The organism is Clostridium lapidicellarium (assembly GCF_041224415.1).
Lineage (GTDB): Bacteria > Bacillota > Clostridia > Clostridiales > Clostridiaceae > Clostridium_B > Clostridium_B lapidicellarium.
This window is the reverse complement of sequence record NZ_JBGFFE010000002.1, coordinates 173,015-230,685: the sequence shown is the minus strand read 5'-3', so window position 1 is coordinate 230,685 and position 57,671 is coordinate 173,015. Positions and strand designations below refer to the sequence as shown.

Annotated in this window: 53 protein-coding genes, 5 tRNA genes, 2 riboswitches and 1 other annotated feature (2 of these 61 running past the window's edge); of the genes, 44 read left to right on the top strand and 14 right to left on the bottom strand. The window is 36.2% G+C overall.

Annotated features, from left to right (window positions below):
• The 16 genes from AB8S09_RS03105 to AB8S09_RS03030 all read left to right on the top strand — a co-directional run.
• Positions 1-179: the 3' end of an acetyl-CoA C-acetyltransferase gene (locus tag AB8S09_RS03105; RefSeq protein WP_294184826.1), read on the top strand. 1,000 nt of this gene lie to the left of the window's left edge; only the last 179 of its 1,179 coding nucleotides appear in the window; the start codon falls outside the window, past its left edge; its stop codon occupies positions 177-179.
• A 332-nt stretch (positions 180-511) separates the two neighbouring features.
• Positions 512-880 carry an ATP synthase subunit I gene (locus tag AB8S09_RS03100; RefSeq protein WP_294184830.1) on the top strand — a complete coding sequence of 123 codons (369 nt, stop codon included), beginning with the start codon at positions 512-514 and terminating at the stop codon, positions 878-880.
• Positions 881-923: 43 nt separating this feature from the next.
• Positions 924-1,619: a F0F1 ATP synthase subunit A gene (locus AB8S09_RS03095; RefSeq protein ID WP_294184832.1), complete on the top strand. Its 696-nt coding sequence runs from the start codon at positions 924-926 to the stop codon at positions 1,617-1,619.
• Between the two features lie 64 nt (positions 1,620-1,683).
• Positions 1,684-1,932 (top strand): ATP synthase F0 subunit C, encoded by a 249-nt coding sequence (gene atpE, locus AB8S09_RS03090; protein ID WP_294184834.1) that lies wholly within the window; start codon positions 1,684-1,686, stop codon positions 1,930-1,932.
• A 61-nt stretch (positions 1,933-1,993) separates the two neighbouring features.
• Positions 1,994-2,473: a F0F1 ATP synthase subunit B gene (locus tag AB8S09_RS03085; protein WP_294184836.1), complete on the top strand. Its 480-nt coding sequence runs from the start codon at positions 1,994-1,996 to the stop codon at positions 2,471-2,473.
• 2 nt (positions 2,474-2,475) lie between these two features.
• Positions 2,476-3,021, top strand: a complete 546-nt coding sequence (locus tag AB8S09_RS03080) for a F0F1 ATP synthase subunit delta (protein ID WP_294184837.1) — start codon at positions 2,476-2,478, stop codon at positions 3,019-3,021.
• Positions 3,022-3,025: 4 nt separating this feature from the next.
• The gene (gene atpA / locus AB8S09_RS03075; protein ID WP_294184838.1) at positions 3,026-4,537 is read left to right on the top strand and encodes a F0F1 ATP synthase subunit alpha; all 1,512 of its coding nucleotides are present in this window, start codon (positions 3,026-3,028) and stop codon (positions 4,535-4,537) included.
• 27 nt (positions 4,538-4,564) lie between these two features.
• A complete protein-coding gene (gene atpG, locus AB8S09_RS03070; RefSeq protein WP_294184839.1) occupies positions 4,565-5,416 on the top strand; it encodes an ATP synthase F1 subunit gamma in 852 nt (283 codons plus the stop codon).
• A gap of 19 nt (positions 5,417-5,435) precedes the next feature.
• Positions 5,436-6,830, top strand: coding sequence for a F0F1 ATP synthase subunit beta (atpD, locus tag AB8S09_RS03065; RefSeq protein WP_294184842.1), 1,395 nt, complete (start codon positions 5,436-5,438; stop codon positions 6,828-6,830).
• A 12-nt stretch (positions 6,831-6,842) separates the two neighbouring features.
• A complete protein-coding gene (locus tag AB8S09_RS03060; RefSeq protein ID WP_294184845.1) occupies positions 6,843-7,241 on the top strand; it encodes a F0F1 ATP synthase subunit epsilon in 399 nt (132 codons plus the stop codon).
• Between the two features lie 214 nt (positions 7,242-7,455).
• On the top strand, positions 7,456-8,193 hold the full coding sequence (locus tag AB8S09_RS03055) for a hypothetical protein (protein WP_294184847.1): 738 nt from the start codon (positions 7,456-7,458) through the stop codon (positions 8,191-8,193).
• A gap of 55 nt (positions 8,194-8,248) precedes the next feature.
• Positions 8,249-9,505: a UDP-N-acetylglucosamine 1-carboxyvinyltransferase gene (gene murA, locus AB8S09_RS03050; RefSeq protein ID WP_369868473.1), complete on the top strand. Its 1,257-nt coding sequence runs from the start codon at positions 8,249-8,251 to the stop codon at positions 9,503-9,505.
• 144 nt (positions 9,506-9,649) lie between these two features.
• On the top strand, positions 9,650-10,657 hold the full coding sequence (spoIID, locus tag AB8S09_RS03045) for a stage II sporulation protein D (protein WP_294184852.1): 1,008 nt from the start codon (positions 9,650-9,652) through the stop codon (positions 10,655-10,657).
• Between the two features lie 156 nt (positions 10,658-10,813).
• Positions 10,814-11,527 carry a M23 family metallopeptidase gene (locus AB8S09_RS03040; RefSeq protein ID WP_294184866.1) on the top strand — a complete coding sequence of 238 codons (714 nt, stop codon included), beginning with the start codon at positions 10,814-10,816 and terminating at the stop codon, positions 11,525-11,527.
• Positions 11,528-11,776: 249 nt separating this feature from the next.
• The gene (spoIIID, locus tag AB8S09_RS03035; RefSeq protein WP_106008335.1) at positions 11,777-12,031 is read left to right on the top strand and encodes a sporulation transcriptional regulator SpoIIID; all 255 of its coding nucleotides are present in this window, start codon (positions 11,777-11,779) and stop codon (positions 12,029-12,031) included.
• Between the two features lie 100 nt (positions 12,032-12,131).
• Positions 12,132-13,163 (top strand): rod shape-determining protein, encoded by a 1,032-nt coding sequence (locus AB8S09_RS03030; RefSeq protein ID WP_294184874.1) that lies wholly within the window; start codon positions 12,132-12,134, stop codon positions 13,161-13,163.
• Positions 13,164-13,174: 11 nt separating this feature from the next.
• On the opposite strand, the gene yyaC is transcribed toward AB8S09_RS03030, so the two are convergent.
• Positions 13,175-13,708 carry a spore protease YyaC gene (yyaC, locus tag AB8S09_RS03025; RefSeq protein WP_369868472.1) on the bottom strand — a complete coding sequence of 178 codons (534 nt, stop codon included), beginning with the start codon at positions 13,706-13,708 and terminating at the stop codon, positions 13,175-13,177.
• Between the two features lie 256 nt (positions 13,709-13,964).
• Between yyaC and AB8S09_RS03020 the strand changes: the two genes are divergently transcribed.
• The 11 genes from AB8S09_RS03020 (at position 13,965) to AB8S09_RS02970 (ending at position 23,604) form a co-directional block, all read left to right on the top strand.
• A tRNA-Thr gene (locus AB8S09_RS03020) sits at positions 13,965-14,040 on the top strand.
• Positions 14,041-14,044: 4 nt separating this feature from the next.
• Positions 14,045-14,129, top strand: a tRNA-Tyr gene (locus AB8S09_RS03015).
• 19 nt (positions 14,130-14,148) lie between these two features.
• Positions 14,149-14,224 (top strand) — tRNA-Val (locus tag AB8S09_RS03010).
• Positions 14,225-14,258: 34 nt separating this feature from the next.
• Positions 14,259-14,343 (top strand) — tRNA-Tyr (locus tag AB8S09_RS03005).
• A gap of 57 nt (positions 14,344-14,400) precedes the next feature.
• Positions 14,401-14,511, top strand: a riboswitch (SAM riboswitch).
• Between the two features lie 70 nt (positions 14,512-14,581).
• Positions 14,582-15,757 (top strand): methionine adenosyltransferase, encoded by a 1,176-nt coding sequence (gene metK, locus AB8S09_RS03000; protein ID WP_294185250.1) that lies wholly within the window; start codon positions 14,582-14,584, stop codon positions 15,755-15,757.
• Positions 15,758-15,889: 132 nt separating this feature from the next.
• The gene (gene recD2 / locus AB8S09_RS02995; RefSeq protein ID WP_369868471.1) at positions 15,890-18,127 is read left to right on the top strand and encodes an SF1B family DNA helicase RecD2; all 2,238 of its coding nucleotides are present in this window, start codon (positions 15,890-15,892) and stop codon (positions 18,125-18,127) included.
• Positions 18,111-19,112 carry a hypothetical protein gene (locus AB8S09_RS02990; RefSeq protein WP_369868470.1) on the top strand — a complete coding sequence of 334 codons (1,002 nt, stop codon included), beginning with the start codon at positions 18,111-18,113 and terminating at the stop codon, positions 19,110-19,112. Before recD2 ends, AB8S09_RS02990 begins: the two co-directional genes overlap by 17 nt.
• Positions 19,085-19,765 carry a ComF family protein gene (locus AB8S09_RS02985; RefSeq protein ID WP_294185255.1) on the top strand — a complete coding sequence of 227 codons (681 nt, stop codon included), beginning with the start codon at positions 19,085-19,087 and terminating at the stop codon, positions 19,763-19,765. Before AB8S09_RS02990 ends, AB8S09_RS02985 begins: the two co-directional genes overlap by 28 nt.
• Before the next feature lie 185 nt (positions 19,766-19,950).
• Positions 19,951-20,871 carry a sulfite exporter TauE/SafE family protein gene (locus tag AB8S09_RS02980; protein WP_294185258.1) on the top strand — a complete coding sequence of 307 codons (921 nt, stop codon included), beginning with the start codon at positions 19,951-19,953 and terminating at the stop codon, positions 20,869-20,871.
• A gap of 842 nt (positions 20,872-21,713) precedes the next feature.
• Positions 21,714-21,911 (top strand): cold shock domain-containing protein, encoded by a 198-nt coding sequence (locus tag AB8S09_RS02975; protein WP_294181266.1) that lies wholly within the window; start codon positions 21,714-21,716, stop codon positions 21,909-21,911.
• Between the two features lie 355 nt (positions 21,912-22,266).
• Positions 22,267-23,604, top strand: coding sequence for a Na+/H+ antiporter NhaC family protein (locus tag AB8S09_RS02970; protein WP_294181264.1), 1,338 nt, complete (start codon positions 22,267-22,269; stop codon positions 23,602-23,604).
• A gap of 64 nt (positions 23,605-23,668) precedes the next feature.
• Here AB8S09_RS02970 and AB8S09_RS02965 read toward each other — a convergent pair whose 3' ends face one another.
• A complete protein-coding gene (locus AB8S09_RS02965) occupies positions 23,669-26,632 on the bottom strand; it encodes a cation-translocating P-type ATPase (RefSeq protein ID WP_369868469.1) in 2,964 nt (987 codons plus the stop codon).
• A gap of 250 nt (positions 26,633-26,882) precedes the next feature.
• Here AB8S09_RS02965 and AB8S09_RS02960 point away from each other — a divergent pair, with 250 nt between their 5' ends.
• The 11 genes from AB8S09_RS02960 to AB8S09_RS02910 all read left to right on the top strand — a co-directional run bounded on the left by AB8S09_RS02960 (position 26,883) and on the right by AB8S09_RS02910 (position 40,790).
• The gene (locus AB8S09_RS02960; RefSeq protein ID WP_369868468.1) at positions 26,883-27,926 is read left to right on the top strand and encodes a BMP family lipoprotein; all 1,044 of its coding nucleotides are present in this window, start codon (positions 26,883-26,885) and stop codon (positions 27,924-27,926) included.
• A 58-nt stretch (positions 27,927-27,984) separates the two neighbouring features.
• Positions 27,985-30,000 (top strand): methyl-accepting chemotaxis protein, encoded by a 2,016-nt coding sequence (locus AB8S09_RS02955; protein WP_369868467.1) that lies wholly within the window; start codon positions 27,985-27,987, stop codon positions 29,998-30,000.
• Positions 30,001-30,087: 87 nt separating this feature from the next.
• Entirely contained in the window at positions 30,088-30,729 is a 642-nt protein-coding gene (locus tag AB8S09_RS02950) for a hypothetical protein (protein WP_294181258.1), read from the top strand.
• A gap of 43 nt (positions 30,730-30,772) precedes the next feature.
• The gene (locus AB8S09_RS02945) at positions 30,773-31,204 is read left to right on the top strand and encodes a hypothetical protein (RefSeq protein ID WP_369868466.1); all 432 of its coding nucleotides are present in this window, start codon (positions 30,773-30,775) and stop codon (positions 31,202-31,204) included.
• The gene (locus tag AB8S09_RS02940) at positions 31,194-32,435 is read left to right on the top strand and encodes an HMA2 domain-containing protein (RefSeq protein WP_369868465.1); all 1,242 of its coding nucleotides are present in this window, start codon (positions 31,194-31,196) and stop codon (positions 32,433-32,435) included. Before AB8S09_RS02945 ends, AB8S09_RS02940 begins: the two co-directional genes overlap by 11 nt.
• A 17-nt stretch (positions 32,436-32,452) precedes the next feature.
• On the top strand, positions 32,453-34,579 hold the full coding sequence (locus tag AB8S09_RS02935; RefSeq protein ID WP_294181252.1) for an HAD-IC family P-type ATPase: 2,127 nt from the start codon (positions 32,453-32,455) through the stop codon (positions 34,577-34,579).
• Between the two features lie 135 nt (positions 34,580-34,714).
• Positions 34,715-34,909, top strand: a complete 195-nt coding sequence (locus tag AB8S09_RS02930; protein WP_294181250.1) for an alpha/beta-type small acid-soluble spore protein — start codon at positions 34,715-34,717, stop codon at positions 34,907-34,909.
• Between the two features lie 208 nt (positions 34,910-35,117).
• Positions 35,118-35,645: a ribosome hibernation-promoting factor, HPF/YfiA family gene (hpf, locus tag AB8S09_RS02925; protein ID WP_294181243.1), complete on the top strand. Its 528-nt coding sequence runs from the start codon at positions 35,118-35,120 to the stop codon at positions 35,643-35,645.
• A gap of 171 nt (positions 35,646-35,816) precedes the next feature.
• Positions 35,817-38,324, top strand: coding sequence for a preprotein translocase subunit SecA (gene secA, locus AB8S09_RS02920; protein ID WP_294181240.1), 2,508 nt, complete (start codon positions 35,817-35,819; stop codon positions 38,322-38,324).
• Positions 38,325-38,357: 33 nt separating this feature from the next.
• Positions 38,358-39,462, top strand: a protein-coding gene (prfB, locus tag AB8S09_RS02915) for a peptide chain release factor 2 (RefSeq protein WP_294181225.1) whose coding sequence is annotated in 2 segments (ribosomal slippage) — positions 38,358-38,423 and positions 38,425-39,462 — 1,104 coding nt in all. Because the reading frame shifts where the segments join, the coding sequence is not laid out codon by codon here.
• 89 nt (positions 39,463-39,551) lie between these two features.
• The gene (locus tag AB8S09_RS02910) at positions 39,552-40,790 is read left to right on the top strand and encodes an MFS transporter (protein WP_294181223.1); all 1,239 of its coding nucleotides are present in this window, start codon (positions 39,552-39,554) and stop codon (positions 40,788-40,790) included.
• Here AB8S09_RS02910 and AB8S09_RS02905 read toward each other — a convergent pair.
• Positions 40,716-42,098, bottom strand: coding sequence for a M28 family metallopeptidase (locus AB8S09_RS02905; RefSeq protein ID WP_294181222.1), 1,383 nt, complete (start codon positions 42,096-42,098; stop codon positions 40,716-40,718). The two genes, AB8S09_RS02910 and AB8S09_RS02905, sit on opposite strands and share 75 nt — an antisense overlap.
• 97 nt (positions 42,099-42,195) lie before the next feature.
• On the opposite strand from AB8S09_RS02905, the gene AB8S09_RS02900 reads away from it, so the two are divergent.
• On the top strand, positions 42,196-44,370 hold the full coding sequence (locus tag AB8S09_RS02900) for a Tex family protein (protein WP_294181220.1): 2,175 nt from the start codon (positions 42,196-42,198) through the stop codon (positions 44,368-44,370).
• A 67-nt stretch (positions 44,371-44,437) separates the two neighbouring features.
• On the opposite strand, the gene AB8S09_RS02895 is transcribed toward AB8S09_RS02900, so the two are convergent.
• Positions 44,438-44,698 carry a glutaredoxin family protein gene (locus AB8S09_RS02895; protein WP_294181219.1) on the bottom strand — a complete coding sequence of 87 codons (261 nt, stop codon included), beginning with the start codon at positions 44,696-44,698 and terminating at the stop codon, positions 44,438-44,440.
• Between the two features lie 151 nt (positions 44,699-44,849).
• A riboswitch (FMN riboswitch) is annotated at positions 44,850-44,967 on the top strand.
• 102 nt (positions 44,968-45,069) lie between these two features.
• Here AB8S09_RS02895 and AB8S09_RS02890 point away from each other — a divergent pair.
• From AB8S09_RS02890 to AB8S09_RS02875, 4 genes are all read left to right on the top strand, one after another.
• Complete coding sequence (locus AB8S09_RS02890) at positions 45,070-45,702, top strand: ECF transporter S component (protein WP_294181218.1); 633 nt, start codon at positions 45,070-45,072, stop codon at positions 45,700-45,702.
• 105 nt (positions 45,703-45,807) lie between these two features.
• Entirely contained in the window at positions 45,808-47,499 is a 1,692-nt protein-coding gene (locus AB8S09_RS02885) for a hypothetical protein (RefSeq protein WP_294181217.1), read from the top strand.
• Between the two features lie 40 nt (positions 47,500-47,539).
• Positions 47,540-47,806, top strand: coding sequence for an EscU/YscU/HrcU family type III secretion system export apparatus switch protein (locus tag AB8S09_RS02880; RefSeq protein ID WP_294181215.1), 267 nt, complete (start codon positions 47,540-47,542; stop codon positions 47,804-47,806).
• Between the two features lie 4 nt (positions 47,807-47,810).
• On the top strand, positions 47,811-48,506 hold the full coding sequence (locus AB8S09_RS02875) for a metallophosphoesterase (RefSeq protein WP_294181213.1): 696 nt from the start codon (positions 47,811-47,813) through the stop codon (positions 48,504-48,506).
• A gap of 7 nt (positions 48,507-48,513) precedes the next feature.
• On the opposite strand, the gene AB8S09_RS02870 is transcribed toward AB8S09_RS02875, so the two are convergent.
• Positions 48,514-49,326 carry a DUF2225 domain-containing protein gene (locus AB8S09_RS02870; RefSeq protein WP_294181212.1) on the bottom strand — a complete coding sequence of 271 codons (813 nt, stop codon included), beginning with the start codon at positions 49,324-49,326 and terminating at the stop codon, positions 48,514-48,516.
• Positions 49,327-49,501: 175 nt separating this feature from the next.
• Here AB8S09_RS02870 and yjbM point away from each other — a divergent pair, with 175 nt between their 5' ends.
• Positions 49,502-50,290 carry a GTP diphosphokinase gene (gene yjbM / locus AB8S09_RS02865; protein WP_294181210.1) on the top strand — a complete coding sequence of 263 codons (789 nt, stop codon included), beginning with the start codon at positions 49,502-49,504 and terminating at the stop codon, positions 50,288-50,290.
• A 69-nt stretch (positions 50,291-50,359) separates the two neighbouring features.
• Here the strand turns inward: yjbM and leuS are convergent, their stop codons facing one another.
• From leuS to AB8S09_RS02820, 9 genes are all read right to left on the bottom strand, one after another.
• Positions 50,360-52,792, bottom strand: coding sequence for a leucine--tRNA ligase (gene leuS / locus AB8S09_RS02860; protein WP_294181209.1), 2,433 nt, complete (start codon positions 52,790-52,792; stop codon positions 50,360-50,362).
• A gap of 81 nt (positions 52,793-52,873) precedes the next feature.
• Positions 52,874-53,079 (bottom strand) — a binding site (T-box leader).
• Between the two features lie 99 nt (positions 53,080-53,178).
• A tRNA-Gln gene (locus AB8S09_RS02855) sits at positions 53,179-53,253 on the bottom strand.
• A gap of 73 nt (positions 53,254-53,326) precedes the next feature.
• Positions 53,327-53,845: a hypothetical protein gene (locus tag AB8S09_RS02850; protein ID WP_294181208.1), complete on the bottom strand. Its 519-nt coding sequence runs from the start codon at positions 53,843-53,845 to the stop codon at positions 53,327-53,329.
• 26 nt (positions 53,846-53,871) lie between these two features.
• Complete coding sequence (locus AB8S09_RS02845; protein ID WP_294181206.1) at positions 53,872-54,465, bottom strand: J domain-containing protein; 594 nt, start codon at positions 54,463-54,465, stop codon at positions 53,872-53,874.
• Positions 54,449-55,327: a DUF5685 family protein gene (locus AB8S09_RS02840; RefSeq protein WP_294181204.1), complete on the bottom strand. Its 879-nt coding sequence runs from the start codon at positions 55,325-55,327 to the stop codon at positions 54,449-54,451. The genes AB8S09_RS02845 and AB8S09_RS02840 overlap by 17 nt, the downstream gene beginning before the upstream one ends.
• A 4-nt stretch (positions 55,328-55,331) precedes the next feature.
• A complete protein-coding gene (locus AB8S09_RS02835; RefSeq protein ID WP_294181290.1) occupies positions 55,332-55,862 on the bottom strand; it encodes a class IV adenylate cyclase in 531 nt (176 codons plus the stop codon).
• A gap of 162 nt (positions 55,863-56,024) precedes the next feature.
• On the bottom strand, positions 56,025-56,957 hold the full coding sequence (fba, locus tag AB8S09_RS02830) for a class II fructose-1,6-bisphosphate aldolase (protein WP_294181198.1): 933 nt from the start codon (positions 56,955-56,957) through the stop codon (positions 56,025-56,027).
• 109 nt (positions 56,958-57,066) lie between these two features.
• The gene (locus AB8S09_RS02825; RefSeq protein WP_294181196.1) at positions 57,067-57,447 is read right to left on the bottom strand and encodes a DUF4363 family protein; all 381 of its coding nucleotides are present in this window, start codon (positions 57,445-57,447) and stop codon (positions 57,067-57,069) included.
• A gap of 9 nt (positions 57,448-57,456) precedes the next feature.
• A protein-coding gene (locus tag AB8S09_RS02820; protein WP_294181194.1) for a DUF421 domain-containing protein crosses the window boundary here: on the bottom strand, positions 57,457-57,671 show its 3' end. 469 nt of this gene lie beyond the right edge of the window; 215 of the gene's 684 nt are visible here — the last part of the coding sequence; its start codon lies beyond the right edge, outside the window — the gene reads right to left on this strand; its stop codon occupies positions 57,457-57,459.

The window sequence follows — 57,671 nt, the reverse complement described above, 5'->3', positions numbered from 1 at the left end:
ATATGAGCAAAGTCAATGTAAATGGCGGAGCAATAGCCCTTGGACACCCAGTTGGATGTTCCGGTGCAAGAATACTTGTTACACTGCTTTATGAAATGAAGAAGAGAAATTGTAAAAAAGGTCTTGCAACATTGTGTATAGGCGGTGGAATGGGTACTGCTATGATAGTGGAAATGTAGTCTGTGATATTTCAGTTTATACTGCACTTAGTATAAAAGCTGTAACACTTTTCAAAATATTTAAATTTTGAAAAGTGCTGCAGCTTTTATTATTGATAAAGACTTTTCTTAATTGATGTTCTATTGTAAAATTATTAGTTTATTGAAAAAATTTATGGTATAATTACTTTATGATTTCTATAAATATATGTTTATTTCATTTTAAAATAAGCGGCAACTCTTTAAAAATTGCAATAAATGACGAAATATAATGTAAATGCATAGAATGTGGGATTTTATTTATCTTTATATGAGATGTATAATAGTTACCAAGCTAAGTTGGAGGAAAGAAAATGAGCAAAGATGTTATACATATGTTAAAAAAGATCGCTTTTTTAGACATAATTATACTTCTTATATTCACTGTGATAGGAATTAATTTCAAATTCAGGAGCTATTTAATATTTGTTTTTCTTGGATTTGGGATTGCATATGTAAATATTGTTATAAATGCAGTGTCTACAGAAATTGCACTTTTTAAATTTAAGGATTCCTACAGGTCGATTTCTCTGCTGTGCTTTATATTTAGGGTATTGTTAGTATGTGTTATTGCATTAATACTTTTTAGATATAATAAAAGCGGTATGTTTGCTTACTTGGTAGGCTACAGCCTGCATTTTATCTCTTTAATTTTATACGGATTAGATCTAAAAAATGAATAGGAAATATCCTTAAAGCTATATTTTATAGAAAGGGAGTGATAATTTGGAAGAGTTATTGCCTATGGTTTTTTCTATACGATTATTTGGATATAAGTTTGATATTACATCCAGTATATTTTATCAGTGGATAATAATAGCTGTATTAACTGTGCTGGCAATCTGGGCTACTAAAGATTTGAAAAAAGTTCCGGATAAAAAACAGACAGTAGTGGAAATGTTAGTACAGACTTTTAATTCCCTGGTAAAAGAAAATATGGGAAAGTCTTATAAAAATTTTGTGCCTTACATAGGGACACTGGCAATTTTTCTTTTAACTATGAATTTGTTGGGATTAATTGGCTTTAAGCCGCCTACGCTGGATATCAGTGTAGTGTCCGCATTTGCTTTGATAACTTTTGTAATTGTTCAGGCTAATGCTATACAGAAAATAGGAGTGGGACATTATTTCCTAGCTTATTTTTCACCTTTTGTCCCGATGCTGCCTTTAAATTTGTTGGAAAGAATTATGTTACCTGTGTCTTTAACTTTAAGACTGTTTGGTAATATGACAGCATCTGTCGTTATTGTGGATTTGATTTATAATAAGTTAGGGAATGTGGCTTTTGGTTTAGGTCAGCTTGTAATACCTATTCCATTTCATGCGTACTTTGATGCCTTTGATGGAACAATTCAAATGATTATTTTTATGATGCTGACAATGGTCAATATCAGAATTGTAGCAGAAGGAGCAGTGGATTAATCTTATATAATATTTTTAGATATAAGAAAATTAAATTAATTAATAAATTCAAGGAGGAAAAAACATGGTTAATATTGATGGAAAATCATTTGTATCAGCAATGACAGCAATTGGAGCAGGTCTTGCTGCAATAGGATGTCTTGGCGGAGGAATTGGAACTGGTAGTGCAGCAGGAAAAGCTGTTGAGGGAGTTTCAAGGCAGCCGGAAGCAAGCGGGAAGATAATAGGTACTATGGTTGTTGGTGCAGCATTTTCAGAGGCAACTTCAATTTATGCACTCTTGGTTGCCCTTCTATTGGTATTTAAGATGTAAATATCATACTTGTTATTATTAGATGCCTGAAGGGAGGCTTTTATAGAGTAGTATGGATAATATGGAGTTTAATTTATTTAGAATTATAGCTACCATTATAAATTTTGGTTTGCTTGTTCTTATCTTAAAACATTTTTTATTTGACAGGGTAAATAGAACTATAGATAATAGACAGAATGAAATTGTAGGTAAGATAAGCAGTGCAGAAGAAAATATGAAAAAAGCTCAAAGTTTGAAAGAGAAAAGTGAAAAACAGTTAAGTAATACAAGAGAAACAGGTAAAAGTATAGTAGAGGAATACAAAGTAAAAGCTGATAAAGTTTCCTCAAATATTGTAAAAGATGCGCAAAATGAGGCACAACTTATACTGAAAAGAGCAAAGACTGAAGCCGAGAGAGAAAGGGAAAAAGCACAGGATGATATAAAAAATCAAGTAGTTGATCTGGCTATGTTAGTTTCTTCAAAAGCTTTAGAAGGTTCTATTGACGAAAAACAGCATAGGAAACTTATTGAGGATTTTATAACTAAGGTAGGTATCTGATCATGTATGAGTATTTGAACAGAAGGTATGCCCTTGCACTTTACGAGATAGCAGAGGGAAAGGGAAAAGTAAAAGAATACCTAGATGAGTTGGAACAAGTTGTAAATGCCATAAACAAGGATACTGAGTTTCTGAAAATTATGGAATATCCAGAAATCAGCACCGCAGATAAAAAAAAGATGTTTACAGAAATATTTAAAGGTAAGATAAATGAAGACATTTTTTCATTTTTATTGGTTCTTATAGAAAAGGGAAGAATTGATCAGTTGAATGAAAAATTTAAGGAAATGAAGGATATTTATCTTGAGAAACACAATACTGTTGTAGCAAAAGTAAAGACAGTTATTCCGCTGCAGGAAAGTGAAAAAAAGAATTTGAAGCAGAAACTGGAAAAGAAATTCAACAAAAAAGTTTTGATTGAAGATGAAATTGATCCCAACATTATAGGTGGAGTTTACATAGATGTAAACAATGAAGTAATTGACGGAACCATAAGATCAAAACTTTCCGAAATGAAAAAAATTATGCTTAAAGGAGAACAGAGGTGAGCCTATGAATGTAAAACCTGAAGAAATAACTTCAATCATAAAGGATGAAATACAAAAATATGAGAAAAAAATAGAGACTGTTGATTCAGGTACTATAATTCAAATTGGAGATGGTATTGCTAGAGTTTATGGTCTTAATCAATGTATGGCTGGAGAACTTTTAGAGTTTCCACATGATGTTTATGGTATGGCTTTAAACCTTGAACAGGACAATGTAGGCTGTGTTCTTTTAGGTTCCGAAGAGGGAATAAAAGAAGGGGATACAGTTAAAAGGACCGGTAAAGTTGTGGAAGTACCTGTAGGTGAAGCTCTTATGGGAAGAGTGGTAAATTCTCTTGGCCAGCCCATAGATGGTAAAGGACCTATTAAGGCAAAAGAAACAAGGCCTGTGGAATTGGTTGCACCGGGTGTCATAACAAGACAGTCCGTCAAAGAACCTCTTCAAACTGGAATAAAGGCAATAGATTCTATAATTCCAATTGGAAAAGGGCAGAGAGAATTAATAATAGGAGATAGACAGACAGGAAAGACTGCTATTGCTATGGATACCATAATAAATCAGAAGGGAAAAGATGTAATATGCATTTATGTGGCCATTGGACAGAAACAATCCACTGTGGCACATATAGTAAATGATTTGGTGGAAACAGGAGCCATGGATTATACAATAGTTGTATCTGCATCTGCATCGGAATCGGCACCACTTCAATATATAGCCCCTTATGCAGGATGTTCTATGGGTGAATATTTTATGAATAAGGGAAAAGATGTACTCATAATCTATGATGATTTATCTAAACATGCTGTTGCCTATAGAGAAATGTCACTGCTTCTTCGAAGGCCGCCTGGAAGAGAAGCTTATCCAGGAGATGTATTCTATTTGCATTCACGGCTTTTGGAAAGGGCAGCAAAACTTTCGGATAAACTGGGAGGGGGATCTTTAACTGCACTTCCCATAATAGAAACCATGGCTGGTGATGTCACTGCATATATACCGACAAATGTCATTTCAATAACAGACGGTCAGATATTCCTTGAAACAGAGCTTTTCTATTCAGGACAGAGACCTGCAATAAATGCAGGGATATCGGTATCCAGAGTTGGAGGAAATGCACAGATTAAGGCAATGAAACAAGTTGCTGGAACTTTGAGGATAGATCTGGCACAGTACAGAGAACTAGCTTCCTTTGCCCAATTTGGATCTGATCTGGATAAGGAATCAAAGAGAAGGCTTGAAAAGGGAAAAAGATTAACTGAAGTATTGAAACAGCCTCAGTATCATCCTATGCCTGTTGAAAACCAGGTAATGGTATTATTTGCTGTTTCTAGAGATTATCTAATGGATGTGCCTGTAGAAAAAATCTCCCAATTTGAAGAAGAATTTCTCGACTATATGAATACCCATCACGGTGAAATAGGGAATGAAATTCGAGAGAAGAAAATTTTATCAGATGAACTGAGTGATAAACTTGGCAAGGCTATAGAAGAATTTAAAAAAATATTTTTAGCAGAGTAGAAATACTTGCTCTGCGGGAGGTGAAATATGGCAGGGGCAGGACTTGTTAAAATCAAGAGAAGAATTAAATCGATAACTAGTACCCAAAAGATAACAAAAGCCATGGGGCTTATTGCCACCTCTAAACTTAGAAAGGTTAGAAGAAAACTTGAGGCAAATAACAAATATTCTGAACTTTTTGGTTCCATTATAAATGAACTTGTCCTGGAGACTGAGGGAAATAATATTTATATAGATGGCAATAACTCCGATAATAAGCTCTACGTAGCTTTGAATTCAGATACGGGGCTATGTGGAGGATTCAATATGAACGTTGTAAATAAAACAGACTCCATTATGTCAAAAGAGAAGGACAAATCCATTTTAGTGGCCGTAGGGCAAAAGGGCAGAATGTATTTTAAAAGGCTTGGTTATAATACGCAGGCGGAATATGTGGATATTCCCGATGTTCCTACGATAAAAGAGGCAAGTACTATAGTTTACAAGGCATTGGAACTTTATAGGGAGGGTAAAGTTGGAGAAGTCAATATAGTATATACTAGATTTATTTCTACAGTCAGGCAAAATGTAGTTGTTGAAAAATTACTCCCGCTTGAAAGTAAAAAAAGTGAAAAAAGAAATTTTCTTATAAAGTTTGAACCAGCTGCAAGTGAAATGATAGGTGATATGGTGGTCTCACACTTGAAACAGAAAATACTCAATTGTATGATAAATTCAAAAGTCAGTGAACAGGCTTCCAGAATGACAGCAATGGATGGAGCTACCAAAAATGCAAATGAACTGCTCAGTGATTTGAATCTTAAATACAATAGGGCAAGGCAGAGTGCCATAACGCAGGAGATAACTGAAATAATTGGAGGAGCAGAAGCTCTGAAGTAAGAAGTGAGGAGGGACGTTGATGCCAAATATAGGCAAAGTTATTCAGGTTATAGGACCTGTAGTAGATATAAAATTTGATACAGAAAACCTTCCTAACATATATAATGCCATAGATATACAGTCGGGAGATAAAAAAATTGTTACTGAAGTCGCCCAGCATTTGGGGGACGATATAGTAAGAACTATATCTATGGAAAGTACAGATGGACTGGTTAGAGGAATGAAAGCCGTGGATACGGGCGCACCAATATCTGTACCTGTTGGAAAAAATGTATTGGGGAGACTTTTTAATATGTTAGGTCAGCCAATCGATGAAAAGGGAGAAGTAAAGGCAGATAAATATTATCCTATTCATAGATCAGCTCCAAGTTTTGAGGATCAATCTGTAAAACCTGAGATGTTTGAAACCGGTATTAAAGTTATAGATTTAATTGCACCTTATCAAAAAGGTGGTAAAATAGGACTGTTTGGAGGAGCTGGTGTTGGCAAAACGGTTATTATTCAGGAGCTTATAAACAATATAGCTAAACAGCACGGTGGACTTTCTGTTTTTACCGGTGTTGGAGAGAGAACAAGAGAGGGCAATGACTTGTATTATGAAATGCAGGATTCCGGTGTAATAAATAAAACCGCCCTGGTATTTGGACAGATGAATGAGCCGCCAGGAGCAAGAATGAGAGTTGCACTTACAGGTCTTACCATGGCAGAGTATTTTAGAGATCAGGGTCAGGACGTACTCTTGTTTATTGACAATATATTTAGATTTACTCAAGCAGGTTCGGAAGTTTCCGCACTTCTCGGAAGAATACCAAGTGCTGTTGGCTATCAGCCGACACTTGCCACTGAGATGGGTGCACTGCAGGAGAGAATAACATCTACAAAACAAGGCTCCATTACGTCTGTTCAGGCTGTATATGTGCCGGCAGATGATTTGACTGACCCGGCACCGGCAACTACTTTTACACATCTTGATGCTACTACGGTCCTTTCAAGATCCATATCAGAACTTGGAATTTATCCTGCCGTTGATCCGCTGGCATCTACTTCTAGGATTCTTGATCCCAGGATTGTGGGGGAAGAACATTATAAAATAGCTTCAGAAGTTAAACATATACTTGAAAGGTACAGTGAACTTCAGGATATTATCGCTATACTCGGGGTAGATGAACTGTCAGAAGAAGATAGGCTCGTGGTTTTAAGAGCCAGGAGAATACAGAGATTTTTATCTCAGCCTTTTACTGTTGCAGAGCAGTTTACAGGATATAAGGGTGAATATGTTCCCATAGAAGAAACTATAAGAGGATTTAAAGAGATACTGGAAGGTAAGTATGATGATTTGCCTGAAGCAGCTTTTCTTTTTAAGGGGACTATTGACTCAGTAGTTAAAGCAGCTGAAAATATGGCGAAGAGTTAAGAGGAGATCAATATGTCAAAAGTGTTAAAATTGACTATCCTTACTCCCGACAGGGAATTTTATAAGGGAGAAGTGGTAGAAGTGATAACTGAAAGTACTTTAGGAGGCATAACGATTCTTCCGGATCATATGCCTTTGATAACTACCTTAAGACCTGCTGATACGGTGATTGTTCAAGGTGACAATAAGCAACTGAAGGCATTTACATCTGTTGGAATACTGGAAGTAAAGGAAAATGGATTGAGGATTTTATGTGATGCCTGTGAGTGGCCTGATGAAATAGATGCGGCAAGAGCTCAGAGGGCCAAATCCAGGGCAAAAAAAAGACTGGCTAATAGAGATGGAGTAGACGTAAAAAGGGCAGAACTGGCCCTGGCCAGAGCCCTGGCCAGAATTAATCTAAAACAATAAGAAATGTATATTTCATATTCTGTTTTAAATATGAAAAAACGCTGCCAAACTTCGTTTTCATGAAGTTTGGCAGCGTTTTTTTGTGCTGAATTATGCACTTTTTACTAAGTGATTTTATATATTAATATCGAGTCATGTTAATATTTTTTTGAATATTAACGTAAAAGTTGTCCATAATGCTTAAGAGAGGAAAGAGAGGTAGGAGCTGTTCTATATGAAAAAGAATGTAAAAATAGCATTTTGCCTGCTGCTGTGTGTACTTTCTTTTCAGTATTATGTAAAAGCTTATGGAAACACTTTAGGCAATTTGAATTTTTCGCGAAGTATCACTGCAGTTGAGAAAAAAAATGATCTGTTTAAGGACATACTGGATGAAACCCACGGTGTTCCCCGGGAATGTAATCTCATGGTTATATTTAGTACAGATAAACCAGGGGAGAAAACTGTAGATGGAATATTTCAGAAGTTACTTAAATATGGAGATTTCAAAGGTAAATATTTAAATAACAATAAAACATATTCCGTAGAATTTAACGGCGGTGATATAAGTGGCTACATAGAAAGTGTTCAATATGAAGGCCATAATATTATAACTGTCAATATTCTGGAAAAATCCGTGAATTATAATCTGCCCCATTTGAAAAATACAATTACAGAATGTCTACCTGGTGGAGAAGGAAAATACAGGTATTATCAATATGTAAAGGCCAGGATACAAAGTGGAAGAACTGCAGCTGTGAATGAAAAAATTGAATCTGTATTGAAATGCATGGGCACATCCGATATCAAAACTGTGCTCATAGATCATGGCTATAGTTCCACTGCCAATACTCATATGTTTGATCCTATACAAAGCGGCGAAAATCTAGTGGATTTTAATTATTCCGTCGTAAAATATCCAAGTGGAATCTATATAATTATGGGAACGCCAGAAATAATGACAACATACTAGTATATTAAGTACAAAATAATCAACATATCAGCAAATTATAGAATGGAGGAACATTATGAGTAAAATAGTGGTTAGGGGAGGAAATAAACTTCATGGAGAAGTAAACATCAGTACTGCTAAAAATTCTGTGTTACCTGTTATAGCAGCTTGCATTTTAAGTGGGGGAAAATGTGTGATAGAAGAGGTCCCCATGCTTGAAGATGTTTTTGTAATAAGCGATATACTGAGAAGTATATTTGCGGAAATAAATATAGATAGAAATACAAATAGAATTATGATAGACACTTCCAATATAAGGGATTGCAGCCCCTGCAGCGAACTTGTAAAAAAAATGAGGGCTTCATTCTTAATAATGGGACCTATGATATCTAGATTTGGAAAATTTAAGTTATCTCTGCCGGGGGGCTGTAATATTGGCACCAGGCCTATAGATCTGCACTTGAAGGGTTTTAGTGCTCTTGGTGCAGAGATAAATATAGGTCACGGATATGTGGAAGCACGGGCTGAGAAATTGACAGGGAATAAAATTTATCTGGATTTTCCCTCTGTAGGGGCTACTGAGAATATAATGATGGCGGCAGTCATGGCTGAAGGGGAAACAATAATAGAGAATGCAGCAGAAGAACCGGAAATAAAGGATCTGGCAAAATTTTTAAACAGCATGGGTGCAAATGTTATAGGTGCAGGTTTCGGAACTATTTGTATAATAGGAGTTAAAGATTTACGTGGAAGTACCCATAGACCTATATGCGACAGGATCGAAGCAGGTACTTTTATGGTAGCTGCTTCGATAACCAGAAGTAAAATCAAAATAAATGGTATAAATGAAGAACATTTAAAACCTATAATTGCCAAATTAACTGAAGCGGGAGTATATATAAAAACCGAAAAAAACAGTTTGATTGTAGATGGAAATAGAGAATTGAGACCTATAGATATTAAAACAATGCCTTATCCTGGGTTTCCCACAGACATGCAGTCTCAGATGACAGGTCTTTTGTGCACAGTTAGGGGGACTAGTATAATAACTGAAACTATTTTTGAAAATAGGTTTATGCATGTGGTGGAAATGAAGAGAATGGGGGCAAACATAAAAATAGATGGAAGAAGTGCGGTTATAGAGGGTGTTGATAATCTCACGGGAGCAGAGGTAAGGGCAACTGATCTAAGAGCTGGTGCTGCCTTGATACTCTGTGGCTTAGCAGCAGAGGGAGAAACGGAAGTTGCTGATATATACCATGTAGACAGGGGGTACGTGGATATTGAAAAAAAGCTCAGAGGACTGGGTGCAGATATAAAGAGAATAGATTGAGAATTTGGAGTGTTTTAATGAGAAGGTTATTGGGATCTTCTTTTTTTTTATCTAAATAATTATGATGGAATATTTTAGTTGAAGCAGTAATAGAAATATATTATTAAAAACATAGATGCGTATAAAATGATAGAGGTACAAAACATGAATTTTTTAAAAAAATTTGCAATATCGGTATTAATGAGCATGCTTTTTATAATTTTGCTTTCTCTTGTTATGACCGGAAAAGGAGGTGTGGAAAAAGGTCTTCCTAAATTTATAATTAAGTCTAAAGCCGAACCTCAAAATATAAAAGTGTATATGACCAGGGAACATAAAATAGAAGAAATGACTCTGGAAAATTATGTTCTTGGAGTAGTGGCAGGAGAAATGCCGGCGGAGTTTTCCGAGGAAGCTCTTAAGGCCCAGGCCGTGGCAGCCAGAACTTTTGGTGTAGCTCACATGGAAGCATATGGAGGCAAAAAATATAAGAGCAATACAGGGGCGGATGTATGTGATACTGTTGAGTGTCAGGTATTTAAAAGCAAAGAGGAAAGAATGGATACATGGCCTAAATCAAAGGCCAATGAATATTGGCTTAAAATAAAGCAAGCCGTACAAGATACTTCGGGACAAGTGCTGTCATATAAAGGTAAATTAGTTATGGAACCTTATTATTTTGCGATAAGCGGTGGGAGGACGGAAAATGCAAAAGATGTATTTGAAGGGGGTGCAGAGTACTTGAAAAGCGTTGATAGCCCCGGGGAAGAAAATGGACATAATAAATATAAAACTTCTCTGGGAGTATCCTATAAAGATTTTGTAGATAAAATAAATTTGTATTATCCTGGTGCAAGGCTCAATGCAGGGAATTTGTCTAGTGAAGTAAGCATACAGGACAGAACAGAAGGTGGAGCTGTTAAAGAAATTAGACTTGGTTCAATTATTATATCTGGAACTAAATTCAGAGCTATTATGGGACTGAACTCCACAAATTTCAATATAAATTTTAGGGATAAAATTTATATTGATTGTCTGGGATACGGTCATAGGGTTGGAATGAGCCAATGGGGGGCAGATGCGATGGGTAAGAATGGTAAAACTTATGTACAGATTTTGAGTCATTATTATACTGGTATAAAATTGAAAGACGTGTCTTTATTTCTAAAGTAAATTTAATATTGTGAAAATGAGGTGAAGATTTCACCTCATTTTTTTATCCGGCTCCACCTGGAGCCAATAACCACTTGATGAAAAATTTAGAAAAAAATTTATAAAAAATGTATTTTTTGTTATTCTCTGGACAAACTACAAAAAGGAGGTGTTTATATGGACAAAAAATTTTCAAATAAAGCAATTAACTTTTTGAAAAAGGAGGGCTTTTACGTAATATTATTTATTTGCCTTTGTATAGTTGCAACGGTTGCACTATTAACTGCAAAGAATAATAAAGATCAGAGTGCCCAATTGCAAAAAAGTAATGCTATAGAACAAAAACAGGCAAAACAAACCGCAAAGACAGACAAAAATCCTTCTTCAACTTATGACAATGCCCTTCAAGTTAAAAAAAATAGTCGAACAAGTGCAAATGCCGAGCAGAAGACTTCAAAAGAGGTAGCTAATTCAATGAGTACCTCGTTTCAAAAACCAGTAGAGGGAATTATTGCAAGAGGATTTTCAGAAGATCCGGTGTATTGGAATTCTACTGGAACATATAGACCAAATTTAGGATATGATATACAAACGGATTTAGGAAAACCGGTGTTTGCAGCAATGGACGGGAAAGTTGAAGAAGTAAATACTGCAACGCAGGATGGAGTGGAAATCATAATAGATCATCAAAATGGCTTAAAGACAGTCTATTCTAATTTGGATCCAAATGTCAAAGTTAACAAGGGCCAAATGGTAAAAAAAGGATCAGTTATAGGAATAGTCGGCAAGAGCACATTGAGATCGGCTTATGAAAAATATGGAAATCATTTGCATTTTGCTGTTTTAAAGGGAAAAGAATTTGTTGATCCGGGAAAATATATAAAATACTAATAGTTGGCCGTTTCTCTTGAATTTTATTCAAAGTTTAAATTATGGGTGAACTCTGTCTGAACTTTAGAATTACTTTTTAGGGAGATGGCCTCCATAAGATGAATTTTGGAATATAAAAGGGCATATTTATATATGGAAAGAAAAGTTAGTGACAAAAGTTTTTGAATTAAATGAAAGAATATTCAAATAATTTTATTGATAGAAAACACTGAATATTAAAAAATGTTTATATGAAGGAGTTGATCGAATATGAAAGATTATATTGAAGAAAGAGTTCTGGAAGTTGCCAAATATATAATAGGCTCTAAAGCCACTATAAGAAAAACTGCAAAAGTTTTTGGAGTTAGCAAGAGTACTATACACAAAGATATGACGGAAAGATTACCTAAAATAAATCCCCAGGTTGCCCAGGAAGCCAAGAGTATACTTGATTATAATAAGGCGGAAAGACATATAAGGGGTGGAAAAGCTACTAAAATGAAATATAAAGCTATTGAAGGTTGAAAACATTCCTATTATAATTAAAATATGATATGATATTTAATGAATAAATATATTTGTGCTTTTTTATGAAAGGCAAGTTAGAGTAGGAGTGAAAAATAGGATGTTTTTTAATATAGGAACTGATATGGGGATAGATTTAGGTACGGCTACAGTACTTGTGTATGTGAAAGGCAAAGGGGTGATTTTGAAGGAACCCTCAGTTGTTGCCATAGATAAAAACAGAAGTAAAGTACTGGCTGTAGGAGAAGAAGCATGGCAGATGATAGGCAGGACACCAGGTAATATTGTTGCTATTCGTCCATTAAAGGATGGAGTTATATCTGATTATGATGTAACAGAAAAGATGCTGAGATATTTTATAGGAAAAGCCTGTGGGAAAAAGAGAATGTCTGCGCCTAGAATAGTTGTGTGTATTCCCTGTGAGGCTACTGAGGTCGAAAAAAGAGCTGTAATTGATGCGGCTAAAAATGCAGGGGCAAAAAAGGTATTTTTGATTGAAGAACCTCTTGCTGCAGCTATAGGTGCTGGAATTGATATAACCAAGGCAAGCGGAAGTATGGTGATTGATATAGGAGGAGGAACTACCGACGTAGCTATAATTTCACTGGGAGGAATAGTGGTAAGGGCCTCAATTAAGGTTGCAGGAGACAAGTTTGATGAAGCCATAATGAAATATATTAGGAAAAAACACAAATTGATGATTGGAGAAAGGACTTCAGAGGATTTAAAGATAAAAGTAGGTTCTGCATTTCATAAAGATGAGGAAAATAGTATGGAAATAAGGGGAAGAGATTTAATTACCGGACTTCCAAAGAATATAGAGGTGTCTTCTAAAGAAATGAGGATAGCCTTAAAAGAAACTGTAAATGCCATAGCAGACACAGCCAAGGCAGTATTGGAAAAAACTCCTCCAGAGCTGTCTGCAGATATAGCTGAAAAGGGAATTGTCATGACTGGAGGAGGGGCTTTGCTAAATGGTTTGAGCGATTTAGTACAGGAAGTAACCTGTGTCCCCGTGTATGTAGCTGAAGATCCAGTATCCTGTGTGGCTTTGGGTACGGGAAAGGTTCTCGGATATTTGGATAAGATGGAAGTCGTTTTTACAGGTGATGACATAACCTTGATAGATTAAATATGTCATAGCTACATTTTGTGATTATAGAGATAATATGAATGAATTAGTGAATGAAGTATTACTTCAGCCATATTTAGGATTAGATTTAGACGTATATTACTGCTGCTGCTGAATATACCTTCACTATTGTTTGAATCAACTATCCCTATTATTGATGAATCTCCTACGTTTGGGAGAGATTTTCCCACCCCTTTACCAGGGTGTACGGGAAAATCTCTTGCTTGTATTTCACCAATGGATTCAATCTCGCCCAGACAGGCATCAATTCCTATGATACTGTTGTGGGGATGAAGTGATTTTATGCTGTTTAATTTATTTTCAATATTTAAAGCATGTATTGGTTCTGAGATTGTGCCATAGACGGGAAGTGGGAAATTTTTACGATTTAACAGGGTACCTACTAGGGGGCCGAGGCAGTCTCCTATGTATCTGTCTGTGCCGATGCACACTATAATGTTATCTTTATTTATATGATCTTTCAAGAAATAAGCTAAGTCGTAGTATGCCAGCGGGTTTTTATAATTTGATTTTATTTTACTCAATACATTCACCTTCTTTTATGCATGCAGTGCTTATGATAATATTTATGGGGTACACTATATATAATCTATATGATTGACTCATGTAAAATATTAGATCTAAATTATATGTATATGATTTTAAAAGAGATGTTGAGTTATAAAGAGAAATAAGCAGTTAATATTGAATTTCAATGGAATATGAAATTTGAAAATAACCTTATAAAAATGTATACTAAACTACGTTAAACGTTAAACATCGTTGTATTTATTACAATGTGCTGGCATAGCTCAGCTGGTAGAGCAACTGACTTGTAATCAGTAGGTCGTGGGTTCGAAGCCTACTGCCAGCACCAATGTGGAGGAATTCCCGAGCGGCCAAAGGGGGCAGACTGTAAATCTGTTGTCAGTGACTTCGATGGTTCGAATCCATCTTCCTCCACCAATAATGATGTTAAGATTACGGGCGCATAGCTCAGCTGGGAGAGCATCTGCCTTACAAGCAGGGGGTCACAGGTTCGAGCCCTGTTGTGCCCACCATTTTTATAATGAATTCTATATCAGTACAATATGTGGAGGAATTCCCGAGCGGCCAAAGGGGGCAGACTGTAAATCTGTTGTCAGTGACTTCGATGGTTCGAATCCATCTTCCTCCACCACAAGAGCACTGAAAAGTGTTTTTTATTTTGTGAATATTGTAAGCTTACCGTAAAAAACTCTTATCCAGAGAGGTGGAGGGAAAAAGGCCCAATGAAACCCGGCAACCAGGGAAAATTTTTAAATTTACCAAGGTGCCAATTCCTGCAACGTGATTTGCAAGATAAGAGAGCTGTTAATTATTTAACCTCTTCTTATTGGAAGAGGCTTTTATTTTTACATGATGTGGAGGTATTGAAAGTGAGAAAGTTATTTACATCTGAATCAGTTACAGAAGGACATCCGGATAAAATGTGTGATCAGATTTCAGACGCTATTCTAGATGCCATATTGGAGAAGGATCCTTATGGCAGGGTAGCATGTGAAACTGCCACTACTACAGGAATGATATTAGTTATAGGAGAAATATCAACTAATTGTTATGTTGATATTCCTAAAATAGTAAGGAAGACCGTAAAGGAAATAGGATATACCAGAGCTAAATATGGATTTGATTGTGATACCTGTTCTGTAATGACTTCTATAGATGAGCAGTCATCAGATATAGCTTTGGGAGTTGACAAATCCCTGGAGGCTAAAAGTGGACAGATGGAGGAAATAGATGACATAGGAGCGGGAGATCAGGGTATGATGTTTGGATTTGCAACTAATGAAACTCCTGAATACATGCCTATGCCCATATGTTTGGCCCACAAATTGGCAAAGAGGCTGGCACAGGTTAGAAAGGACGGTACATTGAAATATTTGAGACCGGACGGCAAGACCCAAGTAACCATAGAATATGAAGATGATAAACCGATTAGGGTTGACAATATAGTGGTATCTGCCCAGCATGATGAACGGGAAGCTAAAGAGCAGATTGAAAAAGATATAATTGAAAATGTCATAAGACCAGTTGTACCATCCAAATTTTTGGATAAAGATACTAAATATCTTATAAATCCTACAGGAAGGTTTGTGGTTGGAGGCCCCCAGGGAGATTCGGGACTCACAGGGAGAAAGATAATAGTGGATACATATGGCGGATATGGAAGACACGGCGGCGGTGCATTTTCAGGAAAAGATCCGACTAAAGTAGATAGATCCGCTGCTTATGCTGCAAGATGGGTGGCAAAGAATTTGGTAGCTGCAGGCGTGGCGGATAAATTAGAAATACAACTTGCCTATGCTATAGGGGTGGCAAAACCAGTGTCCATAAATGTGGATACCTTTGGTACAGGAAAATTGCCAGCAAAGAAAATAGTTGATATAGTGAAGAGGGTATTTGATTTGAGACCTGCTGCTATAATAAAAGATTTGAATTTAAGAAGACCCATATACAGGCAGGTTGCAGCCTATGGACATTTTGGCAGGACGGATATAGATTTGCCTTGGGAGAAATTAGATAAGGTTGACGAAATAAGAAAATATATTTAGATATAAAGGGAAGTGCCTTGAAATTATTTTTAAAAATAGTTTTACAGCACTTCTTTTTTAAAGTTAAATTGATGTGTTATAATTGTATTCAGAGATATAGAATTTGATAGTTATTTAATTGGGAGAGATTCTATGCAGGATTTACAGGGAATTATAGAGGATATAATATTTCAAAATAAGGATAATGGATATGTAGTTGCTAAAATGAAAGAAGAAGAAAATACGGTAACTATAGTAGGATGCATACCCTATATTGTTGAAGGACAGAATCTGAAAGTCCTGGGAGAATGGGTACAGCATCCCCATTTTGGACGCCAGTTTAAAGTTCAGGTTTGTGAGGAAATAACACCTAACACCGTTACTGGTATAGAGAGATATCTGGCATCTGGAGTTATATCCGGCATAGGACCTGTTACTGCCAGAAAAATAGTAAAGAAATTTGGAGAGAATACTCTTCATGTACTGGATGATGACATAAATAGATTAAGGGAAATTGAGGGCATAGGAGAGAAAAAAATAGCTTTAATATCAAAATCATATTCTAAACAAAATGAAATACGAAATATAATGATTTTTTTACAAACTTATGGTGTAACTCCAAATCAATGTGTGAAAATACACAAAAAATTTGGAGGCGATTCTGTGCGTAAGGTAAAAGAAAATCCCTATATACTTACAGAAGAAATTGCCGGAATAGGCTTTAAAACAGCTGACAGAATAGCTAGCAGCCTTGGAATAGAAAAAAATTCTGATTTCAGGATACAGAGTGGAATAAGGTATGTGGTAAATAAATTTTGTAGCTTGGGAAATACCTATATGCCTATAGGCAGGCTTATGGAAAAAGGTAAAGATGTACTTGGTGTGACTGAAAAGGAACTTGAAAAGAATTTGTATGAAAATTCTATAAACGGAAAAATAAAACTGGAACAGTGCGGTGGTGAACTCTGTGTATTTCCAATGACATATTATTATTGTGAATTAAGTGTGACTAAAAAAATTTTGACTTTAGCTTTTGCAAATTATAAGGATATAAACTTTGATGTAGATAGAGAAATTGAAAAATTTGAAAAAATAAATTGCATTGAATTTGCGCCTTCTCAGAAGGAAGCCATTGAGGGAGCTGTAAAAAATGGTGTAGAGATAATAACTGGCGGACCTGGTACGGGCAAAACCACAATTATAAATTGTATAATTCAACTATTTGAAAAGGCAAATTATAAAGTCCTTATGGGAGCACCTACCGGTAGGGCGGCGAAGAGAATGTCAGAGGCCACTGGGAGGGAGGCAAAGACCATACATAGATTACTTGATATGGGAGTGGAAAGCGATGAAAAAGCTATGTTTTTCTCCAGAAGTGAAGAGTCACCTCTCCAATGTGATGTTGTGATTGTAGATGAGGCTTCCATGATAGATATAATGCTCATGAATAGCCTGTTGAAGGCCATTTCAGTTGGAACAAGGCTTATAATAGTGGGAGATGCGCAGCAGCTTCCTTCAGTGGGACCGGGAAATGTACTAAGGGATTTTATAGACAGCGGCTGCATAAAAGTAGTTAAGTTGAAAGAAATATTTAGACAATCGAAAGAAAGTATGATTATAGTAAATGCCCATAGAATAAATTCTGGGAAAATGCCAATTTTGAATAAGAAATTCAAGGATTTTTATTTTATAAAGTGCAGGGAACCTCTGGCTATAATGAATACGATAATAGACTTAATTAACAGAAGACTGCCCAATTTCAATAAAGACTGGAATAAAATGCATAATATTCAAATATTGTCTCCCATGAGAAAAGGTATTTTAGGTGTGTCAAATCTAAATGTAAAATTACAGAAGGTGCTAAACCCGGGATCTTCTGAAAAGAAGGAAAAAAGGAATGGAGCCGCTGTATTTAGAACAGGTGACAAGGTAATGCAGATAAAAAATGATTATTCTTTAAAATGGACTGGAATTTCAGAACAAAATTCAGAGGAAGGTATGGGAATTTTCAATGGCGATTTTGGATATGTTGAGGATATAGACAATGATAAAAATACATTGACTGTTATTTTTGATGAGGATAAAAAAGTCATATATGACAGCATGCATCTGGATGAATTGGAATTGTCCTATGCAATAACTATACATAAAAGTCAAGGCAGTGAATTCCCAGTAATTATTCTTCCAATGTTCATGGGTTCGCCTTTGCTTATGAACAGAAACCTCTTGTATACTGCTGTAACCAGGGCGAAGCAGATGGTTGTACTGGTAGGAGATCTGAATGCTTTAAAATTTATGATAAATAATAATAGAAGTTTTGAAAGATATTCCCTATTAAAACATCGAATAATGGATATAATGGAGAGTGAAACAAATGTTACCTTGGAATGAGATGAACTTTACCAATAAAATAAAGGATACGGCAGGTGAAATAATAAAGTGGAATAACTCCGGTGGACAAATCTTAAATGTTATTTCTCCTCCATATAATTCTACAAGGATCTTTATGGACATTATCAATGCATATACAAGGCAAAATAAAGATGTGCTCTATGTTACAGAAGAAGAACCCAGCAACGTTGACATAATAAACAATATAAAAAAATATACGGATTTTAAGGGCTATACCTATGTAAAAGATGGAAAAAATAATGCAAACTGTCTATTTAAAGTATGTAACTTCTGCAATGCACTTAAATTAAGGGAAAAATTTCAATTGATAATATATGATGATATAAATAGCTTCCCATTGCATGGTAAATATGAGGTAATTGACTTGATCCACAGGCTTATGTGCGGACATGGTAAAGCAATTGTATATTCCATAGAAAATATATCCGGGAATGGTGAGGAATTGTTTTTCCCTCTTGCGGAGGGGGGGCCTATAGTGGAGCCTAGAACTGTACTTACCAGATTTGACATGAATAGAGACATTCCGTTCGTGGTATATGACTATTTAAAATGGTCATTGAGTAAAAATACAGGAGTTGTAATATACGTTCCAGATAAATTGAAGATAACAAATGTTTATTCGTATATATACAATTATTGCAGAAATTTATGTAAAAATATTGTTTGTTCTATTAATAGAGAGGAATTTTATCCAATGAAGAATTCAATACTGATAACAGATAGTTTTGATGAAGTTATATCCTGTGGAAAAAATTCAAATGTGATGGTGTATTTTGCAGACAATACGAGTTTTGATTATAAAAAATTTGTCTATCTGTGTGGGAACGTAAAGAGAGGTGGAGAAAATTCAAAGGGAGAGGTTATAATGGTGGCCAATTTGAAGACGGAAGATATGCGGAAGGCCAAGGATATAACCAGCAACTTTAATAGAGAAGCATGGGACATGGATTTGTTGAAAATTTAAGCTTTTTATGGGATTGCATATTGGAACTGATATATTGTGGAGATGAAAAATGTATTCTCTGTAAAAGTGATTTGTATAATGATAGATATATATGTAAATCATGTAAAAATAATATAAAAATCTGTAAAGACAGTTTCAAAATTGGAAAAGGTTGTCACCAATTTAAATGCTACAGCAGCTCATACTATTCGGGATCCATGATGGAGCTTATAATAAAATTGAAATACAAAAGCTCTTTTAGATCGGGAAATGTCATAGCCTCCTATATGAAAGACACCATACATAGCAACGATATATCCTTTGATGTATTGACCTATGTTCCTATGACGAAAAAGTCATTTAAAAAAAGAGGGTATAATCAAAGTGAATATTTAGCAAAAACCCTCGGAAAATATTTTAGAAAACCTGTTGTGAGTTGCCTGACTAAAATCAAAGATACCAAGGATCAAATAGGATTGAATGAGAAGGAACGGTGGAATAACATTGAGGGAAGCTTTAAGGTGTTTGATAACCATTTCATCAATGACAAAAGTGTTTTATTGGTGGATGATGTTATAACAACTGGTGCCACTGTTTTTTATTGCAGTCTTGAACTTTTGAAAAGTGGAGCAAAAAAAGTTGACATATTGACTGGCGCAAAAAGTAGAGTATAATTTTAATAGTCAGGCTAGGTTTGTGGCTGAAAGTCGATGCCAGCCGCAGGCAAAACGATCCACGTAAATTAAATAAAATATTTGATGAGCATGGTGCGGCTTAGAAGTAAGTCCTGCCGTTAGATATGCGAGAGGGTTAGTAATGAGAGGTTAAGTCCGGGTAGTGAAAATTCCAGCAGGCGAGTGTGGGGTCAAAGGCCAGGTCAGCTAGCCTGACAATTGTACTGATAGTACGGCACAGCAGCATTTTATATGTTGCTGTGCTTTCTTTATTATTCAATAAGTTGGTTGTAAGTGGTAAAATAATATTATTGAAGTTTACAACTTGTAAGAAGGGTGTCTTGATTTTGGTTATACAAATTATATTTACCATGTTCTTAGTGGGCATGGTGCTTGGATTCGTAGGGGCAGGTGGTTCAGGATTTATAATATCCATACTTACCGTAATATTTGGATTTCCCATACACACAGCTCTTGGTACAGCTCTTGCCGCAATGATATTCTCTTCGATATCGGGCACTGTAAGCCATTACAGAGAAAATAATATACTATTAAAAGTGGGAATTACAACAGGTATATTTGGAGCAGCTGGTGCCTGGATAAGTTCCAACTGCTCTATTTTTATATCGCCTGATGATCTGAAATGGATGACTTCTGGCATGCTTTATCTATCAGCACTCATATTATGGCTTAGAATGGCTATTGTTTCGAGGCGGGGGGAAAGCATGAATTACGACAATATTCCAGAAGGTACTAAATTTTGGGTCTACTGTGCTGGAATAGGTTTTATATGTGGTGCAATATCCGGCATATTCGGAATAGGTTCGGCTTCCTTCATACAGATAGGACTCTTGTTTATAATGGGTATGTCTGTGAGGAAATCTGCCGGTACAACAATGCTTATAATAATACCTATAGCCCTTGCAGGAGGAGCTGGGTACTATCGCCTTGGGTACCTCAACATAAAGCTTTTACTTGAGGTAGTTGCAGGAACCATGATAGGTTCCTACATAGGAGCAAAATTTACAAAACGGCTTCCGGAACCTATCCTGAAGTTTGCAATGGTAATGGTTCCTGTAGCAGCAGGTACAATACTTCTATTTTAGTATTAAAGCTAAATATGAATGGACTTTTTCTTTTTGTGTATTTGTAGTGCTTTCAATTACCGGAGTATTGAATTTAGATGTCAAAGTTAATATAGACAAACCTGAAAAAGAAAATAACAAGTAACTTTTGGAAGAAGTTACTTGTTTGTATATAAGTTCTTTCTCGTATAACATGATTTTGTGAATTTACAATTTCTCTGTAATTTCTCACCTACATACCTTATCATTATATTATAGTTAAAGCAAAAAATATACTCATTTATGGTATTTTTATTAATTTAATACTTTTCATGTAAAATAATGTGTCTATTTAGCACAGGCACAGTAAATTTTATCCTTTAGTATTTACTTAAGGTGATATTTTACCCAATATAATTTTACATATAAATTACAATAGTTAAATAGGATATAAAAAATCCAGGGCTTAAATTTAAATCCCTGGAAAAAATATAGAAATTTAATATGGGGTACCAATTTAAACCACTGGAGATTCATCATCTCCAGTGTAAAGTAAATACCAATGTACCGGGAATAAACATTTCAATTCATATAAATCTTAATATTTTGAGCACATTGATATCTTTATATAAATAGAATGTGCAAAAATCAATTTATTATTCTGGTAATTTAAGGAAAATAATTTAGGGATGGTTAACAATTTGCTTTGTAGTATAATATATGTTATACTAAATCTGTAACTTAAATGAATCGTAATTAATTTAAATGAAAATATATTTCAATAGGTACTTATAATTATAATATGTACGTTAATATCGAAATTCTATTTGATAGGTTATTACAGTGAGTTTAAGAAATAAAATTTTTAGGAGGTACTTATTATAATGAAGGGTACAGTTAAATGGTTTAATGGAAATAAAGGATATGGATTTATTACAGGAGAAGATGGAAAAGATACTTTTGCTCACTATTCTCAAATAAATTCAGATGGTTATAAGACACTTGAGGAAGGACAAAAGGTTTCCTATGACATAGGAGAAGGTAGAAAAGGAACAGAAGCAGAAAATATTACAATTCTTTAATTAGAATAATCTGGCCTACTGAGATTTCTCAGTAGGCTTTATTTTATTATCTTTATTTAAAATCATTATAGAATAATATGGATTATATTAAAAGTTTTTATATTGGCTTAAATTGCAGATTTTAAAGTTATAATTTATCTATGGAAAAATAAAATCATGCAATAATTGTAAAAGATTTTTTACATGTGTAAATGTATTTTTACACATGCATGAGAAAAGTGGTCTGAAATATTTACATAACTTTTTAATTCATGTTATTGCTTTTTTATTTTTTTGGCATAATAAATGCTACGACTTAATTGGATTAGATATTCTGAAATTTACTATGAAAACGTTAAAGGAGGTATTTGAAGTAATGGATAAGAAAAAAGGTAATGCCATGGCTTTACTGCCATTAGTTGTATTTATGGTGTTATTTCTTGGGGTTTCAATTGTAATGAAAGATTTTTATAAAATGCCTGTAGTTGTAGCTTTGATAATTGCATCTACCGTAGCTATACTTCAAAATAAGAAAATACCCATAGATTTAAAAGTTGAAAGATTTTGTAAAGGTGCGGGAGATTCCAGTATAATACTTATGTGTTTAATTTTTATATTGGCAGGAGCTTTTGCAGAAGTGAGTAAAGCCATGGGAGCTGTGGATTCTACCGTAAATTTGGGACTAGCTGTTTTCCCGCCTGGCTTCATGGTGGCTGGCATATTTATAATCGGTTCTTTTTTATCTATGTCACTTGGAACTTCCGTTGGTACCATAGTGACATTGACACCTATTGCAATCGGGGTTGCTAAAAAGACAGGTCTGCCTATTGCGTTTTTGGTAGCTGCTGTTGTCAGCGGAGCTATGTTTGGCGATGGACTATCTATGATATCAAATTCTACTGTAGCTGCTACAAAGACTCAGGATTGTGAGATGGTGGATAAATTTAAGGCCAATATAAAAATAGTATTTCCCGCAGCCATTATAGCATTGATTATATATGCATTTTTAACTTCAGGCATGCAGGTTAAACATACAGGACCTTATAACTATCAGCTTATCAGGATACTGCCCTATATAGCTGTGCTGGTGGTGGCTTTGACGGGCTTCAATGTGGTATTGGTGCTGATTGGGGGCACCGTATTGGCAGCTGCAATAGGCCTTATTTATGGATCTTTTGATATATTTACAGTATTTAAACTCTGTGCAAAAGGTATTGCAGGTATGGAGGACATATCAATAATATCCATCCTTATAGGCGGCATGGGTGAATTGATAAAAGTTAATGGAGGTATAGATTTTTTACTAAATGTAATACAGAAGAGAGTTCATTCCAAAAAAGGTGCCGAATTCGGAATCGGCATATTGGTGAGTTTAGTCGATTTGTGTACTGCTAATAACACTGTTTCCATAATTATAGTCGGTTCACTGGCCAAGGATTTGTCTGAAAGCTATGGTGTGGACAGAAGGAAAACTGCCAGCCTTTTAGATACCTTTTCATGCTTTATACAGGGATGTATACCCTATGGCGCCCAACTTTTAGTTGCTTCCAGTCTTGCAGCAGTTTCACCATTTTTGATAATGAAATATCTGTGGTATCCGTATCTTGTAGGGGCTGCGTCAATACTGGCCATAATATTTGAAATACCAAAGTTTAAGACTCCGGCAAGAGGTTCATTGAAATTGGAGGATGATAAAACTCCTACGACTGCCTAAAAATACATAATTGTTCCCGGGTAAGGCAAATCCCTGTCAGGATGAGCTTTAACCCGGGAATTTGTTATATTCTGCCTATCATGCACATGCCTGTTATGGCAGCCCAATCCAGCAGTGTCAATGCCTGTGTACCAAAGTATGGATTTATGAAAGGCAGATATATTATGCCCAATAACATGGCCATGGAGGATGCAGTGCCAATATTTATATATTTATTTGGCAGTGTAGTTTTATTTCTTCTACAATCATATAGATTCAAAAGCTGGGAGCAAATTAAATTGGAAAAAGCTAGGGTTCGAGCTTTGCTCAAGCTTGCTCCCAACAGCAGTGATCCTTCAAATATCGCAAAAGTGGTTAAACCTATTCCAATACCTCTTCTTGCAATCTGCAGTCCTAATTTTTTGCTGATCAGAGGTTCATCTCTTCTTAAAGGTGCTGATTTCATCACATCCTCACCAGATGGTTCTGTAGTTAAAGCAGAACCCAGGATGCTTTCTGAAATCAAATTTGTCCACAGTATCTGCATGGAAATAAGTGGGGCGACCCCTCCTACAGCAGAAGCAGCGGCGATAGCGATTATTTCACCGAGGTTTCCCGCCAGCAGGTATTTCATTGAATTTTTTATATTATTATTGACAGTTCTTCCCTCTTCGATAGCTTTTACTATTGTGCAAAAATCATCATCAACGAGAGTTATGGCTGCAGCATCTTTAGCTATATCACTTCCGTTATTTCCCATGGCTATACCTATGTTCGCCTCTTTAATAGCAGAGGCGTCATTGACTCCATCACCAGCCATGGCAACTACATATCCGAACCTTTTGAAGGCTTTTACGATTCTGTGTTTTTGTTCAGGCGAAGTTCTTGCAAAAATCTGTACCTTCCGGATTTTGCGGCTCAATTCCTCTTTGCTTATGTCATCCAGTTCATTCCCTGACATGACCAACCCGTCGGTCAATAGGCCCAGTTCCCTTCCTATGGCAGCTGCCGTATTTTTATAGTCGCCTGTAATCATGACGACTTTTATACCTGCCCTGTGACATTTCTTTATACAGTCTTTGACACCTTCTTTTGGAGGATCTTCCATTCCAGTTATTCCTAGAAATACAAAATTGTCGTCGATGTTCTCTGCACTTTTGTGATTGATCTTTTTGTATGCAAATCCTAAAATTCTAAGGGCTTTTTCACCCATTTTATCACCTATTGACATGAGTCTTTTTTTATCTGTCGATGTCAAGAGCCTTTCGGCTCCATCTTCATAGACGGTTTTGCATTTTTGGATGACACGGTCGAGTGCACCTTTGCAGAAGGCAATTTTACCTTTTGACCCTTCTGTTATCACAGTCATGAACCTTCTGGTGCTGTCAAATGGAATTTCTTTTATCCGCGGATTAAGATTTCTCAGCATATTTTCATCTAAGTTGAGTTTATGGGCTGCTGTTATTAGTGCACCTTCTGTCGGATCACCCTCGGCCATCCATTTATCGCCGCGTTTTACTAAAGTTGCATTGCTGCAGATTACTCCCACGGCCAATAACCTTTCAAGGCTGGATTCTTTTGAAGGTTTTCCTTCAATTAGACTGATATTTCCTTCCGGGCTGTAACCTGAGCCGGTTATATTATAGAGACATTTATCCGTATAGATCTTCCTGACTGTCATTTCATTCATGGTGAGGGTTCCGGTCTTGTCACAGCAGATTATATTGGTTGAACCCAATGTTTCCAGAGAATTTAACTTTCTTACAATAACATTTTCCTTGCTCATTCTTTGTACGCCTAATGCCATGGCAACAGTGACTATGGCAGGAAGGCTTTCAGGCAGAGCTCCTATGGAAAAACTTACTGACATGGTAAGGACCTGGGTTAGACTTTTACCGGCAAGCAGGGCTCCGAATCCGATAAGTGCACAGGAGGCCAGGCATATCTTGGTCAATTTGGTAGTGAAATTTTGCATTTTTGTCTGAAGGGGAGTTGCCTGAGGTTTTATATTTTGAAGCATTGCGGCAATTTTCCCTATTTCAGTATTCATTGCTGTAGCTACTACAATTGCCTTACCTGTACCGCAGATAATGTTAGTTCCCGTAAATAGCATGTTGCATCTGCTGCCAAGTTCAGTATATTTACTGCAGAGATCAGTGGATTTAATTACTGGAGTCGATTCGCCGGTTAACGATGCTTCTGTGGTTTTTAAATCGTTACATTCAATTATCCTGGCGTCGGCAGGAACTTTATCTCCTGATTGTACTAGAATTATGTCTCCGGGAACCAGATATTTGGCATCTATGCAGACTTTGCGTTTATTTCTGAGTACTGTGGCCCTGTGTACCAGTATATTTTTTAGAGAGTATATGGATTTTTCCGCTTTGTGCTGCTGGATAGTTCCAAGTATGGTTTCAACGAAGGCTATACTGAGTATGGCTATGGCATCCGGAATCTGCCCCAGAATAAATGAAAATGCACTGACTCCAAGGAGCAATTTTACCGAGAAATCGTTTAGACTTTTCAGAATTTTGGAAATTAGTGAAGTCCTCTTTTTCTTTGACAGCACATTTAATCCCAGTTCCTTTATTTTTTTTGATGCCATTTTGCCGGTTAGACCATATTTGAGATCCGTGTTAAATACAGTTTTAATTTCATTTTTGTCCATTGTGTGCCATGGCACTTGCATGCTGTTATGAAGCGGAGGTTTAATATTTTCAAAACTTATTGGCAGTGATGTTTCCTCATTTATGTTATTTATTTTAATTATATTGGAATCATGACTGATTTTGCTTTTTTTCATGTAAATGTTGATTTGTCTTTCAATATATATATCGGATACTATATCTTCATCGAATAAAATCAGTACCTTACCGGTTATGATATTGGCTTTGGCTGATTTTACACCTTTTATGGACATTATGTATTTGATTATTGGGTTTACTGCCGGCTGGTTTCTATAAATGGATTTAACCGGTATCCGCATTCTTTTGTATAGGAAATTATAATCGTCGATGGAATTTTTGATCTTATTATTTGAATAAAACACTCTGTTACATCACCTTTCCCCGTTACAAGCTATTGATCTCACCTATTTGCTTTAAGTTACTTAAATTATATTTCCCAGCAGGATTATAAATTATTCTCTGATCTTCATTTTGAATATTGCCGGTAAGCCGGCTTTATATCTGGATTTAACAAAGGTGTAATGTATTATTAATATTCCTGTGATATTATTTTTGTAATTTGAGAGGTTTCATATAATATCGATTTATAAAATTTTACAGGAGATGAATAATATGAAACGAACCATCTGCAGTGCATTTTTACTGATTTTGTGTATTTCTATTGCTTTTACAGGTTGTAATAACACCCGTGGATATTTGGATTCTGAAAATAAAATCAGTCAGACTCCTCTTAGTATAGGTGTTGTAACGGATGTGGGAGGTATTAACGACAAATCATTTAATCAATCTGCATGGGAAGGTCTTAAAAAAGCCCAGAAGGATCTGGGGGTGAAACCGAGTTACCTGGAGACGAAAAATGAAAATGATTATGTTAAAAATCTGGAGTCTGTTTCAAGTACGGGAAGTAAGAGAGATCTTATCTGGGGTGTTGGGTTCATAATGGCGGATGCTGTTGAATCTGAAGCTAAAAAACATCCGGGACAAAAATATGCGATAATAGACAATAGCTATGGCAATGCCACTCCATCTAATGTAGTAGGAGTGACATTTAGAGAAAATGAAAGTTCATTTCTTGTAGGTTATATAGCGGGAAAGATGACAAAGACGAATACCGTGGGATTTATAGGAGGTGTTGAAAGTGAATTGATGCATAAATTTCAATATGGATATATGGCAGGAGTCAGATATGCAAACCCCGACTGCAGGGTCGTGAGCGAGTATGCGGGTTCATTTGATAATGCGGCCAAAGGCAAAGAAATTGCTGCCAGGATGTACGGTGGTGGAGCAGATATAATATTCCATGCTGCAGGGGCCACGGGTAATGGATTGATAGAATGTGCCAAAGAAATGGGCAAATATTGTATAGGAGTGGATTCGGATCAGAGCTTTTTGGCACCCAAAAATGTCCTGACTTCTGCTATGAAAAGAGTTGACAATGTAGTGTATGATGTGGCAAGGGATTTAAAAAAAGGCAAGTGGAATGGAGGAGCTACAATACAATATGGTTTGGCTGAAGGTGGGGTTGATATAGCACCTACTACCAACAGGCTCGTTCCTAAAAATATTTTGAATGAAGTCAATGGGCTCAAAGTAAAAATAACTTCCGGAGGATTAAAAATACCTGAAACAGAGGAAGAATACAATAAATTTAATTAAGGTGATTAGATTGAAATCATGAAAATTGGAAAAATTAAATATGACAGGAGATATAATTATGAAAAATATAAAACAGCTGTTGAGCTTCAGCTCATTCAACATAAAAAAAGATTTTAAGGCAATGTTGGTTTTTATTCTCACACTTCTTGTTATCGTGCCTCTTGTAAGCAGCGGAATATACATAAGCATCAATTCTTCAAATCTAATCAAGAAAAATATATATCTGTCAAATGAACAATTAATAAGTAGAATAAATGACGATATAAAGTTCAATCTTGACAGCATCAAGAGTCAAATGCAGTCAATGGCCGACAACCCCAATATTAAATCAATGAACCATGATACTTTCCAGAGTATTCTGATTCAAGGGGCAAGATCCAATAAAGCCATTGATGGTATATCCATTGCTGATGCAAAAGGGCAGATTATCTATAATACGTCGGGGGTTTACAAAAACATTTCGGGAGAGGAATATTTTCACAGTGCAGTTTCCGGTAAAGTTCGGTATTCAAATGTAAAAATATCCAAGATCAATGGCAAGCCTCTGGAATTTTACTACAGTGTTCCTATAAAAGTGGGAATAAATTTTGTAGGTTGTATTACTGCAACTATTGATGTAAATGCATTGAATAAAATTATAGGCGACGTACAGAAGAATAAAGATGACAATACTTTTATAGTGGATAATAATGGATTGGTAGTTGCCCACAAAGATTGGGAAAATTTCAATAAAACATCCATGTATAAAAATTTTTTACCGGTGAAAAATGCTGCTGCAGGTAAGAGTGGTCAGGGTATTTATGATTTCGATGACAGAAAACTGCTGGCAATTTATTCGCCCATGGCGGATCTCAACTGGGGGATAGTGACGACAGTTCCATATGATGCTGCTTTTTCAGATGTAAGGACACAGAATAATATTTTTCTGATAATAGTTATATTTATGTTTATCATCAGTATATTAGCTGCCCTGTTGATTTCAGAATTTGTCACCAGGCCGCTGTATAATCTCAATAAAGCTATGGATTCTGTCTCTACAGGTGATCTCACTGTCGGGGTTAAAGAGAAATTTTTGAAGCGACAGGATAAATTGGGAGAGATATCAAAAAATTTCAATGATGTAATATCCAAACAGCTCACGCTTATTGACAAGGTAAAGAGAATGATTAAAAATGTTCAAAGCTATAATGAAGGTACAAGCAGCCAGATGGATGAACTGATTTTGGCAGGCAGGAATGTGGGCAGAGCTGTGGATGAGATTGCCAAAGGTACAGTTGAACAAACTGGCTATATGTCCAAAATAACGGATAGATTCTCCACACTTAAAAAGAGTTTGGACAATATTGATAAAGGTACTGATAAGATCACTGAATATGCCAAACACACGGAGGATGAGAACCGGCTTGGGATAACATCTGTAAATCAATTGAAGGAAGAATTCAGTAAAAATTACGAGTCAATACAAAATGCTGCGGTGCATATGAAAAAATTAGCAGATAAATCTCAGTCCATAGAGACTATTACAACCTCGATAGAGTCCATCGCCGAACAGACCAATCTGCTGGCATTGAATGCAGCCATAGAAGCATCAAGGGCCGGAGAGGTGGGTAAAGGTTTTGCCGTGGTAGCTGATGAAGTGGGCAAACTTGCGGAACAATCTTCAAATTCTGCTAAAGGAATACAGAAGATAGTAACTGAAATAAGTACTTCTGTAAATAAAATTGGAGAAGAATTTATTCATACAACACAGATTGCTAAAAATTCTAATGATAAATTGGAAACAACCGTAAAGATATTTGAATCCATAATAGACAATTCTGATGAATTGGCGAAGGACATCCAAGTATTGAATGGAGAAATGAACAAGATGAAAGACAATGAAGACGAAGTTGAGGACTGTGTGGAAAGTACATCCAGTATAATTGAGGAGGGCTCGGCAACTACTGAGGAGGTTAATGCCACTATGGAAGAACAGCTGACGACTATGGGAGATATATGCGGCAAGATTCATAATATCAATGATATGACAGGTGAACTGCAAAAATTCATTCAGATTTTCAAAACTGAAAATTAGATTTTATGTACAAGCTTTCTAAGGCTGTCAAGATCAATGGGCTATTTGTATTGAAAATATGTTATTAAAAATAACAGGGAGGTTATTATGCCAGATTTACATTTTTATTCTTCAGAGCATGTAAACGAACTTGAAATGTGCTGCATTTTGCTAGTTGAAAAAGAATTGGACATGTTTTTTTCCCCGTATATGGAGCAGAAAGTTGTCCATTCTATTATGCTGTCTGACAATTTGATATTGCATGGAAAAGAGAATTTCATGGACAAGATATTATCGGATTGCAAAATCAAGGAATGTGTAGAGAGCATACTGTATAAGATTAGCATTAAGATTGGCGGAGATGGGAAATATCCGTGTTTAAACTCCGCATCTGCAAAATTAGTGGAAAATTGTTATAGTGAAATTATAGAAGAAACAGTAAACAATGCTGGTGTTACCCAGGTAATAACCTCTATTTGTGAGTATGTCATAGATTTCAGTACGTCTTATATTTTAAGTGAAACATGCGGGAGCAGTGCAGTTGGAAAACTGCTTAAATGGAATATTTCGGGTGAAAAGATATTGGACCGAAATAACCTGGCAAATCAAAGAAAAGAGCATCAGAAATTGATGCATAGGCAAATAAAGGGACTGCTAATGAATATAAAATTGAATATAAGATATCAGTTGATTAGAGTTTGCATCACAAAAAATTATTATAAATTATGTATTATTAAAGAAAAACTGTGAATAATAAGCTTGATTATAATTTTAAAGGGAGGTTGATTGTGAAATGGATAATGGTAATGGAATTCGTCTTGAGGAATTACAAAAAAAATTAGATGCTCTTGAACAAAAATACAGTCAGGTAAACACACAGATGAAAAAATTGCAGGATGACAGATCCGATTTAAAAAACAACATTAAAAGTATGAATGATAAATTTCAGCAGGTGAATAAAAATGTAGAAAATATATTGTCTAAGCTTGACGATATTGACAAAAACGATAGAAATTTTAGTGAAAATATGGGAAATTTCTCAGTAAGGAAAACTCTGTGTGCTCCTTTGAGAAAGATGACAATTGGTGTTGTGGGATCGGTACTGGCAGTTGCAGATAAGACTACCGAACTGGCCTGCGGGGCAAAAGAGGGATTTGAGGATATAGTGGCGGAGGCACAATACCAGCGTAAAAGAAAGCACAAGGCTTCAATGGATGAAGGATAGGATTGTTTCGTCGCTTCCCGGAAGAGTCAGGATTAATGTAAAAGGGCTGTTGAGAAATGATGAAAAGGCATTTGGAATATGGAGTGAATTGGCTGGATACGGCAGTATATCATCTTTTAATGTGAATAAAAATACTGGAAACGTTCTCATATACTATGATGATGCAAAAATTGATGAGAACAAAATAGCAATTATAGTAAGAAGAGGTTTTAATAAGAAGCGATTGATCGAATCAACCGCTTTCAAAAATGAATATAATCCATCTTTATTGAAAATTTTTATTGATGCGGTTAATCCATTATCTCTGTTCAGAAAAAGATATTCAAAGAGATTATATAAAGGTGAATATGGCATTTCTTTTAAAATACTGAAGGCTTCAATAGTTATATCCGCTGCTGTATTTCTGTTTACAGGTGATGCTGCCAATGTCATCTCGATATTCATACTGGGGTATCCGGGGATTTTATTTGCCCTGGCCGGATTGTCCTGCTATTATATATCTGCCAAATTAAGCAGGTATGAAATATATGTTAAAGATAATACTTCTTTGAATCAACTTTGCAGTATAAATGCACTGCTTATAGAAGAAGAAGTTTTTAAAAGTGAACTTAAAAATTATAATACGTATGATCTGAACTTGGATAAATACGCTGTACAGAAATTAGTGATGCTGGGGAAATTACGTAATCTAGTTAGTAAAGATATGGAATTGGCCGTAAACAAGATGCGCATGCTGGGTATCAACAATATATTCATAATTGGGGACAGTAGAAATAGTATTGTAAATTATATTGCATATCTTCTGGAGCTGGGGATTCTCGATAAAAATAATTCATACGAAGATGAAGTCCGCATGATAGCTGGTAAATCTGAAAGCGGCAGTACGATTTTAATAGCTGCAGACAAATTGTTTGAAGGCAATCTGAAGTATCCGCATGTCGATTCCGTTATATATTTATATAGAAATGGTGAAATGGATACTGTAAAAGCAGGTTTTAATTTGCAGTACTCTGATGTGGATAAGATACCTTCGATGATAAAATTAGCATATTTTCACAGAGAAGTAAGTATTCAAACTGAAAATACGGCAGTTGCATTGAACATATTTGGGATGTTGCTTGTAACATTGAATTGTCTGACACCTCTGTATTCTGGAATTTACTATATCTTAAATACCTTGTTTTTGACTCTGACTTTAAAGTTTAGGTATAATTCTTATTTATTCCGTTGAGGAGGCTGAATTTTGAATTGAGGGAGTTAAGTGTTTTACCTGGAAGGGTGAGATTTAAATGTAATAGAACATATTTTGACAGAAAACTGGCAAAATATATAGACATGTATGCAGAAGGCCTGTATGGAGTGGAATACAGCAGGGTAAACCATAACCTCGGAACTATTTTGATCTTGTATGACGAGGCTAAAACTAATCCAAAATTAATTAAAAGCAGTATTGAGCAGGTATTGACTTCTGAAATAGATTATGACAGCGAAATTTTTAAAAATTATGATTCATATTATAGTACGAAACGGAAAAGGGAATTTGTCAAAAATAATTTTATGAGATCTATCTTTGTCTATTTATTTTTTAAGATTAAACAGCTTGTGTTTGGAAAATTTTTTTTAAGCGGCAGCCTTGCCATGGTGGAAGCCGCATCTCTCGTAGCAGTAATAGGCGGCTATTCTCTGCTTAGAAACGCTTATAACAGGTTTACAAGGCGTTTATATCCCCACCCGGATGTATTTCTGAAATTAATCAGCCTTATACTGACTATTTCTAGGGAAAGTACAGAGGGCCTGTTTTTGATTTTACTGATTGATTTTACCGATTATATAAAAGCGTCTGCAGATTTAAAATGCCAGTGCCTGTTAAAAAAGAGCATAGTTAAACCTCCTAATACAGCATGGATTGTTACAGGCGATAATAATGAAATGCTGACTTCAATCAAGTCCCTGGAAGTAGGGGACACCGTACTGGTTCATGAAGGTGAAGTTGTTCCTGTATATGGAAGAGTTCTTGAAGGGAAGGCTGTAGTGAACAATCTTTATTATACTGGTCAGCCCTTGGCTTCATTAGTGGAAAAGGGCAGTGAGATACATGAGGGAATTATTGTAATGTCCGGGGAATTGAGAATTCATGTATTGAGATTGCCTGAACCTCTTGAGAAGGAGGATATTTCCATTGATAAAATGCACTTGAGAGAAAAAATTGTGAAACATGAAGAAAGAATGCTGCCTGCTGCAGTGATACTGTCGACATTGAATTATATATTTACAGGTGATGTGTTGAATGCACTATCCATAGTATTGGTTATGTGCCCTGCATCTTCGGAGCTGGCTTTTAGTACGGCAGTGAAAAATTATATACATCTGTTGAGCAAGTATAATATATATGTTAAAAATCCCAATACATTTGAAAAAATAGTAAACCTCGACGGCATAATTTTTGACAAGACAGGAACTCTTACCTATAGGGACATGAATATTGCCCATGTTGAATCCTTTGATGATAATTATGGCAATGAAGATCTGTTGAAAATATGTGCTGCCTGTGAAAGCATAAACTGTAAAAAAATTTCGGATGATTCTTGTAAACCAGAGCGGAAGACGAACTTCAGTGATGCGAAAAAAGAACTGGAGAACATGATCCTGGTGCCTTCAAAGGGAATTGGTATAAATTACGATGGACATAAGGTATTGATTGGAGATGGGGATTTTTTAAGGGAAAATAATGTTGCCCTGGATAATATATTTGAAAGACACCTGAACTATAGAGAAAACTTGTACAGTTTCATATTTATAAGTGTTGATGGCCGTGCAGTGGGTATGATTGTAATGGAAGAAAACATAAGAAAAGGTGCCTGCAGTTTAATCGGCAGGCTCAAAGCGAACGGTATAGGGAATATATCTATAGTTACAGGTGATAGCTTGGAAAAAGGCAGGTATGTTGCTGATAAATTGGGAATAAAAGATGTCTATGGCGGCTGCAACAGCGGGGAAAAACTTCAAATTTTACTGGAGCAGAAGTCAAAGGGGCCTGTTATGATGGTTGGAGACGGGGTAAACGACATCTTGTCTATGAGGGCTGCAGATGTAAGCGTGAGCTTTCTGGATTATTCCAGCAATGAAATTAAACTTAATTCGGATTATATAATTTTTGACGATGATGTAAATAGGCTGGAGGATCTTATAATGCTGTCCCAAAGTGCATATGAAATCATGCAGCAAAATATTAAGATGTCAAATCTATTCAATATTTCACTTGGAATTTTTGCTTTTCTGGGAGGACTTGATGTATTTGCTGCAAAATCAATAAATACAATAAATTCTATCTTGACCCTGATTATGAATGAGAGAGTTACATTAATTCCAAAATGATCATAATGAGCTAATTTAGTTGATAGAATGGATATTTTTTAAAGAAAAGCCGTCAATTACCTCGAATAATTTTCGTAGTAATGTACAAACTGTAATTGTAAGCAGTAAAATTTACTACAAAAAGGAGTGTGTATTATGGCATATAGTAACAAACCAGTAATTCCACAGGCTAAAGAAGCTTTAAACCAATTTAAGATGGAATCGGCAAAAGAGGTTGGAGTAAACCTAAAAAATGGATATAATGGAGATTTGACAGCTAGAGAAGCAGGCTCAGTAGGTGGAAACATGGTTAAGAAAATGATTGAAGCTTATGAACAGAGCTTGAAGTAAATTTGATGAAAACCTGCACTTTTTGAAAGGTGCAGGTTTTTTATGTTGAAAACAGTTATTAATTGAATTTATATCTCAAAATCTGCAGTAAATCCAGCCTTAAATGAAAATGTTTAAAAAGGCAGCTATTGTAATTTATATTTACTAGTATTACAATAATATTAACATATTTTATCTATTTGAATAAAGTAGGAAAGGGGCTGGAAATATGAAAATAACTGTAACTGGAAAAAATATTGTGATAACTGACGCATTGAAAAATGCCGTGGTGAAAAAATTATCTAGGCTTGATAAGTATTTCAACCCTGATGTAGAGGCCCATGCTACATTGAGTGTACAAAAAAATAGACAGAAAATTGAAGTGACCATTCCCTTTAATGGAGTTATATTGAGGGGAGAAGTGGAAAGTGGAGATATGTATGCTTCAATAGATTTGGTGTTAGACAAATTGGAAAAACAAATACGAAAACAGAAGACAAAACTTTTGAAAAGAAATAATTCTGAATCTCTGAGGTTTCAATTTATACCAGATGATAAAGGGGAAGATGAGGAAGAACATAAAATAGTCAGGACCAAGAAATTTGCAATGAAGCCTATGTCATCGGAAGAGGCAGTACTTGAAATGGAGCTTTTGGGTCACAACTTCTTTGTATACAGGGATGCTGAAAATGGAGAAGTAAATGTAGTTTATAAAAGACGGGACGGGAATTATGGCTTGATAGAACCTGAATTTTAGTCTAGCAGTGAAGAGGAAGCAAAAGCTTCCTCTTATTTAATAGTAAAATACAGCTTATATTATTAAGTTAAAGTAAACTATTATGACAATAAGTTGAATAGCTAATAGTTAGATGATATAATTTATTGAGCATGTAATTTTATAAAATTTAATGTGGTGAGGATGAAAAAAATGAAACTTTTTCGTAAATTATTTAAGTCATACAGCGAACGAGAAGTAAAAAGAATTATCCCTATAGTGGATAAGATAGATGGTATGGATTCTAAGATGCAGCAATTCAGCGATGAGGAACTCAAGGCTAAGACAGATGAATTTAAAGAGAGAATTTCCAAGGGCGAGTCCCTGAATTCAATATTACCTGAAGCTTTTGCAGTTGTCAGGGAAGCAGGATACCGAAAAGTAGGATTGAAACAGTATAGAGAACAGCTTATAGGTGGCATAGTACTCCATCAGGGAAGAATAGCTGAGATGAAAACCGGTGAAGGTAAAACCCTAGTTGCTACTGCACCGGCTTATTTGAATGCACTTACCGGCAAGGGAGTGCATATAGTGACAGTAAATGATTATCTGGCGAAAAGAGATAGAGATTCAATGGCACCGATATATGAGGCATTGGGCCTTACAGTGGGTGTTATTTTACATGATATGGATGAAAAACAGCGTCAGGAAGCTTATAACTGTGATATAACTTATGGAACAAACAGTGAATTTGGATTTGACTATTTGAGAGATAATATGGTCATATATAAAGAAGAAAGAGTTCAAAGAGGGCTGAATTTTGCTATAGTCGACGAAGTGGACTCAATTTTAATCGATGAGGCCAGAACCCCCCTTATTATTTCAGGGGAAGGGGAAAAGTCAACTGAATTCTATAATGTTGCAGACAGTTTTGCAAAATCCCTGCAAGAAGAAGATTATAATGTAGATGAAAAGGCAAATGCAGTAATACTTACTGATACGGGTGTGAAGAAAGCGGAAAAATTTTTTCATCTTGACAATTATGCAGATCCTGAAAACATGGAAATACAGCATTATGTAGTTCAATCATTGAAAGCCAACTATATAATGAAACGGGATAAGGATTATATGGTGAAAAATGGGGAAGTATTAATAGTAGATGAATTTACAGGAAGAATGATGAAAGGGAGAAGGTACAGCGACGGACTTCATCAGGCCATAGAAGCCAAAGAGGGAGTTAAGGTGGAAAGAGAATCGAAGACCCTTGCCACTGTTACCTATCAGAATTATTTCAGAATGTTTAATAAATTGTCAGGTATGACAGGTACCGCCCAGACAGAGGAAAATGAATTCAGAGAGATATATGAATTGGATGTAATAGTAGTACCCACCCATGAACCTGTTATAAGGGAGGATCTGCCTGATGTTGTTTATAAGACGGCAAAGGCCAAATTCAGTGCTATAGCTGATGAAATATATGAAACTTACAAAAAAGGCCAGCCGGTACTGGTGGGCACTGTAAGTATAGAAAAATCCGAACTTCTTTCGGATATGCTTAAAAAGAAAGGAGTTTCGCACCAGGTTTTGAATGCAAAGTTTCATGAAAAGGAAGCTGAGATAATTTCCCATGCAGGCGAAAAGGGGACTGTCACTATAGCTACTAATATGGCAGGCCGTGGTACCGATATAAAACTTGGTAAGGGTGTAGTAGCCCTTGGAGGACTCAAGGTGATAGGTACTGAAAGGCATGAATCCAGACGAATTGATAACCAGCTGAGAGGTCGTTCAGGCCGTCAGGGTGATCCTGGAGCTTCAAGATTTTATGTATCTTTGGAAGATGACCTCATGAGAATATTTGGCTCGGATAAACTTAAGAATGTAGTTGAAAAATTGGGGCTTAAAGATGATGAGGCCATAGAAAGCAAAATGGTTACAAATGCCATAGAAAGTGCACAGAAAAAAGTGGAGGGAAATAATTTTGATATAAGGAAGACGCTTCTTCAATATGACGATGTCATAAATAAACAGAGGGAGATAATATATAAGCAGAGATCCCAGGTTCTTGAAGGAGAAGATCTGAAAGATGACATACTGAGAATGATGAAGAGCCTTGTGTCTTCCATCGTGGATTCCCATATATCCGGCGTAGAAGAGGAATTTGAGGATGAAATAGCTAAGCTGATTGAATACATGGAAGAGATCTATGTACCTAAGGGTTCTGTCAAGAAGGAAGATGTCATAGATCTTTCTAATGATGAGATCAAAGATAAATTTACAGATATAGGTATGAAGATTTATGAGAAAAAAGAACAAGAATTTACCCCGGAGCAGATGAGGGAAATTGAGAGAGTTATTTTGCTGAGAGTTGTTGATACAAGATGGATGGATCATATAGATGACATGGAACATCTAAAAAGAGCCATTGGGCTTAAAGCTTATAGGCAGCAGGAGCCTGCCCAGGCATACCAGTTTGAGGGCAGCAAAATGTTTGATGAGATGATTTACAACATCAAGTTTGACACCATAAAATATCTGCTTCATGTACAGATAGAAAGAGCACCTGAGAGGGAAAGAGTAGCCAGGAATGTAACCACTAACCAGCAGGAAGGCAATTCAGTGAAAAAGAAGCCTATAAGGAAGAAGAAGACTGTGGGGAGAAATGATCCCTGCCCCTGCGGAAGCGGTAAAAAATATAAAAATTGCTGTGGAAGAACTGCTTGATTAATATTATATGCAATATTGGAGAGTGATTAAATGGTATTTCAGTTAGAAGAGAATATGAGTAAATTGAATGATTTAAAACAAAATATACTGCAAATGAGGGATTCACTTTGACATAGAGGGTTCTGAAAACAGAATAGAGGAACTTCAGATAAAAATGCAGGAGACTGGCTTTTGGAATGATGTAAAGAGAGCCCGGGAAATATCCAGCGAGGAAAAAAATCTTGAGGATAAACTCAATGAATACAAAAATCTTTTGCAGAGAATAGAGGATGCAAAAGTCCTACTTGAAATTGCGTCGGAAGATGAAAGTATTTCGGCCAAGGATATTTCAAATGAGATAGGAAACATAGAGTCCTGTGTAGAAAAATTCAAAACTGAAATTCTCTTGAATGGTGAATATGACAGAAATAATGCAATATTGAACCTACATGTAGGAGTCGGGGGAAAAGATGCCCAGGACTGGACGGAAATGCTGCTTAGAATGTATACGAGATGGGCAGAAAAAAAAGGTTATAGGATTGAAACCCTTGATATGCTTCAGGCGGATGACGTGGGAATAAAAAGTGTTTCCCTGAAGATTGTGGGAGAATTTGCGTATGGATACCTGAAATCTGAAAAGGGAATTCACCGTTTGGTAAGAATATCCCCATTCAATGCAAACGGGAAAAGGCAAACTTCCTTTACATCGGTGGAAGTCCTTCCTGAACTCACGGAAAGTCAAAATATAGATATTAGACCCGAGGATCTTAAAGTAGATACTTTCAGGGCAGGAGGAGCAGGGGGACAGTATGTAAATAAAACTGAATCGGCTGTGAGGATAACACATATACCTACCGGGATAGTTGTACAGTGTCAAAATGAAAGAAGCCAGCACTTTAACAGGGAACAGGCACTGAAGATGTTGAAATCGAAATTGGTGGAACTTAAGGAGAGGGCACATAAAGACAAAATAGAGGATCTGACGGGAGAGCTTAAGGATATGGGCTGGGGAAGTCAGATAAGGTCCTATGTATTTCATCCTTACAGCTTGGTAAAAGATCACAGGACAGGCGTTGAAAGCGGTAATATATCTTCTGTAATGGATGGCAATATAGATGATTTTATAAAGGGATATTTAAAGCTTCAAATGAAATGAATATATGATTTTTAATGTACTGCCTGATTTTAATTATCAGGCAGTATATTAATTTTAAAGGGAGGGATTGATAGAAGTTGGACACTGGAATGAAATTTAAAGGTACTTTTATTTCACTTAATCACAGAGATTTCAGATATTTTTTGTCCGGCCAGATTCTGTCGCTCATGGGTACCATGATTCAAAATACAGCTTTAAGCTGGTATGTGTATAAAATAACTGATTCTCCTTTTTTACTTGGACTCATAGGTGTGTTTCAATATGCCCCGGTTCTTCTAATAACTCTTTTAAGCGGTGTAATAGTGGAAAGGTACCCTAAGAAAAAAATTCTTCTTATAACTCAGGTGTCCTATATGCTGCAGGCTTTCGCACTGAGTTTTGTTGTATATACGGGAGAGAGTAAATACTGGACACTTGCAGTACTGGCTGCAGTAAATGGAACTATAACAAGCTTTGATATGCCGACCAGGCAGTCATTTTTTATTGAGCTTGTAGGTAAAAGTGATTTGCCGAATGCCATATCCTTAAATTCCACTGTGTTTAACATGTCCCGTATAGTTGGCCCGGCAGTGGCTGGGATGCTTATGGACAGTTTTGGAGTGTTTCAGTGTTTTCTCGTGAATGCCTTTAGTTTCATACCTGTAATATATGGGATAATCAAGATAAGGGCCAGGGGAAATCCGGTGATTGAAAAGAAGGGATCTGGTTTATTTAAGGATCTCAAAGACGGTATATTGTATACTATAAATAATAGGATATTGATTTCTACTATGTTTGTACTGGCCATAGTGTGTACTTTTGCATTTAACAGCAATGTTATAGTGCCTGTTTTTGCTAGGGAAGTCATGAATGGCAATTCCAGAGTTTACAGTTTGCTTTTAAGTCTTATAGGTTTGGGATCCCTTATAGGAGCTATATTTATGGCTGGACATGGTGGAAGACTCAGAAGCAAATACCATCTTATTGTAAATTCATTTATAATTGCAATTTTACAGATGATAACTTTGTTTACAAAGGATTTTGTATCGGTGAGCTTAGTTTTTATATCCATAGGATTTTTTAACCTTACTTTTTTGAATAAAGCCAATACTACATTGCAATTTAATACTGACGATGAATACAGAGGAAGAGTCATGAGCATATATTCCCTTTTAAATATAGGAAGCACCCCCCTTGGAAGTGCTTTTTCGGGCATGATAATGGAAAAATTCGGTGGAGAATTTGGCTTTTTCAGCTGCGGTTTGATCATATTTTTAGCTGCTGCTGCTATAGTGATTTTTGCCAGATTTGGAAGAGGTCATACGGGATCTTTTCTCGGTATATTTTAATATTAGAATTATACCAACGGCTGACAATAGAAATAGCCTTCCACAGTACAGGACAAAGAAATTATTTTGAAAAGCATATTTTACTATTTCATCGGAAGTTACTTTAAAACACCGTTCTATGGATTGACTGCCTATATATGACGGTTTATCCTCCGGCCTGTGGATTTTTGACATGTCTTCGTCCGACAGGGTAACGGCATCTATGGCATAAGCCCTGAAATATTCATGATCACTGGAATTTTCAAATACGTATTTAAATTCCACTTTGTTCCTGAGGCATAGATTGGCTATTTCCCTTATAAAACCGGTATTTTTTGTATCACATTTGCTGCCCATTATGGTAAGAGGTATTTTTTTATTACTGCCTATCATGTCGAAATTCATCACTTTACCCCCTTTGAGTTCTTCTGAATATTTTTGTAGAAATGCCTTTGATCCAAGACAGCCAAATTCTTCTGCATTAAAAGATGCTATTATTATATTCCTGTCTGGTTTCCCGAGGGAATTTATATATTTTACAAGCCCCAGTAAAAATGATGTGCCGGAGGCATTGTCCAGAGCTCCGCTGTATATTTTCCCGGACAAATCGGTGCCAAGATGGTCAAAATGAGCGCATAGAACCAGAGGGGGCAAATTTGAGTCCTTTCCTTTTATGTAACCTATTATGTTGTAAATAGAAGTTTGATTATTTTCAAAGGGTATAAAACAGCTTATTTCATATCCCATGTCGATGTATTTTTTAATTTCATGGGCGGTCTGCTTTTTTATCATTATAAACATGGATTGTCCGGAATTTGCCATAAAGGAACTTCTGAAATTTAGATCGTCATCTTCTGGATTGTAAAATATAAAGTATTTATTATCTTTGTGTATTTGAAAGCTATTTCCCTTTTCAAGCAGTATATTGGATTTTTTGAAAGATATTTTATTGCCCCTGAAATTTAACATATCCTCTTTATAATCTATTCCATATTTATATTGCTTTATTGTGAAGCTGTTTTTATCCAGTACTTTTAAATATGGACTACCTTCTATTCTTTTTGGATAAAGCACTTTAAAGCTTTCAAGATAATTTCCATTGTAAGGCTTTAGATGCTGCTTTTTAAAATAATTTTTTATAATATTTACCACCTGATAATTTTCCAGAGTGCCGGGAAGCCTTCCCTTGAATAAATCAGAGGACAGGTAGGATATATTGTGTTTTACTTCCGCTGGATCAAGGGGGGTTATGAAACAGCAGTATTGAAAACTCAAAGAACAGACAACGCACAGAAAGGCAATTGACAGATGCAGTATAAAATTTTTCATTACATAGAACCTTTTTTTAATTGATGTCTTTATAAATATATTAATTTGTTAAAATGTATATAACTATATTTCAGATAAAATATGTGAGGAGGAGAATATGGATAATATAGTAGACACCCTGGTATCAGAGCTGGGTGTAAATAAAAAATACATAGTTAATGTAATTGAACTTTTGGATTCTGGAAATACGGTGCCCTTCATAGCCAGGTACAGAAAAGAACTAACTGGAAGCATGAGCGATGTAATTTTAAGAAAACTTGAAGAAAGACTTGTGTATCTCAGAAATCTTGGAAGCAGAAAAGAAGATGTAATAAGGATAATAGGGCAGCAGAACAAACTTACGGGTGGTTTGAAAAAATCCATAGAAAATGCTGATACTCTCATGGAAGTAGAGGACATATACAGACCCTATAAGCCTAAAAAAAGGACCAGAGCTGTCATTGCAAAGGGAAAGGGGCTTGAAGCACTTTCCAGGGTAATTTTAGATGAAAATTTCAGGGAGAATATAAAAGAGTATGCCGGGCGGTTTATAAACAAGGAGAAAAAAGTGCAGTCGGCGGATGAGGCTCTGGATGGAGCCGTGGATATAATAAGTGAGATTATTTCAGACAATGCTGTTTACAGAAAGTGGATAAGAAAATTTGCCCAAAATAACGGTGTAGTTGAAACCAGAGGAAAGAGTGAAGAACCTACTCCCTATGAGATGTATTATGATTACAGTGAAGCGGTTAAATCCATTCCTGCACATAGAATACTTGCCATAAACCGGGGTGAAAGGGAAAAAGTACTTTCGGTGAAAATAACCTGTGACTTGGATAATGTAATAAATTATTTGGAAAAACAGTGCCTGAAGGGTAATGCCATAACGGATGTCTATATAGAAAAGAGTATAAAAGATTCCCTGAAAAGGCTTATTTACCCTTCTATTGAGAGGGAAATAAGATCTGAACTTACGGATAAAGGTGAAGAAGGTGCGATAAGGATATTCAAGGCCAATTTAAAGTCACTTTTGATGCAGCCGCCTATAAAGGGTAAAAATGTACTTGGCTATGATCCGGGTTTCAGAAATGGATGTAAGATTGCAGTATTGGATGATACGGGGAAACTAATGGATACAGCCATAGTCTATGCCACTGCACCTCAAAATGATGTAGACGGTTCTATAGAAAAGTTGAAGAAACTGGTTTATAAATATGATGTTGGTGTAATATCCCTTGGTAACGGAACGGCCAGCAGAGAGTCGGAAAAAGTAATAGAAAGGCTTATAAGGGAAGTGAAGGAAGAGAAGGATAGGGATCTTTATTATGTGATAGTGTCTGAAGCAGGGGCTTCCGTTTATTCGGCTTCCGAACTTGCTGCAAAGGAATATCCGGATGTAAATGTGTCGTTAAGAGGGGCCATATCCATAGGAAGGAGGCTGCAGGATCCTCTTGCAGAACTTGTAAAGATAGATCCTAAATCCATAGGAGTGGGACAGTACCAGCATGATATTACCGCTAAAAAACTGGATGAGTCACTGAAAGGTGTAGTGGAAGATTGTGTAAATAGTGTGGGAGTTGACTTGAATACAGCGACACCTTCCCTTTTATCCTATATATCCGGGATAAATTCGGCTACAGCAGCTAATATTGTGGCCTACAGGGAGGATAATGGGAAATTTAAAAACAGGAGAGAACTTCTAAAAGTGAAGGGACTTGGAAATAAGGCCTTTGAGCAGTGTGCTGGCTTTCTCAAAGTGATGGAAAGTTCTGAGCCTCTTGACAACACTTCGGTTCATCCTGAATCCTATGATGCGGCAAAAGGGCTTTTAAATCTCCTGGGATACACTGTAGATGATCTTAAAAACAGAGATGTCTCCCATATAGATGACAGGGTGGAAAGGATTGGCATTGAGGCTCTTTCTAAAAAACTCGGCGTAGGGATACCCACATTGAATGATATTGTAAAGGAGATAAAAAAGCCGGGAAGGGATCCCAGGGAAGAACTTCCAAAACCTGTACTCAAAAAGGGAATTATGGATTTAAGCCAGATTAAACCCGGGATGGTACTTACGGGTACAGTCAGGAATGTGGCCGATTTTGGTGCTTTTGTAGATATTGGTGTACATCAGGATGGTCTGGTGCATATAAGTCAGCTTTCGGACAAATTTGTAAAGCATCCTCTTGATGTAGTCAGAGTCGGGGATGTTGTACAGGTAACCGTACTTGATGTAGATGAAAAGAGGAAGAGAATTTCTCTCAGCATGAAATCAAACGGTATCCGGAACCTATAAATGGAATGTGGAGGTGCTTCGAGATTATTTTGAGTAATCTTGAAGCACCTGTTTTTATAGTAATTTTTTAATGAAGTGATTTTTCAAAAACTTTCTCTATAATCTCCGGTGACGGAACACCTTCATGAATTTTAGTGCTGCCCACGAAATATGTAGGTACGTAATAATAGTCGTATTTTTTAGCTATTTCGGGGTGCTTTTCCTCATCGATTATTTCAACATTTACTTTTTTATATTCGGGGACTTTGTCTTGAATTTCCTTCATCCACGATAGTGCCTGCTTGCAGTAGGGGCACCAGCTTGTTACAAACATGTGTACAGGTTTCATAAATATCACCGCCTAATTTTAATATCTTTTGCATTTTACAACTTAATTATATATCAAACTTCTGTATTTTCAACGGTACTGCCTTAAAAATTATATTGAAATATAAGGACAAAAGTATTATAATAAACTTGATAATTTAATAATTGAAAAAAGTAATCTTCAGGGCGGGGTGTGATTCCCCACCGGCGGTAAAGCCCGCGAGCCCTTAAAGGGTATGATTCGGTGAAAGTCCGAGGCCGACAGTAAAGTCTGGATGAAAGAAGTGAGAATATAATGTTTGTTGTCCCTGATAATTTGTTTATCAGGTTTTTTTATTTTATTATGTTTGCTCACCTGGAAGATTATACTTAATGTTTTGGGAGGGTTAATTTATGAAAGGCAAAAAATTAAACAAGTTGGTAAAAGTATCATTGTTGGGAGTAATAGGGTTTTTACTTATGTTTGTAGAATTTGCTCTTCCCATATTCCCATCGTTTTTAAAAATTGATATAAGTGATTTGCCCGCTTTGATGGGAACTTTTGCACTGGGACCGGGAGCCGGAGTCGCCGTGGAATTTTTAAAGAACATACTTCATGGAATATTTGATGGAAAAACTGCTTTTATAGGTGAAGTTGCCAATTTTGCAGTAGGTTCGGTTCTGGTTTTTACTGCAGGATATATATACAGCAGGAAAAAGACCAAAAAGTCGGCAATACTGAGCCTGGGAGCTGGAACCATCACAATGTCGGCAGCGGCTGCACTGTTGAATTATTTCATATTGCTTCCGCTCTATGAAAAAGTACTTAATTTCCCCATAAGTGCAGTTGTGGCAGTGGCAGGCAAGGTGAATGGAAGTATAACTGATTTGAATACATTGATATTATTTGCCATTGTGCCTTTTAACCTGTTAAAAGGGGTGGTTCTTACAGCTCTTACTCTCGCACTTTATAAGAGTGTTTCGCCGATATTGAAGCAGGAGCAGGCAAAAAATAGGAAATTGGCGGGAAATAAAATCAATTCATGATGAGAAATCCGGGATGTTCCCGGATTTTTTTATATTTAGTTGAATTTTCATTTAATTTATGAAATGAAGATTTCACACGATAAAATATATAATGTATAATAATATATGATGTCGAGCGGGGTGGTGAATTTGTCGGGAATTTGGAATATAAACAGCACCTATAATGTAAATAATAAAAAAATATCTGCAAAAATTTCTTTTCAGGTTGGGGAAAAATTTTCTGCCAGGGTTGTACAGTTAAATAGATCCACAGGAGAGATATTTTTAAAGCTTCTGGACGGATGGCAGTTTTCAGGGGAATTGGAAAATTTTCAAAATATAATGGAAAATCAACTGATAAGGCTGGAAGTAGAAGGATTTGAAAATGGAAAATTAAAATTGAGGATTGTAAAATCGGAAGGTGAAAACGGCAGTGAAAGTGAAGATCCCATTAACCTGTTTATCAAGGAAAATAATTTTGATCTCACTGATGCGGACTATGATCTTGTAGATGAAATGGTTAAACATGAAATTCCACTTACGAAAGACAATATTTCCAATATAAAAAGTACATTGGAATTCATGGACAAGATAAAACAGAACCCGGAGGAACAGGATGCCTTTATTCAGGAATATCTGGCCGGTAAGAATATATCACCTGACAGCGAGGAAGGCAAATTTGTAAATACTACTTTGAAGAAATTTTTTAATCAGTTGAAAAATATAGACAGCAGTGATCTATTTACTTTTTTAGAAAATAATATAGAGTTAAATGGAGATAATATAAAGAGCTTCAACAATGTATTTAAAAATTATGGAACTATATACAGGGAGATTAAAACTATGGGACAACTTTTACCAAAGCATATTGTCCAGCAAAATGTTCAACCCCAGGGCGGTTCTTCTGAAAATGATATAGTCAAAAATCAGCCGGCTGTGCAACTTGCAGACAGTTCTCCTGAAAATGTTCCTGAGAGCCAGCCAACTGTACAGGTTCGTGATATTTATAAAAATATTTCCTATGGTCTGAAAGGTGAACAGCAGGAAATTCAGCAGGGCGGAAAAAGCAGTGAAAGTGGTAAAACTGACATTTTGAAAACTATCGATGATGCTCAAAAATCTTTAGGTATCCCTGATGGAAGTAAGCCGGAGGATATTACTGCGGGAGACAGTGGAAATAATATTTTAACTTCTTTTGTAAAAAATAAAATTATGCCCCATATATCATATAAAGGCATTATACTGACACAGGAGGATATAGCTCAGATTGCAGGACAGATAAAAGATCAGATAAATTTGAGAACCAATGACATGAAGGAAATTATAAAGGGAATTCTGGAACAGAAAAACAGCGGGGAAAAAGATACTGCCGAAAATATAAATCATATATTAAATAATAATATGAATGATTTTAAAATATTCAATACTATTTCAAATTCCTATTACTATATGGATCTTCCAATAAACTTGAATCAGAAAGATTATAAATGCAGACTCATGATCAGGGATGACAGGAAAAGAGGAAAGAAAATAGATTCTACCAATGTCAAGATAGCAGCTTCCATAAGTACTGAGAATCTGGGAATGGTAGATGCTTATCTGAGCGTGTACAACCGCAGCATGAATGTGGATATCAGGTGTAATAAGAAATGGCTGGATTTGCTCAGCAGGGAACAAAAAAAAATACTGGATAGCTTATCAGATGTAGGTTATAATGTAGATGTCAAATTTCATGAGAGGGTTGAAGAGATGAATATATCGACCTGCAGGGAATTCTTTGAAGATAATGAAATAGGCATAATCAATACCAGAGTGTAAAAGTGTCCGGCTGTGGCGAGGAAAGGTAGAGGAAGAGATAATGAAAGAAAAAAAGAAAGCGGCGGCTTTAAGATATGAACAGAGCTATGAATCACCCATGGTTACTGCCGCAGGAATAGGACAGATAGCGGATAATATATTGGACAGGGCGAAGGAAAGCAATGTACCTGTAGTATATGATAAAGAACTGGCGGATCTTTTGGTCAACGTGGATGTGGGAGATTATATACCTGTTGCCCTGTATGATGCAGTAGCAAAAGTTATAGCTTATGTAATAGATGTAGATAAAAATGTAGGTAGAAGGTGATGGCTTGGCTTTATTTGCAATATCGGATTTACACCTGGATATGACCGGAAATAAACCCATGGATGTATTTGGGGACAATTGGATTGGACATTACAAAAAAATAGAATCGAACTGGAAGAAAAAAATAACTTGTGGGGATACGGTGATCATAGCAGGCGACATATCCTGGTCCATGAATATGAAAAATGGATTTTTGGATCTTGACTGGGTTCACAATCTTCCCGGAGAAAAAATATTGGTGAAAGGGAACCATGATTATTGGTGGAATAGCATCACAAAATTGAACAGCCTGTATGATGATATGAACTTTATACAGAATAATTTTTTCTCCTATGGAAATTATGCACTTTGTGGGACCAGGGGGTGGAACTGTCCCGGAAGTGAAAACTTCTCCTCACATGATGAAAAGATATATAAAAGAGAGCTCCTGCGGATGAGAAATTCACTGGACTGTGCGGCGAGAGCCGGATACGATAAATTCATAGTTGCCATTCATTATCCGCCTATAGGCGAGAAATTTATGGATTCCGGATTTAAGGACATATTTGAGGAATACAGTGTGGAAAAGGTCATATATGGACATCTTCACGGAGAATCCTCTTTAAAAGCTGTAACTGGAAATTTAAATGGTGTGGAATATCTGCTGACTTCTTCAGATTATATAAATTTTGACCCTGAGGTAATTTTGCCCGGCAGGTGAAGTAAAACTACTTGAGAAATTTGCTGAGAAATCCATGAGTTTTGTTTTTCCTGGATGTATCTTCATCCTGCTGATATTGATTTTCGGCATGGGGTTTGTTTTCGAGAGAATCTTTTACAAGATTCTTTTGATCTCTGGCCATGTTCTTGATTTTTGAGGATGCCGTAGTGGAAGTTACCACCTGGCTGAACCATGTCAGTGAATCCTCTTCTTTTCCCGTACGCCTCATGAGTTCTCCTATGAGATACATAGTGGTAAATCTGTCCATACCACATATCGGCAGACTTTCATTGTAATATGCGGCGTTGAAGTTTTTCAATGCCTGATTTAAAAACTTTATTTCATTTTTATTGTCTTCCTTAAGCCTGTACATCCATGCGATTTTCAAAAAATTTATAGCTTTCTTACTGGCCCTGGCATCTATTACGTAGTAGTTCAAAAGAGACAGCTTGTATCTTTGAATTGCCAGGTCAATGTCGTATATATCCGGATAATTTTTACTGTGCCATTTAGGGGTGATTTTGTTTTTTACCGTATCCGCGTCATAATCGCTTATATGCAGGAAATCATTTTTAATGGCAGCATAACCGCAGTCGTCACATACCCATACATCGTAAAAGTATGGATTTATTATGGAATATCTTATGAAAAAATCGGAATCTCTTTTCAGTATCCTGTAGGAAGATTTTTTAATGGCCCTGGCATTGAAAGAATTTCCGCAGACAGGACAGGTCACATTTCTGTTGTACAGCAGCAATTTTTGTTTATCTTTTTCCCGGAGATCTCCCGAAGTCCTATTTGAAAATGTTTCTTTAGACATACTCTATCACCTTTGTTATTAATCATATAAATTCTGTAATATAGCTTAGATCTTCTTACTTATTATATCAAAAATTTAGTAAAAATCATAGTTCTTAAACTTTCCATATTTTTTATATAATAGTATTATTGTACTGTATGAATTAATTTTATAATATCTGTTAGGGGTGATTTATGTGGCAATAAGAGAGTGGAAGACATTTTTACTACCATATAATCAGGCTGTTGAAGAGTTAAAAGTGAAATTTAAAAGCATAAGAAAAGAATATAGAAGAAAAAATGAGTATTCACCTATAGAGTTTGTTACGGGAAGGGTGAAGGAGATATCGAGTATACTTGAGAAAGCAAATAAATTTAATATACCTTTGGATAGAATAGGATATGAAATGGAGGATATAGCAGGTATAAGGATAATGTGCCAGTTTGTAGATGATATAGGCAAAGTGGTCAGCATAGTGAGGAACAGAAAAGACATGCAGATAATGTATGAAAAAGATTATATCACAAATGTAAAGGAAAGCGGCTACAGAAGTTATCATATGGTAATCAGATACCCTGTAAATATGTCGGAGGGCGAAGTACAGATACTGGCTGAATTCCAGATAAGGACTTTGGCCATGAATTTTTGGGCTACTGCAGAACATTCCCTGAATTACAAGTATAAACATGAGATACCGGATGCCATCAAATTCAAGCTGAAGAGTGCGGCAGATGCGGCTTTCCATCTTGATGAGCAGATGCTGGAGATAAAAGATGAAATAAAAGACGCCCAAAAATTATTTGAAGTTAAGTCCAGCCTGGTATCGGATATAATGAATAACATACTGACGCTGTCTTCCATGGGAAAATTAACTGAGGCTACGAGATATCAGGTACAATTGAATAAACTGGCAGACGAAGGAGAGGTTTTTGAACTGGCCAGTCTATTGCACTCTACGGAAAAGGCACTTCAAGTTTATAAATAATATTAAATTTCCCGGATAATAAATAAGAGGGCAGCACGAAGATTTTGCAGTGCTGTCCTCCTATCAAATCTATTTTGCAACTATATTTACGAGTCTTCCTTTTACCACTATGACCTTTTTTATATCCTTGCCTTTGAGCAGGGATTTTATATTCTGGTTTGAAAGGGATAATTTTTCTATCCCCTTTTCATTTAGATCGGTAGGAATGTTTAACTTGGCTCTTATCCTGCCGTTTATCTGGACAGCTATTTCAACCTCTTTTTTTACAAGTGCATCCGGGTTGAACTCAGGCCATTTTTCATTGAAGATGGAGTAACTCATTCCTAGATTCTGCCACTGTTCTTCAGAGAAATGTGGTGCAAAAGGAGCCAGTATCCTTATGAAATCAAGTACACTGTCCTTTAACAGGGATAAATTCTTTTTGCCTTCCTGAAGATATTTGGAGAGTGCATTTGCAAACTCCATAATTCTGGCAATGGCCGTATTGAATTGAAATTTACCGGTATCCTCCGATACGGATTTTATTGAATGATTTCGTACATAATTTAATTCTCTTTCCATGCCGTCCATGGAAGTCTTACTGTTTTTTCCGTCTGCAAGGGCTTCCTTTGTGGAATTTACAATTCTCTCTATCCTGTCTACAAATCTGTCCATGGATTTAATACCATCTTCACTCCAGGCACCTCCTTCGGCATAGTCGAATCCGAACATGAGGTACATTCTAAATACATCGGAGCCGTATTTTTGTATGCAGCTGTCCGGGGATATGGTGTTGCCCTTGGATTTGCTCATTTTCTGGCCGTCGGGTCCAAGTATTATGCCCTGGTGTCTTAGAGAAAGGAAGGGTTCGTCAAAATTTAAAAATCCCATATCTCTCAGTGCCTTGGTAATGAATCTGGCATATAAAAGGTGCATGCATGCATGTTCCGGTCCGCCTACATACATATCTACAGGCAGCATTTTATCTATCTTTTCTTTATCGAAGGCCTGCTTGTCGTTTTTATTGTCCACATACCTTAAATAATACCAGGATGAACATACGAAGGTGTCCAGTGTATCTGCCTCTCTTCTGGCAGGTCTCCCGCATATGGGACATGTTGTGTTCATAAATTCCTCTGATTTTAAAAGCGGGGATTTTCCATCCGGAGAGAATTCTACATTATAGGGCAGTTTTACTGGGAGTTTATCTTCCGGTACGGGTACAATTCCACATTTGTCGCAGTATATTATCGGTATGGGGGTGCCCCAGTATCTCTGCCTTGATACCAACCAGTCCCTTAACCTGTAGTTCACCCTGGCAGATCCAAGACCCATTTTTTCAAGCTCTTTGGTTACAGCTTTTTTACCTTCTTCCGAGGATAATCCGCTGAAATTTCCGCTGTTTACCATCTCTCCATATTCTACGTATGGGAGAGAATTTCCTCCTTCTATGACTCTTTCAATGGGTAGTTTGTATTTTTTGGCAAATTCAAAATCCCTTTCGTCATGGGCCGGGACTGCCATTACGGCACCGGTGCCGTAGGTATTCAGTACATAATCGCCCACCCATATGGGAACTTTTCTGCCGTTTATGGGGTTTATGGCATATGATCCTGTAAATACGCCTGTTTTTTCTCTTGTTATGGATTGCCTTTCAATGTCAGTTTGTTTTCTTGCCTGTTCCTTATATTTTTCAATCCTGTCCTTATAGGCATCTCTGGTTATTTTGTCTACCAGTTCGTTTTCGGGGGATATGACTACATAAGTGACGCCAAACAGGGTGTCTACCCTTGTGGTAAATACACTGAATTCCACCGGAGAGTCAACTACCTTGAAAGTTACATTTGTACCTGTGGACTTGCCTATCCAGTGTCTTTGCATGGCCTTTGTCTTGGACGGCCAATCCAGTTTGTCGAGATCCTGCAGCAATTCCTCTGCGTAATCTGTGATCTTAAAAAACCACTGTGTGAGGTCTTTTTTGGTGACTTCCGTTCCGCAGCGTTCACAGCAGCCGTCCTTTACCTGTTCGTTGGCGAGCACTGTTTTACAGCTGGGACACCAGTTTGCAGGTGCTTTTTTTCTGTAAGCCAGCCCATGTTTGTAAAGCTGCAGGAACAACCACTGATTCCACCTGTAATAGTCAGGGTGGCAGGTGATAACTTCATTTTCCCAGTTGAACATGGCACCCATGGATTTAAGCTGCTTTTCCATGGTGCTGATATTTTTTTCGGTGGAGTCTTTTGGGTGAATTCCGGTTTTTATGGCATAGTTTTCAGCAGGAAGTCCGAAAGCGTCAAATCCCATGGGCTGAAATACGTTGTATCCCTGCATCCTTTTCAATCTGGCCCAGGAGTCCACGGGGGCATAGTTAAACCAGTGGCCTGCATGTAATTTGCTTCCTGAAGGATAGGAAAACATCTCCATCACATATAATTTATTGTCCAGATCGTTTTTGTCAAATTTGTACAGGTTTGTTTCTTCCCATTTTTTTTGCCATTTTTTATCAATTTCTACATTATACATAAAAATCTTCTCCTTTGCTTATAATCTTGTAATTAATTCCTATATCCGTTGTGAAATAAAAAAAACCCTTCGTCTCTTCTTTTAAGAGACGAAAGGTTTAGCTTCCGCGGTACCACTCTAGTTAAATCAATAAATTGATTTCCCTTGAAAAATAACGGTTTTTTACCGTATCTGATTTTCCAGATAAGCTCTTAAGGCAAGTTCATATTATATTCACACTGTTTTTCACCTTACAACAGCTCTCTTTAGTGATGTAAATATTACTACTCCTTATTCAAAGCTTTATGTTGATTTATCTTACATTCTATAATAATGGACAATGATTTGTCAAGAATTAATTTGAAAAATTGTTGAAAAAAGAGAACTTTCTTTGGAAAGCTCTCTTTTGGCTGCCCATGCTGGATTCGAACCAACAAATGCCTGTTCCAGAGACAGGTGCCTTACCATTTGGCTAATGGGCACTATTGTTGAAACTCAACAATAAATATTATATCATCAAAAATTTATATGTCAATAGCATATAATGTGAAAAAATTATTTTAATTTCCTGACAAAATATTTATTTATATAATTTATAAACAGTGTCAAAAGATAATCGTACAGTAAAAATACTACCTGTAACCCCAGTATTATAACATAAAAACGGGAGTTTATCTTTAAAAGTCCCGGGAAAAACAAGCTGTATATTAAGAGCAGCAAAACCATGCATATATTGAAGAAAACCAGCTTCAATATGATTTCAAGAGGTAATTTCTGACGCTTTTCGACATAATATTTGACAAGCCCGTATAGACCAAAAAATATTATATAAGATATTACCGCCATTCTGAATCCGCATATAATCATTGACAGTAGGGAAGTGGCGGCATAAACTGTAAATGCGCTTTTGAAATCCGTAATCAGTACTGCCAGCGGGATGAGCAGTGAGGACAGAACCAGTATTGAAGCTTTGTTTAAGGGAACTATGCTGCTTATATAGATCAGAATAACACCAACGGTAGTTAGAAGTCCTCCCTTGGCTATATTGGAAGCTGCATTTGTTTTTTCTGCCATTTTAAAATCACCTCTGTTGTTTTAATTTAGCATCCGCCGTAGTTTCCACCGCCGCAGAAACAGTCCAGGCAGTACAGTGTGGCACAGATGTTGCATATGTCGGGATCTTTTCTTTGATCTCCATAATATGGCTGCCTGTAAGAACGGTTTATTCCAGACAATTTATTGAAAGCACTCTGGTATTTAAAATTGTTCGGATCAAGCCTGCAGGCAGTGCTCAGGTTATTATAAGCGTCGTTGTACCAGCCTCTTCTTAAATTTAGAATTCCCATTAGATAATTCCACTCTGCATCCCTTGTCCCTACGTTCATGAGTTTTGATTCCGCATTTTTAAAGTTGCCGTTGTATATGTCATTTTCTACAGACTGATACATTCCGGAACTGTTTTCACTGCTGTAAGAATTTTCTCCTGTATCATAATGCTCTTGATTTGGGTTGCCTTTCATCAGATAATCATAGGCTTCATTTATCTCTCTCATTTTGTTTTCGGCCAAATCCCTGAGCGGATTGTTGTCATATTGATCAGGATGATATTTTTTAGCCAATTTTCTGTAAGCTTTTTTTATCTCTTCTTTTGAAGCATTTTCGCTTATTTCAAGTACTTCATATGGATTTTTCATTTTTGTAAACGCCCCTTCTAAAAACTTTATCCATTTTATCTAAAAGTCCATATTGTAATATATTATAGAGCAATTCTTCGTTTCTCTTTATGGGAAGTGCCTTAAAGGCATTCATACACTGTGCGGCACAGGTGCCTAAAATAAAATCTATTCTTTTTTCTATCTGTTTTGAAAATTCATCAAAACTCAGTTTTTTGCTGTTGAAACAGTGATCTATGGCATTGAATTTTTCCCGGCGCATATCTTCATTTAAATCGTCAAAAGCGTCAATTATATATATCCACTTTCCGAGATTGTACCCGAGAAAATAAAGTTTCTTTTTAATATCTCCATCTTGCGATGAGCTCAGTATAAAACCTGTAAGCTCTCCAAAGGGATTGGCCAGGAAATCTATGGATTTATTTCCGGAATCCTTTTCCAGCTTGTATAGATTCCGAAGTTTATTTTTTATAACTTGAAAATTTTTCTTGAAATTTTCAGGCATGGAATTCAGATATCTTCTGAGATAAACCGACAATATCCTGCTTTTTATGGATTTTTCATCTTTTGTATCATCCAGAAGTTTGAAATACACAAGCGATATGCTGCAGAAGGCAGCATATTTTAAAGAAGGATTATCTTTCAAAATGATTTTTTTCTTTACAGGGTGGATGATACATCTTTTTTTAATGTAGTTTTGTCTGCCTTCTTCCAGAGAGTCTAAAAGTATTGCCAGGAAAGTCATGTCATAGTTTAAGAAAATTCTGGGGAAATCCCCTATATTGTGTTTTATGGATTTACACAGTCCGCAGTAATATGCCTTGAATTTTTCATAATCTTTTATTTTAAGTTCCATTTTGTAAGGAGTTACATAACCAAACATATATTCACCTGCTCTGAAGTATCTCATATATGGTCTTTGATGTAATATCTTTCATGGAATATCCAAGTAAATTTACTATTTCAGCAAGTTCTCTGTCATCTGCGGTTTCTATTTCAACATAGGCAAAGGGACAAAAGGATTTATCATTTATGTCCATTTCAATTAGACTGTTTTTATACTTATAGCTTTCCCTATATTTTTTTATTGATTGCAGCAATTTTAATCCAAGAGATACAAATATTTTTTTACCAGATTGCAGGTCTGATATTTCTGCTTCATTTTCTTCCATTACCTTATATTTCCCCTGGCTTAAAAGTTTTTTTGTAGTCATATAAAAATGTTTGGAATCATGTATTAGATCTTCCACTGCCCTTATCCGTGCATAACCCCGATTTTTTACAAGTCTCCCGTCTTCAAAGTCATATATGTAGTTTGTTTGATTTTCCATTTTGACTTTTGAAGCTGAAGTATTTTTCAATTTTAACCGTATATCATCGGGATTTATTTTTATTATTCTTGTTTCACATTCTTTTATGTGGGCTCACCTCCTGGTGTTCAGATTGCCACTATTTGAATTATACCATAAAATTCAGCGGCAAAAAATTAATTATGTGAAAATTAAAGGGATTATAACTATAAAAAATAGGAGATTTTCTCAAATTAAAGGGAAATCTCCTAATACATGATAGATATTTATCTAATTCAAAGAATTTTCTGAGCCAAGTACATTTGCTATCTTATCTTCTACTACTTTTTGTATTGCATCTCTGCCTGCCCCCAGATATTTTCTAGGGTCGAATATCGTCGGATCGTCACCGAAAGTTTTTCTTGCAGCAGCAGTCATGGCTATTCTTAAATCCGTATCCACATTTATTTTGCATACTGCCATGGAAGAAGCTTTTCTGAGCATGTCTACCGGAATACCCTTGGCTCCCTTTAAGTTACCTCCATATTTATTGCAGGTTGCGACAGCATTTTGATCTACTGATGAAGCTCCGTGGAGAACTATAGGGAAATTAGGCAGTTTGTTTTGGACTTCTTCCAGTATGTCGAATCTCAGCTTTGGCTTGAAGTTCGGCGGGAATTTATATGCGCCGTGGGAAGTCCCTATTGCTATGGCCAGTGAATCCACACCTGTCTTGTTGACAAAGTCAACTGCCTGGTCCGGATCTGTGTATGTGTGCTTTTCTGAAGATACGTCATCTTCAACTCCTGCCAGCACACCCAGCTCTGCCTCCACTACCACACCGTGCTCGTGGGCATATTTTGCGATTTGTTTGGTTTTTTCCACATTTTCTTCATAATCCAGATGTGAGCCGTCAAACATTACAGAAGTAAAGCCTGTCTCAACACATACTTTTACTGTTTCAAGATCAGGACCGTGGTCCAGGTGAAGAGCCAAGTCAATTCCAGTATCCTCTATAGCAGCGTCTACCATGGCTTTCAGGTATTTTGGACCTGCATACTTCAAAGCTCCTGCTGAACACTGCAGTATCACAGCGGAATTTTTGGCCTTTGCTCCATTTACAACACCTTGAATTATCTCCATATTGTTGATATTAAAAGCACCTATTGCATATTTCCCTTCGTATGCTTTTTTAAACATATCCTTAGTAGTAACTAATGCCATTTAATATTCCACCTTTCAATATAAAATTTTGTCCGAAGACTACCAAAATAGTAGTATATATACGTCTATAGTATATCATAATTGCCCTGATGTATCCAATTATTACAGCTTAAAATAGATTTTCAATATTTAACCGCTGCATTTCCATTATCCGTTTTAATGAATTCTGTATTACATTTGTGGAGGACAGAGATTCTTCGGAATCCCTATGGTTTATATACTGTGTGAGTTTTCTCATTTCATTGCTTATATCTTCCATTTCGTCGTGATCTGAAAAGATGGCCAGCTTTGGGGAATATTTTTTCCATTCCGTCGTGAAATTTTGAGAATTTTTATAAGCTTCATCCCAGGAATTCAATTGGATTGATTTCTCCACCTGCAGGTTTGAATCCTGTAATCTTGTGCATATGTGGTTTAAATAATTTACTGAAAAAATTATGCAGAAGATCATCAGCACAAATATGGTAAAGGATATTATTATACTTTTCATGTGATCACCTCACTGTTGATTTTTTTCTTTTAACTGGCAGTAGAACTTTCCTTTTGAGTCCAGCATTGCCACCAGTACTTCATCTATGGAAGGCACGCTGTTTTTTTTCATCATCTGTTTTAGCCATGTTTCGTCTTTTTTTGCCACAATCATGTTCTTAAAATTTATTTTTCCGTCCAGTACAAGTGTTATAGGAAGATTTTCCTGGGGCGGTTTTATCTTTA

Coding starts and splice junctions, on each gene's coding strand:
- AB8S09_RS03100 (WP_294184830.1), top strand. CDS start 512: ATGAGCAAAGATGTTATACATATGTTAAAAAAGATCGCTTTTTTAGAC.
- atpE (WP_294184834.1), top strand. CDS start 1,684: ATGGTTAATATTGATGGAAAATCATTTGTATCAGCAATGACAGCAATT.
- AB8S09_RS03085 (WP_294184836.1), top strand. CDS start 1,994: ATGGAGTTTAATTTATTTAGAATTATAGCTACCATTATAAATTTTGGT.
- AB8S09_RS03080 (WP_294184837.1), top strand. CDS start 2,476: ATGTATGAGTATTTGAACAGAAGGTATGCCCTTGCACTTTACGAGATA.
- atpA (WP_294184838.1), top strand. CDS start 3,026: ATGAATGTAAAACCTGAAGAAATAACTTCAATCATAAAGGATGAAATA.
- atpG (WP_294184839.1), top strand. CDS start 4,565: ATGGCAGGGGCAGGACTTGTTAAAATCAAGAGAAGAATTAAATCGATA.
- atpD (WP_294184842.1), top strand. CDS start 5,436: ATGCCAAATATAGGCAAAGTTATTCAGGTTATAGGACCTGTAGTAGAT.
- AB8S09_RS03060 (WP_294184845.1), top strand. CDS start 6,843: ATGTCAAAAGTGTTAAAATTGACTATCCTTACTCCCGACAGGGAATTT.
- AB8S09_RS03055 (WP_294184847.1), top strand. CDS start 7,456: ATGAAAAAGAATGTAAAAATAGCATTTTGCCTGCTGCTGTGTGTACTT.
- murA (WP_369868473.1), top strand. CDS start 8,249: ATGAGTAAAATAGTGGTTAGGGGAGGAAATAAACTTCATGGAGAAGTA.
- spoIID (WP_294184852.1), top strand. CDS start 9,650: ATGAATTTTTTAAAAAAATTTGCAATATCGGTATTAATGAGCATGCTT.
- AB8S09_RS03040 (WP_294184866.1), top strand. CDS start 10,814: ATGGACAAAAAATTTTCAAATAAAGCAATTAACTTTTTGAAAAAGGAG.
- spoIIID (WP_106008335.1), top strand. CDS start 11,777: ATGAAAGATTATATTGAAGAAAGAGTTCTGGAAGTTGCCAAATATATA.
- AB8S09_RS03030 (WP_294184874.1), top strand. CDS start 12,132: ATGTTTTTTAATATAGGAACTGATATGGGGATAGATTTAGGTACGGCT.
- recD2 (WP_369868471.1), top strand. CDS start 15,890: ATGCAGGATTTACAGGGAATTATAGAGGATATAATATTTCAAAATAAG.
- AB8S09_RS02990 (WP_369868470.1), top strand. CDS start 18,111: ATGTTACCTTGGAATGAGATGAACTTTACCAATAAAATAAAGGATACG.
- AB8S09_RS02985 (WP_294185255.1), top strand. CDS start 19,085: ATGGGACATGGATTTGTTGAAAATTTAAGCTTTTTATGGGATTGCATA.
- AB8S09_RS02975 (WP_294181266.1), top strand. CDS start 21,714: ATGAAGGGTACAGTTAAATGGTTTAATGGAAATAAAGGATATGGATTT.
- AB8S09_RS02970 (WP_294181264.1), top strand. CDS start 22,267: ATGGATAAGAAAAAAGGTAATGCCATGGCTTTACTGCCATTAGTTGTA.
- AB8S09_RS02960 (WP_369868468.1), top strand. CDS start 26,883: ATGAAACGAACCATCTGCAGTGCATTTTTACTGATTTTGTGTATTTCT.
- AB8S09_RS02955 (WP_369868467.1), top strand. CDS start 27,985: ATGAAAAATATAAAACAGCTGTTGAGCTTCAGCTCATTCAACATAAAA.
- AB8S09_RS02950 (WP_294181258.1), top strand. CDS start 30,088: ATGCCAGATTTACATTTTTATTCTTCAGAGCATGTAAACGAACTTGAA.
- AB8S09_RS02945 (WP_369868466.1), top strand. CDS start 30,773: ATGGATAATGGTAATGGAATTCGTCTTGAGGAATTACAAAAAAAATTA.
- AB8S09_RS02940 (WP_369868465.1), top strand. CDS start 31,194: ATGAAGGATAGGATTGTTTCGTCGCTTCCCGGAAGAGTCAGGATTAAT.
- AB8S09_RS02930 (WP_294181250.1), top strand. CDS start 34,715: ATGGCATATAGTAACAAACCAGTAATTCCACAGGCTAAAGAAGCTTTA.
- hpf (WP_294181243.1), top strand. CDS start 35,118: ATGAAAATAACTGTAACTGGAAAAAATATTGTGATAACTGACGCATTG.
- secA (WP_294181240.1), top strand. CDS start 35,817: ATGAAACTTTTTCGTAAATTATTTAAGTCATACAGCGAACGAGAAGTA.
- AB8S09_RS02910 (WP_294181223.1), top strand. CDS start 39,552: ATGAAATTTAAAGGTACTTTTATTTCACTTAATCACAGAGATTTCAGA.
- AB8S09_RS02905 (WP_294181222.1), bottom strand. CDS start 42,098: ATGAAAAATTTTATACTGCATCTGTCAATTGCCTTTCTGTGCGTTGTC.
- AB8S09_RS02900 (WP_294181220.1), top strand. CDS start 42,196: ATGGATAATATAGTAGACACCCTGGTATCAGAGCTGGGTGTAAATAAA.
- AB8S09_RS02895 (WP_294181219.1), bottom strand. CDS start 44,698: ATGAAACCTGTACACATGTTTGTAACAAGCTGGTGCCCCTACTGCAAG.
- AB8S09_RS02890 (WP_294181218.1), top strand. CDS start 45,070: ATGAAAGGCAAAAAATTAAACAAGTTGGTAAAAGTATCATTGTTGGGA.
- AB8S09_RS02885 (WP_294181217.1), top strand. CDS start 45,808: ATGATGTCGAGCGGGGTGGTGAATTTGTCGGGAATTTGGAATATAAAC.
- AB8S09_RS02880 (WP_294181215.1), top strand. CDS start 47,540: ATGAAAGAAAAAAAGAAAGCGGCGGCTTTAAGATATGAACAGAGCTAT.
- AB8S09_RS02870 (WP_294181212.1), bottom strand. CDS start 49,326: ATGTCTAAAGAAACATTTTCAAATAGGACTTCGGGAGATCTCCGGGAA.
- leuS (WP_294181209.1), bottom strand. CDS start 52,792: ATGTATAATGTAGAAATTGATAAAAAATGGCAAAAAAAATGGGAAGAA.
- AB8S09_RS02850 (WP_294181208.1), bottom strand. CDS start 53,845: ATGGCAGAAAAAACAAATGCAGCTTCCAATATAGCCAAGGGAGGACTT.
- AB8S09_RS02845 (WP_294181206.1), bottom strand. CDS start 54,465: ATGAAAAATCCATATGAAGTACTTGAAATAAGCGAAAATGCTTCAAAA.
- AB8S09_RS02840 (WP_294181204.1), bottom strand. CDS start 55,327: ATGTTTGGTTATGTAACTCCTTACAAAATGGAACTTAAAATAAAAGAT.
- fba (WP_294181198.1), bottom strand. CDS start 56,957: ATGGCATTAGTTACTACTAAGGATATGTTTAAAAAAGCATACGAAGGG.
- AB8S09_RS02825 (WP_294181196.1), bottom strand. CDS start 57,447: ATGAAAAGTATAATAATATCCTTTACCATATTTGTGCTGATGATCTTC.